The following is a 55,690-nucleotide window of genomic DNA, read 5'->3' as shown; positions in this document are numbered from 1 at the left end:
CCAAAGCACGGCTGGAACTGATCAGCAGGCTCCGCGAGGCAGGGCTTCCCTGTTCCGTCATGGCCATGCCCATCCTGCCCTGGCTGACCGACGGGGATGAGTCCCTTGACGCCCTTTTCGGTGCATTGGCCGCTGCCGGAGCCACCGGAGTCACCGCCGGAGCACTGCATCTTCGGCCCGGAGCCCGGGAGTGGTTCCTCGCGTTCATTGCCCGTGACTACCCGCATTTGTCCGGCAATTACGCCCGGCTTTACGGAGGCGGAACCTATGCCTCCAAGGAATACCGGCAGTGGCTCGCCGGCCGGGTGCAGTTCTTCAAAAAGAAGCACGGCTTCACCTCGCGGGCCCAGTTCCTGCCGTCCCGGAGCAACGCGGGTGCCCGCCCGGAGAAGCCAACCCGCATCATGGGAACGTCCCCGGCCGCTGACGGCCTGGCGCATGCGGGCACGGCTGCCCAAACGCTGTTCTGAGTCTGCCGCTGTTCTGAGTCTGCCGCTGTTCTGGGTCTGCTGTGCGGTTCTGGGCCTGCTGTGCGGTTCCTGCCTGTTGCCTTACGGCCGGAGGGCAGTGTCCAGCATGGCTTCGACAATCGGAAGGTCAGCAGGAATCCAGGAAAGAGACTTCAGTTCCCGGGAATCAAGGGCCACCCACCGCAGCTCATCGTGATCCTCGAGCGGGGCCGGAATTCCCTCGGTGACCTCGGCAAGCCACACCCGCATGGCAGCCTTCGCGTTCAGCGGCCACCCCTGTATGCCCGGTCCCGGCACCTCGGCGCCGAGCCGAACCCGGACACCGAGCTCTTCATGCAGTTCCCGGTGCAGCCCTTCCTCGCAGGTCTCCCCCGGTTCCACCTTGCCGCCGGGGAATTCCCACATGCCCGCGTACTGTTCGGGTGCGGTGCGCCGGGCGGCCAGCAGTTTCGTGGGGGCAGCCAAGCTGTCCACGAGGGCGGCACCAACAACTTGCTTCAATTCGGAAATAGACACGGAAAGAGTCTACGGTCCACCCTGGACTAAGCTTGTCCTGACAGCGCTGTTGCGGTGAACCGCCAGCTCCCGGAGATCATCAGCCCGGGGCCCTGCGCGTCCCTCCCCGCATTCTTTGTTTCGGTCCACGCACCCGGGCGCCGTCCATCCGCTCAACCGCATCCTTTCCGAAAGAGTTCCATGTCTCCAGCACCCGCGCTCAATGCCAAGCGGGCTTCCCTTGCCATCTTCGCCCTCGCGGTTGGCGGTTTTGCCATCGGCACCACCGAGTTCGCGATCATGGGCCTGCTGCAGGAAATGGTCACCGATCTGGGCATTTCCGTGCCTGCCGGCGGCCACGTTATTTCTGCTTACGCCCTGGGCGTGGTGGTCGGGGCACCCGTCCTCGCAGCACTGGGCGCACGCATGCCCCGTAAAAAGCTGGCGGTGGGGCTGATGATGCTCTTTGCCATCGGAAACCTCTCCTCGTTTTTTGCTCCCGACTACCAGTGGCTCCTGGTCACCCGCTTTGTTTCCGGGCTTCCGCACGGAGCCTTCTTTGGCGTCGCCGCCGTCATCGCCGCTTCACTGGTCGCTCCCACGCGCCGCGCACGCGCCATCTCCATGGTGATGCTCGGCCTGAGCATTGCCAACGTCGTCGGCGTTCCCTTCGCCACCTGGCTGGGGCAGCAGGCCGGATGGCGCTGGATGTTCGTCCTCGTGGGATTGATCGGACTGCTCACAGTCATCCTGATGGTGCGCTTCGTACCGCACCAGGCGACCCTTCCCGGCGCCAGTATCCGCCGCGAATTGGGAGCCCTGCGGCGGGTGCAGGTGTGGCTGGCACTGTTGGTGGGCACGGTGGGCTTCGGCGGGTTCTTTGCCGTGTATGCGTATATTTCTCCGACCATGACCCATGTCGCCGGCTTCAGTACCGACCTCCTGCCCCTGATCGTTGGACTCTACGGTCTCGGCAACGTGGTGGGAAACATTGCCGGCGGACGCCTGGCGGACCGCAGCGTCATGCGGAGCATCTACGGGATCCTGGCCGGGACCGTCGTGATTCTGGCCTCGTATGCCTGGCTGGTCCAGTACAAGGCCGGCGCTCTGGCGCTGGTGTTCCTGGTGGGAGCCATCGGTTCCATGCTGGTTCCGCCGCTGCAGACGCGTCTGCTGGATGTGTCCCCCGACGCGCAGTCCCTGGCGTCATCCCTGACCCACTCCGCATTGAACATGGCCAACGCCCTCGGCGCGCTGCTGGGCGGGCTGGTCATTGCCTGGGGCTGGGGCTACCGCTCCCCCGCCGTCGTCGGTGCCGTCCTGGCCCTGATGGGACTGGGCATCGCCCTGATCAGCGGCCGGCTGGACCGGAAGGATCCCCGGCAGCCTGCTGTGGCTGACGCTGCACGTACACATCCGGTTCCAGGTAAATCAGCCGGGCAATAGGAACTGCCTCCCGGATCCGCCTTTCGGCTCCATTAATGGCTTCGGCGATGTGCTCACCCGTCTCACACTTGTCCACGGAAATTTTCGCGGCTACCAGCAGTTCCTCGGGCCCCAGGTGCAGGGTCTTGAGGTGGATGATCCGGGTTCCGTCCGCGGTGATGGCCTCTTCGATGCGGCGCACGTCGCTTGCGGTGGCCGATTCACCCAGCAGCAGTGATTTGGTTTCCACTGCCAGCACTGCCGCGATGGCCACGAGCAAAAGTCCGATCATGGCTGTTCCGGCAGCATCCCAGACACCGTTTCCGGTGACGAGGGTCAGGCTCACGCCGAACAGTGCAAAGAGCAGTCCCAGCAGTGCACCGAAGTCCTCGAGCAGCACCACGGGAAGTTCCGGAGCCTTTGCGGTGCGGACAAAGTCGATCCAGGACTTCTTGCCGCGGGTCCGGTTGGATTCGCGCATGGCTGTCCGGAAGGAGAAACCCTCGGCCAGGATCGCACCCACCAAAACCGTCAGCGGCACCCACCACCACTGTCCTTCGATCGGATGCGGGTCCTGCAACTTGGAGTACGCCTCATATAGGGCAAACAGGCCGCCCACACTAAACAGGACTATGGAGACGATGAATGCGTAGATGTACCGCTCGCGGCCGTAGCCGAAAGGATGTTCCGGGCTGGCCCGGCGGGCGGCGCGCTTGCCGCCCACCAGAAGGAGAACCTGATTGCCGGAATCCGCCACCGAGTGAATTGCTTCGGCGAGCATCGAAGAGGAGCGCGTCAGGGCGAAAGCAAGGAACTTCAGGAACGCAATGACGAGGTTGGCAGACAGTGCTGCAACCACCGCCTTGTTACCGCCGCTGGAAGACATGATGGAAACCCGCTTCGCAAGTTTGGCCTCCCCGCTCTCCGGGGACTTGTCCTGCGGCTACTTTAGCGGTTAGCAAGGGTACTTATCAGTTGCGGACGGCCGCAGCGGGGCTCAAGTCACACAATGGATTCAGGCAGTGGTTCAGCGGTTTTGCGCACGCGCCGAAGCGTACAGGCAAACGGTGGCCGCGGTTCCCACGTTCAGGCTTTCGGCCCGCCCGTAGACGGGCACGGCCACGCGGTAATCGGCGTCGGCAAGCTGACCCTCGGACAGCCCCTGGGCCTCATTGCCAAACAGCCAGGCCGTGGAGCTTTCCAGGCGGGGCTGAGCTGTGCCCGCAGAAGCCGCGGAAGCGCCGTCGTCGGGCCCGGACTGCTGGGGAGCCAGACGGCGGAGGGCGCTTTCGTCCTGCAGCCGGTCAAGGTCCACGCTGCCGTAGCCATCCGCTGCCAAAACGGTCAGGCCGTGGGCGCGGAAGGCTGACATGAGGAAATCGAATTCCACGCCGGTAACCACCGGCAGGTGAAACAGGGAGCCGGCAGTGGAGCGCACGGCTTTGGGGTTATGGATATCCACGCTTGAGGCCGTCAGCACCACGGCGTCGGCACCGGCGGAATCAGCGGCGCGGAGGATTGTTCCGGCGTTACCGGGGTCTCGGACTTCACACAAAACGGCAATCAGCCGGGCTCCGGAGGCCAGTACTTCATCCAGGTCGTAGTCCTGGATGCGGCACACGGCCACGATGCCCTGCGGGGAGATGGTGGTGGCCATCGCGCCGATGACTTCATCCGTGGCCAGGCGCAGCGACACGTCACCGGCCAGATCCGCCAGTTCGGGCAGCCGGTCAAGGCACGTTTGGGTGGCGAAGACTTCAAGCACGACGCCGGCGCCGCCGCTTTGGACGTCGGCCCGGTGGGACAGCAGCGCCTCGCGGACGGCCTGCGGTCCTTCGGCGACGAAGCGGCCGGTCTTTAAACGCGCTGGGCGCCCGGCCAGCTTCGCAACATCCCTGACCCGATCTGCTCGGGGGTTGGACATTAACGGAGCCGGCGGGCGCCCATCGATACTCATGATCGGCTAATAACCGATTTCTAGCCCTGGAACTTCTGGCGGGATTCTCCGCCAGCAGGCTCCAGGCCGGCAGCCTTAGCTGCTTCCACGGAGTTGAACCAGTACTCAGCAACGGTCTGCTCGTACCAGGTGGAACCCGGAACGTGGTACTTGCCGGAGCCCAGGTTGCCCTTGATGACAAAGCCCTCGGGAGCGTCGCCCTCGGAAGCCTTGAAGCCACCCTGAGCGTCGGCAACAGCAGCGGCCGGCTTGGCAGCCTTGGCCGGAGCAGCCTTGGCGGCGGGAGCCGAAGCAACGGCAACGGCCGGAGCCGAGGTGTCGGACGGCAGAGCGTTCTTGGCGATCTGGACCAGCGTGGCGAACGCGGCGGCGTCGTTGACGGCCAGTTCGGCCAGCATGCGGCGGTCAACCTGGATCTCAGCGGCCTTCAGGCCCTGGATCAGACGGTTGTAGGTCAGGCCGTTGGCGCGGGAGGCAGCATTGATGCGCTGGATCCACAGGCGGCGGAAGTCACCCTTGCGCTTGCGGCGATCGCCGTAGCTGTACACAAACGAGTGCAGCAGCTGCTCTTTGGCCTTGCGGACCAGGCGTGAACGCTGTCCGCGGTAACCCTTGGCGCGCTCGAGAATAACCCGGCGCTTCTTGTGGGCGTTTACCGCCCGCTTCACACGTGCCACGTGCGTACTCCTTTAGATAAATCTTCCGTGCACCGCGAGGTGCTCTTGCCTGGTACTCAGGCCCGGAAAAGCTTGGTGGGGTGACGGCGGCCCGGACGGGCCGCCTGTCGAGGGGGAAAGACTAGATGCCCAGCATCTTCTTGATGACCTTGGCATCTGCCGGGGCAACAAGCTTGTCACTGGCGAGGCGGCGCGTCAGCGTGGACGGCTTGTGCTCGAGGTAGTGGCGGCGGTTGGCCTGCTGGCGCTTGAGCTTGCCGGTTCCGGTCAGCTTGAAGCGCTTCTTGGCGCCACTGTGGGTCTTCATCTTCGGCATGACTACCGATCTCCTTTAGGTTTCCGCGGGCCTGGACCCGCGGGGCTTTGGGCACCTTTACAGATGCCAGGGGTTGTTACTGGACGCCGGGACGTCCTGCAGGAAAAGCTGAGACTTACTCTGCAGTTCCGGGCTTGTTCTGGCTTGCTGCACCCCGTGAAGGAGCAGCCTTGCCAGCAGGTTTGGGCGCAGCAGCCGGCTTGGGCCGGGCAGCGGGCTTCGGTGCAGGCTTCATTGCCGTGGGCTTGGGCACTGCGGCCGGCTTCGGGGCGGCTGCAGGCTTAGCTTCAGCGGGTGCGGCCGGAGCTGCCGGCGTTTCAGCGGCCGGCTGCGGAGCCGGAGCCTTGGCAGCCTGAGCTGCGCGGCGAGCGTCGGATGCGGCCTTCTCGGCTGCTGCCTGTGCCCGCTTCTCGGCCATTTCCTTGTCAGCTATTTCCTTCTCTGCGCGCGCCTTATCGGCCTCCGCAGCGGAGGAACCCAGCCGCAGGCCGTCCGGCAGAAGATCTGCCAGGCTCTGCGTCAGGGGAGCCTTGTTCTCGGCGGAAGTATCCACCCGAGCAGGAGCCTCGCCGTTCTTGGCGGCCTCGTTGGCTGCCTTGGCGTCAGCGCGCTGCGTTGCACGGCGTGCTTCGGCTTTGGCCTCGGCCTTGTTCTTCAGCGGGCCGATAACCATGACCATGTTGCGGCCGTCGATGCGCGGAGTGGACTCAACCACACCCACCTCGGCGACGTCGGCTGCGAACTTGTTCAGCAGCTTCATGCCCATTTCCGGACGCTGCTGTTCGCGGCCGCGGAACTGGATCATGGCCTTGACCTTGTCACCGGCTGCAAGGAAGCGCATGGCGTGCCCGCGCTTGGTTTCGTAGTCGTGGGTGTCAATCTTCAGGCGGAACCGGATTTCCTTCAGGACGGTGTTCGTCTGATTCTTGCGTGCCTCACGGGCCTTGACGGCGGCTTCGTACTTGTACTTGCCGAAGTCCATTAGTTTGCACACCGGAGGCTTAGCCTGCGGTGCCACCTCAACAAGATCCAGGTCGGATTCGGCAGCGAGACGCAGGGCGTCTTCGATACGGACAACCCCAACTTGCTCTCCAGCCGGTCCTACCAGCCGCACCTCAGGGACGCGGATTCGATCATTGATTCTTGGCTCGCTAATGTTGCAGCTCCTGTTTGATTCAAAACGGCTACCGCCTGCAACTGAAGAAGGCCCCCAATTGCACGCGCAATCGGAGGCCTCGAGGGGTCGGCGGGTGCCGCATCAGCAGCAACCTCCCGGGTTGGTTGGCCAGGCAATGCCTGACCCCCACCGGGGGCCGACCATACCCGGCAACTCTGCTACTGCACAGGCGCCCTAGGGCACGTGGACTGAAGATTCAGGCTGACGCGGGTGGGAGGAGTCTCCGCTTGCATACTGGCTGATGTGAGACTCTCAACATCCGCTCGATGAAGGGCGGTGCCTGCTAAAGGCGCTGAAAGTAACGTCAACCAGTCGGTCTGTGACAAGCTTACCAGTATGAGTACCCCACAGAGCAACCCGGCGGGCGAGCACACCCGCCATTCTTTCCCCGGAACCACGGAAGAGGTGCACGCCCCGTCCGCTGAAGAGCAGGAAGTGGCGGCCCAGATGCGCGATATCGCCGAGGTTCCCGCTATTGAAGTTATCACCACCGCTGCCGTTCACCTGATGAGCGCTGCGGCCGTCAAGTGCGGTTTGGCCGACGGCGAGGACGCCGAGGAGCTGAAGGACCTGGATGAGGCCCGCAAGCTGATTACGGCCCTGGCCGGTTTTGTGACTGCCGCCGCACCTGAGATTGGCAGCCAGCATGCCGGACCGTTGCGTGACGGACTGCGTTCGCTCCAGCTGGCTTTCCGCGAGGCCTCCGAAATTCAGGACGCTCCGGGCAAGGGTCCGGGCGAGAAGTTCACCGGTCCCGTCAACTAGTTCCTCCGTTTTCCCCTGAGCCCGGTGGGCCCGCCGTTTCTGGCAGGCCCGCCGGGCTTTTCTGTGCCCGTGCCGGTTGAGTAACCTGAACGGGACGTTCATTGGGACGCATAACGGGAGGCGGTGACGCGCAATGGCCGGCGGCGGTGCGGAAGGTTACCGGAAACGTTTGGAACAGGCGGCACGGCTCAAAGCCGCCGGAACAGCCGAAGCAGGCGGATACAAACTGCCCGAGGGCCTGGGCGCCTCGGAATCCGAGGAAGCACTCGAGAAACGCCGGAAGTTCAGTGAGGCGCAGAAGGCGGATTACCTCATCAGGGACGCCATGGGGCGCGGGGAGTTCGACAATCTGCAGTACGCCGGCAAGCCGATTCCCGGCCTTGATGATCCCGACCCGGATTGGTGGATCAAGCGGCTGATCAAACGGGAGAATATCAGCGGGCTGGGGCCGCCGGCTCTGCTGCTGCGCGTTGAGGACGAGAAATTCGAGGAGCGGCTGGATCAGCTCCCGTCCGAACGCCAGGTGCGCGACGCCGTAGAGGATTTCAACGTCCGCGTCATCGACGCACGCCGCCAGTTGCAGGGCGGGCCTCCCGTCATCACCAAGCTCCGTAACGCTGACGAAGAGGTGCTCGGCTGGCGGGCACGGCGCGGACTGCAGGGAGGCACGACCGAGGAGGGCCCCGTAATCCGATTTGAAAAAGCCGGCGGAAGCGCAGTCGCGGGCAAGGCGCAGCAGCCAGGCCTCCGCGGCTGGGTGCACCGTATGAGCGGACGGCTGCGCGCCCGGTTGCGCGGCCCGCAGGCCAATGCCTGACCTCTGAACGCACCGGAAAGGGCGCCGCTGGACACGCTCAAGCCGGCGGTGGACACGCTGAGGAGCTGCACCGCTGCGTCCATCGGCCGGCATGGCAGAATCCACCTCATGCACTTCACCCATGACATCGGCGGCGGCTTTTCCCTAGGACTGCGCACGCTGGACACGGCCGAGGAGATGCATCAGCTGACGCTTCGAAACCTGGACCGGCTCCAACCCTGGGAACCCTGGGCTCATGAGGAACAGACCTTGTCAGGGTCGGTGGATTTCACCCGCGCACAGCTTGCGGACTTCGTTGCCGGAACCGTACTTCCCGCCGTAATCATTTGTGGGGATTCGCTGATTGGCGCCGCGTCCGTGCGGCTCAACTCCTACCTGAAAACCGCGGAGCTGGGCTATTGGATCGACGCGGACTATGAAGGCAGGGGCGCCGTGACCCGTTCCTGCCGGGCATTGCTGGAGCACGCCCGGAAAGCCGGCATGCTTCGGATGGAGATCCGAACGGTTGCTGACAACCAGCGGAGTACGGCAGTGGCCAAGCGGCTGGGCTTCGCCTTGGACGGTGTCCTGCGCGCCGCGCTGCCGGTGGGGAATCGGCGCATGGACGTGGCTGTCTATTCGTGCCTGGACAGCGGCGGCTAACTGCACCCGCCCCGAAAGTTTGATGACCCGCCGGGTACTGGGGATTTGCCTCCGAGGCTGCCGTGCAGGTCCCCGCCGAGGGTTACACCGCTGAGAGCTCGCCGCGCCGGCTGAACTTTCGTACGGCCAGGGTGACCAGCACCAGCAGCGACGCGGAGGTCCCGGCGAAGGCAAAGCCTGCCCACGGGCCCACGAGGTCAATGGCGGCACCGGCCAGCGGAGCGCCGAGAGCCGTGCCGGAGGTGAGCGCGGAACCGTACCAGCCCATGGCTTCGCCCCGGCGCTCTTCGGACACGAGGTCGGCCACGCGTTCGGACGCCGCGGACAGCACCGGGGCGCAGAGCAGTCCGGCCGGAATGGACAGCAGCGCCAAACTCATCGTGTCCGTGGCCAGGGCCATGGGAAGAGTCAGAACGGCCATCGCCAGTAGCAGCAGCATCGGAGAAATCCGGCGGCGCATTGACCCGTAGACCAGCCCGCCCACCACGGACGCGGCGCACCAGGCGGCAAAAACGATTCCCACTTCCTGCGGGTTCCCGGAGGATTCCACCAGTGCCACGATCCCGACGTCGGAACTGGCCAGCAGCAGTCCCGCGCCCACCGCCACGGCAAAAACCACGGCCACGCTGAGCGTGAACCAGGAGAAACCCGAACGCAGCCGCGCCCTGCGGCTCAGCACAGCCAGCGGCTGAAGCTCCGCGGAAGCCTCCGCCAGGTGTGCGGGAGCTGCAGCCACGACGGCAGCATTGGCGGCTTCCCGCTCCTGGACCTCGGTGGCGGCGTCCTGCGGATTCTCGGACCGGGTGGGCGGGTTGAACCAGATCAGGAGCAGGCCGGCGAGCGACGTCGAAATTCCCACCAGGGTCAGTCCCACCACGGAGGAGAGCGAGGTGGCAAGGATGGCACCCAGCGCCGGTCCGCCCATGAAGACAAGCTCGGTGGCGATGGAGTCCAGGGCAAAGGCCGTTCGGCGCTGCTCTCCCGTTGCCATCACGCCCAGGGACTGCCGCACCACGCTGAAGACTGGAAGCGTGAAGACGCCGCCGATCAGTGCCAGCACCAGCAGCCACTCATAGCTGGCGTGCGGAGCGATGGACCAGATGACCGCCTCGGAAATAACTGAGGGAATCAGGGCCCGGCGCAGGCCCACATTGTCCACCCGGCGGCCGCGCCACGGGGCGCCGAAGGCGATGCCCACCGTAACCACGGCAGCTACAGCGCCGGCCTTTGCATATCCCATGTCCATGGTCATGACCACGTGCAGGGTCAGCAGCACTCCGGCCGCCGAGTGCGGGAACCGGGCAATCATTCCAACCAGCAGCAGCCGGCGGATCGGGGCGACACGGAGCAGCTCCCCGTAAGAGGCAAAATTCACAGCACATCTCTTCCGGCGGTCCCCCGCCCAACGGGTCAGCGCGTGATCTTGAGTTCCAGTGAATCCACGCGCTCAACAAATAAAGGATCGGCAGCGAGCCGTTGCTGCAGCAATCCGGCGATGCCCTGCACCGCCTGCGCATCCAGTCCCGGTGCCAGGTGAAGAACCATTCTAAGCTCAGGACCGGCACCGCCTCCGGCGATGACCGTTCCGCGCGCCGACCGGGTGGCCGTTGCCGGGCCCTGGACAAGCTCAACTCCGGTAACGGACGGTTCGACGTCGACCGCAGCGGACACGGCCCGGGCGACTTCCTGGTCCGCGTAGGACGGAGTCCAGTCCCGCTGCCGGGCCAGGGCCCACAGGGCCGGGCGGCGCACCACGAAGGTAATGTCCGCGCCGGGGTCCACCACCAGCAGCTGCGCCTCTTCCGATACGGCTGAGAGCGCCGCACGTGCGGCGTACACAGCAACCGGACGGGCCTTCGGATGCCAGTTCTGCAGCGCAGGAACGGACGTAAACACCGGCAGGGCCTTGCGTCCGTCCGGCGCCGTCAGTGTGACCAGCGCCATGTCTGCTTCCTTGTCCGCAACCAGGCCGTGATCGGATTCCGCTTCCTCGGCCAGGCTGGCGACAATGGGGACAAACACCCGGGCGGTGGCCAGCGTGGCCACCACCTGTGCTTCGGTGCCGCTGCCGTCCTCCAGCGCAGCCAGCGCTGCGAGGTAGCCGGCATCGGCGCTGCCGTCGTCGGCGTCGAAATTATGGAGCGGGTTGCCGTCGCCGGAGAGGTCCCGGCCGGCCCAGGACTGCCCGGCGGAATCGGCCGGACCGCCTGCCCCGGCGAGGGCGGCGGCAATGTGGCCGGGAAGGGCGCGCTCAGCCATGGGTCCTAGCGCTCCGGATGGCCGGCGATGTCGAAGGCCTGCGGCAGGGTGAAGGCGCCGGCATAGAGGGCCTTGCCCACAATCGTGCCTTCCAGGCCCAGGGGAACAAGTTCGCGCAGAGCGGCCAGGTCATCCAGGGACGAGATGCCGCCGGAGGCGACCACGGGGCGGTCGGTGCGCTGCAGCACCTCGCGCAGGAGTTCAAGGTTCGGTCCGCGCAGGGTTCCGTCCTTGGTGACGTCGGTGACTACGTAGCGCGGGCAGCCGGCGTCTTCCAGACGGGCCAGGACCTCCCACAGGTCGCCGCCTTCCTTGGTCCAGCCGCGGGCTGCCAGGGTGGTGCCGCGGACATCGAGGCCGACGGCGATGGCCTCGCCGTAGCGGGCGATGGCGCTGGCGGTCCACTCCGGGTTTTCCAATGCTGCGGTGCCCAGATTCACGCGGCTGGCGCCCAGTTCCAGGGCCATGTCCAGGGACGCGTCATCGCGGATGCCGCCGGACAGCTCCACCTTGATGTCCAGCTGGTCAACAACGCGTTTGAGCAGGGGCAGGTTGGAGCCGCGGCCGAAGGCTGCGTCGAGGTCCACCAAATGAACCCAGGCGGCGCCGTCGTTCTGCCAGGCCATGGCCGCATCGAGCGGATCGCCGTAGCTGGTTTCGCTGCCGGCTTCACCCTGAACCAGGCGGACGGCCTGGCCGTCAGCTACGTCAACGGCGGGCAGAAGTTCAAGGACGGGTGTTTCAACAAGTGACATGTTTTGCTTTCCGTGGGAATTCCGGCAGCGGCGATTGGTCAGACGCTGCTGTCGATCAGGAGGTAGGCGCCGAGCAGGGACATTCCCGCAAGGACCCAGAAACTAATGGTGATGATTTTGGACATGCCCTGGCGGCGGAAGGAAATGGCGCCGCCGATCAGAATTCCGGCAAGGCCCATCAGGATGACGCTCCACATAGCCCTAACCCAGCGTCTTCAGCCAGTTTTCCAGCAGCGCCGCACCGGCGTCACCGGACTTTTCCGGATGGAACTGTGTTGCGGTCAGCGGACCGTTCTCCACAGCGGCAATGAAGCGGCTGCCGTGCTCGGCCCAGGTGACCTGGGGTGCGCGCATGGCGGGCTGGGTCACGTCGAAGTCCCATTTCTGCACGCCGTAGCTGTGCACAAAGTAGAACCGCTCATCCTCGATGCCGGCGAAAAGCTCGGAACCAGACGGCGGCTCCACGGTGTTCCACCCCATGTGCGGCACCACTTCGGCGTCCAGGCGTTCCACCACTCCGGGCCACTCCCCCATTCCGGGAGTCCGCACGCCGTGCTCCACGCCCTCGTCGAAGAGGACCTGAAGGCCTACGCAGATGCCCATCACGGGACGTCCGCCGGCAATGCGGCGACCAATCAGGCGCAGCGCGTCAACCTCTTTCAGGCCCTGCATAACCGCGGCAAAGGCGCCGACGCCTGGCACCAGCAGCCCGTCGGCGTTCAGAACGTCGGCGGATTTGGAGCTCAGGGTGACATTGGCTCCGACATGTTCCAGGGCGCGGACAGCTGACCGGATGTTTCCGGAGCCATAGTCCAGGACTGTGACATTGCGGCTCACAGGGCACCCTTGGTGGAGGGGATGCCCTCGACGCGGGGATCCGATTCCACGGCAGCACGCAGCGCCCGGGCGAAGGCCTTGAACTGGGCCTCCACGATGTGGTGGGGGTCGCGACCTCCGAGGACGGTCATGTGCAGGCAGATCTGGGCGTGCAGGGTGATCGCTTCAAAGACATGGCGGGTAAGCGAGCCGGTGAAGTGCCCGCCGATCAGGTGGTATTCCTGTCCTGCCGGCTCCCCCGTGTGCACGAGATAAGGCCTACCGGAGATGTCCACCACTGCATTGGCCAGTGCCTCATCCAGCGGAACCGTTGCTTCGCCGAAGCGCCGGATCCCGGCCTTGTTGCCCAGCGCCGTCTTCAGCGCCTCGCCGATGCTGATGGCGATGTCCTCGACGGTGTGGTGGACATCGATGTGGGTGTCACCGGTCGCCTGGACCGTGAGATCCATTAGGGAATGCTTGGCCAGGGCTGTCAGCATGTGGTCATAGAACGGCACGGACGTGCTGATGTTGGACTGGCCGGTTCCATCCAGGTCCAGCTCCACTACCACTGACGATTCACTGGTAACCCGTTCGAGGCGGGCTGTGCGGCCGGTGGTGGTTTCCACGGTCATGGTTTTCCTTTGAAAGAAGATGGTCTCTGCTAACAGTTTAGTGTCTGCCGGCCGGTGCTGTTCCGGCCGGCAGCGTGGGCGCCCCGGCCCAGCTACCGGATGCCGGCGGCCAGCAGTTCGCGGAGCCGGGCGAGGAAGGCGCTGGTCTCCGGCTCCGTGCCGGCGGTGACACGCAGATGGCCGGGGATCCCGACGTCGCGCACCAGGACGCCTGCCTCCAGCAGGCCTTCCCAGACTGCCCGGGGATCCTCCATTCCGCCGAAAAAGACGAAGTTCGCGTCTGAGGGGGCGGGCTTCAGACCCAGATCCTGCAGCTCGGAGACAATGCGGTCGCGCTGAACCTTGATGTCCTCAACGTTGGCCAGCAAAGCATCTGCGTGTTCCAGTGCAGCGTTGGCAGTGGCCTGCGTGATGGCGGACAGGTGGTAGGGCAGCCGCACCAGGCGGAGGGCATCGGTAACCTCGGGGGCGGCTGCCATGTAGCCGATCCGGGCTCCGGCGAGCGCAAAGGCTTTGCTCATAGTGCGTGAGACGATCAGGCGCTCGCGTCCCGGCAGCAGTTCCAGGGCGCTCGGAGTGCCGGCATGGAAGAACTCGCCGTAGGCCTCATCCACGATCACGATGGCGTGTGACGCGGCCCCCGCCTCGTAGACCGCCTCCACAACATCCAGTGAAAGTGCTGTGCCGGTGGGGTTGTTCGGAGTGCAAAGGAAGACGATGTTCGGCGCCTCGGCGCGAACCTGTTCTGCAGCTGACTCAGCCGTAAGCCCGAAGTCGTCGCTTCGGCGTCCCGTGACGTAGCGGGTGCCGGTGCCGCTGGCGAGCAGCGGATACATGGAATAAGTGGGCGGGAAACTCATGGCCGTCCGTCCGGGACCGCCGAACGCCTGGAGAATCTGCTGCAGGACCTCGTTCGAGCCGTTCCCGGCCCAGATATTTTCGGAGGTCAGTCCATGGCCGAGGTAAGCGGCAAGCCGGTCCCGCAGTTCCGTGAATTCCCGGTCCGGGTAGCGGTTCAGGCCGGCCACGGCCCGCTCCACGGAGATCGCAATCGCCTCCCGCACGGATTTCGGCAGGCCATGCGTATTCTCGTTGACATTCAGCAGGATGGGCACATCCAACTGGGGTGCGCCATAGGGCGTCAGTCCGCGGAGGTCATCGCGCAGAGGAAGTCGGTTAAGTCTCGCCAGCTGTTCAGTCACCTGTACAGCTTAAGACTCGAAGGCGGAGCGGGAAGAATCTGCGGGCTGCACGCCCTGCCTTGTTACGTCCCGCGTTGTTGAGCACTGACTTGTTTGGCTCTGGGTGCTTCGTCCCGGGGTGTTGAGGACTGAGCGTTGCGGGCTCAGCGTTGTTGAGGACTGAGCGTTGCAGAGTCAGCGTTGTTGCGGACTCAGCGTTGTTGCGGGGTCAGCGTTGTTGCAGGCTCAGCGTTCAACGGGAATGTAAAGCTGAGCACCAACGATGAGGCGGGATTCGGTCAGGTTGTTGAGTTCCATGATGTCTTCCATGACATCCCGCGGGTCACGCTCAGGAGCGAACTCCTGCGCCAGGCCCCACAGGGACTCACCCGCACCCACACTGACCTGGACGGTTCTCGTCACGTCCGGCCCCCCGCTGGAGGCCATGGCGGGTGCGGTGAAGAATCCCAGCACAATGAGCGCAGCCGCCGCGGCGAGCATCAGCGGGAGGCCGATGAAAACCAGACGGCCCCTGCGGGTCAGGTGCAGAGAGTTCGTCTTGACCGGCAGGGAAGGACCTGAAGGCCGGGAAGAATGGAGGTGCCGTGAGGGAGCTGTGTTTGAAGCAGCTGTGTTTGATGCAGCTGTGTTTGATGCAGCTGTGTTTGATGCAGCTGTATGACTTGAATCAGCTGTGCGAGCTGTCGGGACTGTTTGGGTTGTCATGGCAACGCCTTTCCGGTTCGACCGCTGCGGGAAATACCCGAAGCCATATTCGAACGATTGGAAGCTGATCGACCTACCCGAACCTCCGCTGAGGGCGGCTGTCGAAAGTATGTTCGATTTCTGCTGAGTTATTTCTAGCACCTATCTACTAATAAAGTCGAGACTCGCTCGAACAAATGTTTGAAAACGCCTCGCTGCTCGCTTAACGTTGAGGACAAGAGGGAACCTTCAACAGGTTCTGCGGATCGAGCCGAAGCCCAGGCGCCGGAGCGGTTCCTCAGGATCACTGAATCAGCTGCCTCTGACATAACCGCCGGAACGGCTTGCACGGCCAAAACGTCCCGGCTTGTACCCGATTAGACATTTACCGACCAGCCCCGGCATTGCCGGGACCAGCTGACCCGAAGGGAACCCGACGTGGCCCGCAGGACTGCTTCCGAAGACAGCACCAACAAACCAGCTGCCACAGGCACCCGTGCGCGCGCCAAGGGGCTCACCCCCAGGCAGAAGACCGTCCTGGAGATGATTCAGCGGTCCGTGAGCACCAACGGTTATCCGCCCACCATGCGCGAAATCGGCGACACGGTTGGCCTGGCCAGCCTGTCCAGCGTGACCCACCAGCTCATGCAGCTGGAGAAGCTCGGCTACATCCGCCGTGATCCGAAGCGCCCCCGCGCCATGGAAATCCTCATTCCGCTGATGCTCCGTGACGGATCCTCCGGCACGGCAGCCGAAGAGGCGCCGGGGCGCCACGGCTCCGGCACGGACAACAGCCCTTCAGCCGGCGCTGCGGGGCGCGCCGGAGACCAGCGTGAAGAGGGCACAGGCCCAGCCCCGGCGCTGGCCTCGGTAACCGAGCTTGCCACCTCCGTTGATACCGCCATGGTGCCGCTGGTCGGCCGCATCGCCGCCGGCGGACCCATCCTTGCGGAGCAGGTGGTGGAGGACATCATGCCGCTGCCCCGTCAGCTGGTGGGACACGGTGACCTGTTCATGCTGAAGGTTTCGGGAGACTCCATGGTTGATGCCGCCATCTGCGACGGTGACTGGGTGGTTGTGCGCCGACAGCCGACGGCGGAGAACGGTGACATTGTGGCTGCCCTCCTCGACGATGAAGCCACGGTCAAGACCTTCCGGCAGCGCAACGGCCACACCTGGCTGCTGCCGCAGAACACGCAGTACGAGCCCATCGTGGGCGACCACGCCGTCATCATGGGCAAAGTTGTCTCGGTGATGCGCGCTCTTTAGCCGCCGTCCCAGCGGGATCCCTGCAGCGGAAAGCACGCAAATGGCGGCCGGAAATCTTCCGGCCGCCATTTGCGTGTCCATGTCTTTGCTGCCCGGCCTCACTGGCCGCAGAGTGCCGCGGTTACGTCCGCAGCCCGACTACCCCGCCGACAGCTCCTCGGCCGCCGACTGCTCTGCGAGCCGGCCCAAAACCGAGAGCACCACGGAGCGGTCCGTGGTGGACCAGAACGGCGGCAGGGCTGCGCGCAGGAAGCCCCCATACCGGGCCGTGGCCAGCCGGGAGTCCAGGACAGCCACCACACCGCGGTCCCCCGCCGCACGAATCAGGCGCCCGGCGCCCTGTGCCAGACGCACGGCGGCATGGGTCGCGGCCACGGACATGAACCCGTTGCCTCCGGCCTTGGCCACTGCTCGGGTGCGGGCGGTCATCAGCGGGTCATCGGGACGGGGAAACGGGATGCGGTCGATGAGGACAAGCCGGCACGCGGCTCCGGGAACGTCCACGCCCTGCCATAGCGACATGGTGCCGAAGAGGCAGGTGTCCGGCTCTTCGGAGAACTGCTTGACCAGTGAAGACATGGAAGATTCCCCCTGGCACAGGATGGGGAAATCCACCCGGGTGCGCATGGCATCGGCGGCATCTTCGGCCGCCCGCCGGGAGGAGAATAAGCCCAGCGCACCGCCGTTTGAGGCCTTAAGCAGCGCTTCGATTTCATCCAGCTGAGCCTCGGAGGTGCCCCGCTCCGGCTTGGGCAGGTCCTTGGCCACATACAGAATCCCCTGGCGCGGGTAATCGAAGGGACTGCCGACGTCGGTTCCGGTCCAGGACGGTGCACCCGGACCCAGCAGGCCCAGGGCACCGGCCACCGGCCCGAACTCGGAGCCGATCGCCAGGGTCGCCGAGGTCAGGACAACGGTGTGCCCGTCAAACAACCCTTCACGCAGCCGTCCCGCCACTGACAGCGGGGCAACGTTCAGGGTGGCGGGGGCGGTCTCGTCGGGCGGCGAAAAACCTCCCGACGGGGAGAAGGAACTGGGCCGGGACGCCCAAATCACCTCGCCGGCCGCCGGTGCCGAGATCAGCCGCTCGCAGACAGTCAGCACGGCCATAAGCCGTGAACGGGCCGTTTGCCGGCCGCCGTCTGCGGTTTCCCCGGGCTCGGGCTTGGAATCAGAGAGCGCCACTCGGCAGGCCTCGCGAACGCGCCCCACGGCCTGTTCCTGCTCTTCATTCAGTCCGCTCGCCAGCAGCCCGGAGGGAACACCCTCCATGGACTGCTCAAAGGCACGTGCTGCCTGCGCCAGCTCCTCTACGCTGGCAGAGGTGTGTTTGCGCGCTGCGGTAACAGCGGCAGTAATCACCGTGCCGGAGAGCTGGCCGGTGACGGCACCGGTGACGCGGTCCTGCAGTTCGTGTGCCTCGTCAATGACCACCACGTCATAGTCCGGGAGCACGGCCAGGCCTTCGAAGGCAGCAATCGCCAGCATGGCATGGTTGGTGATCACGACGTCGGCCACGGCGGCCTGTGCGCGGGCACGCTCGCTGAAGCACTCAGCGGCGACCGGACACTTCTGGGCTCCCAGGCACTCCATGGAGGTCACCGATACCTGCCGCCAGGCCCGGTCACTCACACCCGGGACCAGATCATCCCGGTCGCCGGTGTCAGTTTCGTCCGCCCATTCACGCAGCCGGACCACTTCCCGGCCCATGGCCGAGGTGGGAGCCGGTGAAGGGTGGGCGACGCCATGGTCATCTCCCAGCGTGAACAGGGCACCGGCGGGATCTTCCTCTTCAGGAAATCCCCCGCCGGTCTTGTGCAGGCAGACATAATTGCTGCGGCCCTTGAGCAGTGCCACGTCCACTTCGCGGGGGAGCTGCGGCTGAAGGGTCTTGAGCAACCGAGGCAGGTCCCGGCCCACAATCTGGGACTGCAGGGCCAGCGTTGCAGTGGACACCAGCGTCGGCTTGGTGCTCTCCAACGAGTGATGGATCAGCGGCACCAGATAGGCCAGCGATTTGCCGGTTCCGGTGCCCGCCTGAACCAGCAGGTGCTTTCCTTCGTCTATGGCCTGCGCGACCTGTCGGGCCATTTCATGCTGGCCCGGGCGGTTTTGTCCGCCCATGCCGGCAACGGCGGTGTCCAGAAGTTCCAGGACTTCGCCGGTGGTGTCTTTACTCATGGGTGACGAACGGCTCCAGTTCAGCAGCAAGGCCTTCGCGGACCATGACATGCAGCCGGGTTCCCGTTTCGGAGTGGTCCACGGACAGGATTTCAGTGTCCGGGCTGTGCAGCCGAGAGACCACGTCTCCGCGGTCGTAGGGAACCATCAGCGTCAGGTCCACCGCGGGGCGGGGAATTCCTTCGGAAATGGCCTGCAGCAGCTCGTCAATGCCTTCACCGGTACGGGCGGAGACCACCACGTGCCGGCGTTCCTTCTGCCGGAGGCGTTCCAGGACAAACGGATCGGCGGCATCGGCCTTGTTCAGGACGATGATTTCCGGGATCTTGCGGGCATCGACATCCGTCAGCACAGTGCGGACGGCGGCAATCTGGCCCTCCGGGTCAGGATGGGAGGCATCCACGACGTGCAGGATCAGGTCAGCGTCCGCCACTTCCTCCAGCGTGGAGCGGAAGGCTTCCACCAGCTGGGTCGGCAGCGACCGGACAAACCCGACGGTGTCCGCCAGGGTGTAGCCGATCCCGTCTTCGGTCTGTGCCTTGCGGATAGTGGGGTCCAGGGTGGCGAACAGCGCATTCTCGACGAGGACACCGGCATCGGTCAGCCGGTTCAGGAGCGACGACTTGCCCGCGTTGGTGTACCCGGCGATAGCCACCGAAGGAACCTGATTGCGCTGCCGGTTGGCCCGCTTGGTTTCGCGTGCAGGCTTCATGCCCGCGATTTCCCGGCGGAGTTTGGCCATCCGGGTGCGGATCTTCCGCCGGTCCAGCTCAATCTTGGTTTCACCGGGTCCGCGCGAACCCATACCGGCACCGGCACTGCCCACCTGGCCACCGGCCTGCCGGGACATGGATTCGCCCCAGCCGCGCAGTCGCGGCAGCAGGTATTCAAGCTGGGCCAGTTCCACTTGGGCCTTACCTTCGCGGGACTTGGCATGCTGGGCGAAGATGTCCAGGATCAGCGCCGTACGGTCAATGACCTTGACCTTGACGATGTCCTCCAGGCCGCGCCGCTGGGACGGCGAGAGTTCGCTGTCCACAATGACCGTGTCGGCGCCCGTGGCAGCCACAATATCCTTGAGCTCCTGTGCCTTGCCCGAACCCAGGAACGTTCCCGGATCCGGCTTCAGGCGGCGCTGGATGACGCCGTCGAGCACCTCGGAGCCTGCCGTTTCGGCGAGGGCTGCCAGTTCCTGCAGGGAATTCTCGGCGTCGGCCGCCGTGCCTTCGCTCCACAGTCCGGCCAGTACCACACGCTCCAGGCGAAGCTGGCGGTACTCGACTTCGGTTACGTCTTCGAGTTCGGTGGACAGGCCGGCCACGCGCCGCAGTGCGTGCCGCTCGCGAAGGTCTTCCTGGTCGCCGTCGTGCACTGAATGCCCGGCGTCCTCGGAAGAGAGAGCCTGGGCTCTGCCCCGCGGGACGTCCCGGCCGGGGGCTTTGGCCTCCGCAGCGCTTTCCTTGGCGAGGATCCTGTCAATGACCCCCTGGATGTCTTCGGGGCTCAGCTCCGGTGTGGGCTGAGCGGAACCGGACGTGCCAGGACGGGAATTGTTGATCGTCATATTCTCCTTATAAGCCGTGTTCTCCATGGTAAGTCAGGGCACGGACATTTGGGGGCGCGATTTGCCCGCCGCTGAATCCGGTTTCCGCTGCCTGCCGCAGACCCACTAATCTGGTTTGTTATGGGTTCAGACCATTACTTCAGTTCACAGCCGTCCGGGCCCGAGGTCCGCCGGCCGCTCCGTGTCACGCTCGATGGCCGGGAGCGTGACCTCGTTACCTCCGGCGGCATCTTCAGCCCCGACGGCATCGACAAAGGCACTGTCATTCTGCTGGACGAAGTTCCGTCCCCCTCCCCGGAGGGGAATTTGCTGGACATTGGCTGCGGCTGGGGGCCGGTGGCGCTGACCATGGCCCTGAAATCCCCGGCAGCCCGCGTGTACGCCGTGGATGTGAACGAGCGGTGCCTGGCCCTGACCCGTGACAATGCCGCCGCACTGGGCTTGGACAATGTCACTGCCAGCCGGCCCGAGGACGTCGATCCGCAGCTGCGGTTCGACACCATCTGGTCCAATCCGCCCATCCGCATCGGCAAGGACGAGTTGCATGCGCTCCTGCTTCTGTGGCTGCCGCGGCTGGCGCCGAAAGGAACCGCGTGGCTGGTGGTGCAGAAAAACCTGGGAGCGGATTCACTGCAGAAATGGATGGCCGAGCAGTTGGGGTCCGGATACTCGGTGTCCCGGCACAGCACCGCCAAATCCTTCCGGATCCTCAAAATTACCCGCAGCCCCGAAGACAGCTGACTGCTCAGCGGCGGGCCGCACTTACACCGGTCTTGAATTCCATGACAGCTTCAACCGCCCGTCGCAGGGGTTTATTCCGGCCGTTCCTAGAGTAGGGTTCCGCGCGCCACAATGACGGCGGGGCCGCTGAGTTCCACGTGCTCGCGGCCGTCTTCAGCAGTCAGGAAACGGACCCCGACGACGCCGCCGGGCACCGTGACCGCCCAATCGTTCGGAGCATCCCGGCCGGCCCAGAAACGGATGGCAACGGCTGCTGCGCAGGCGCCGGTGCCGCAGGAAAGGGTCTCCCCCACACCGCGCTCATGCACGCGCATGGTCAGCAGACCCACGCCGTTTTCCACCAGAGGCTCGGCGGGGACCACAAATTCCACGTTGGTGCCGTTCTCCGGCTCCGGCTGCACGGTGGGCGGCGCCGTCAGTTGAGTGGCTGCGAGTTCGGACAGCTCGGCCAGGGCCACCACTGTGTGCGGGTTTCCCATACTGACGGACAGTCCGGGGCGCGGAACTTCCAGGCCGTCGGCGTTGACGACGGCGTCCATGGCCTTCGCGGCCGCATGGTCGGGGTAGATGAACTCCCAGGGACCCATGTCCACGGCGTAACCGCTGTCCACCCGGGTGATTGTTTTGATGCCGGCACGGGTGCCGATGGTCAGGGTTTCCCCTTCGGCCAGGTTCACCAGCCCCTCGGCGAGCAGGAAGTGCACGAAGACCCGCACCCCGTTGCCGCACATCTCGGAGATGCTGCCGTCAGCGTTGCGGTAGTCCATGAACCACTCCGCGGCGGGATCAGTTTGGAGCAGGGCCTGGCCTTCAGGCAGGTGCTCGGAACGCACGGCCCTGATGAATCCGTCTGCGCCAATGCCGCGGTGCCGGTCGCATACCGCCGCCACTTCGGCAGGCGTCACTTCGCGTCCCCCGTCGGGGTCGGCCACCAGCACAAAGTCGTTGCCGGTGCCGTGGCCCTTGGCGAAGGGCAAGCCGGCAAGAGAAGCGGGTAAGCCGGAAGCGGACAGAGCAGAGGAGAGAGTTGTGTTCACTGTTCAAGGATAGCGGCGGCAGCCTTGCCGGTCAGTTCGGGGTCGTCCCAGTCGAGCCAGGTGATCCGCGGATCTGCGCGGAACCAGGTTAGCTGGCGGCGCGCGAACTGCCGGGTAGCCACCACTGTTTGTTCGACTGCCTCGGCCACTGACGATTCGCCGTCAAGCACCCGCAGGAACTGGGAATAGCCCAGGGCGCGTCCGGCAGTCCGGCCCTCACGCAGGCCGCGGCCGGCGAGGGCTTCCACTTCGGCGAGCAGGCCGCGGTCCACCATCCGGTCCACGCGTGCCGCCAGCCGCTGATGCAGCAGGCTGCGCTCCACGCTCAGGCCGATCTGGATGGCCGGCTGGAAGTACTCTCGGACGGGCATGAAGGAGCTGAACGGCCGGCCCGTCAGCTGGTGCACTTCCAGGGCGCGCACCACCCGGCGCCCGTCTCCGAGCCGGTCCGCGGACACCGGGTCCACTGCACGCAGCCGCCCGCGCAGAGCCTCCAGTCCCTGTTCGTCCAGTTGACGTTCCAGGGCAGACCGCACTGCCGGATCAGTGCCCGGGAAGTCCAGCACATCCAGGGCTGCACGGACGTAAAGCCCGGACCCGCCCACGAGGATCGGATACTTTCCCCGTCCCTGGATCTCCGTGATGAGACTGCGGGCGGATGCCTGGAACGCCGAAACGCTGGCTTCCTCCCGGACATCCATGATGTCCAGCAGGTGGTGTGGAACGCCGCGCCGCTCCGCCATGCTGATCTTCGCGGTACCGATGTCCATGCCCCGATAGAACTGCATAGCGTCGGCATTGATGACTTCTCCGCCCAGCTGCAGGGCCAGTGAAACGCCCAGATCCGATTTGCCGGAGCCGGTGGGGCCGACGACGGCGATGACCGGGCGGGCGCGCGCAGCCTCGGCGGCAGTCACCGGACGCACCGGGGAGACGGGGACAGCACTAGGAGCGCGGGGGCAGTGCCGGCATGCCCAGGGAGACACCGGTTTTGCCGCCGGAAGCACCCGGAGCGGGGACTCCGCACGATTCCGCCTGCGAGCGGTCCCAGGCATCCCCCGCGCGTGAACGGCGCAGCGAGTAATCCGCTGCCGTGGCGGGGTCCGAGACCAGGTGGAACGCCGCCGCCGATGTCACGGGCACGGTGACGAGGTCTCCGGGCCGGGGTACCTCGCAGCCCTCGGGCACCGAGAAGTGCACCAGGCGCTGATCACGGGAACGGCCGGAAAGGCGACCTGTTTCTTCGGACTTGCGGCCGGAACCGGCGGTAACCAGAACTTCCACTGTGGTGCCCACCTGTTTGGCATTCTCTTCGGCCGCGATGCGGTCCTGAAGGGCGGTGAGGCGTTCAAAGCGTTCCTGGACCACTGCCTTGGGCAGCTGGTCCGGCAGCTCTGCGGCGGGGGTGCCCGGGCGCTTGGAGTACTGGAAGGTGAAGGCCGTGGCGAAACGGGACTTCTCCACGACGTCGAGCGTGGCGGCGAAGTCCTCTTCGGTCTCGCCCGGGAAACCCACAATGATGTCGGTGGAGATGGCGGCGTGCGGCATCCGCTCACGGACGCTGTCCAGGATGCCGAGGAACTTCTTGGACCGGTAGGACCGGCGCATGTCTTTGAGGACCTTGTCGGAACCGGACTGCAGCGGCATGTGCAGCTGCGGCATCACGTTGGGGGTTTCCGCCATTGCGTCGATGACGTCCTGGGTGAACGCAGCCGGATGCGGGCTGGTGAAACGCACCCGCTCCAGGCCTTCGATGGTGCCGCAGGCCCGCAGCAGCTTGGCGAACGCGCCCCGGTCTCCAAACTCCACGCCGTACGAGTTAACGTTCTGGCCCAGCAGCGTGACCTCAATGGCGCCGTCGTCCACCAGCGCCTGGATTTCGGCGAGGATCTCGCCCGGCCGGCGGTCCCGTTCCTTGCCGCGCAGGGAAGGGACAATGCAGAACGTGCAGGTGTTGTTGCAGCCCACGGAAATGGAGACCCAGCCTGCGTAGACGGAGTCGCGCTTGGTGGGCAGTGTGGAGGGGAAAACATCCAGGGATTCCAGGATTTCCAGCTGCGCTTCATCGTTGTGCCGTGCACGGTCCAGCAGGGCCGGCAACGAGCCGATGTTGTGCGTGCCAAACACGGCATCCACCCACGGCGCCTTGCGCTGGATGGTGTCGCGGTCCTTCTGCGCCAGGCACCCGCCCACGGCAATCTGCATGCCCGGACGAGTTTCCTTGACGTGGGCGAGCATGCCCAGGTTCCCGTACAGCTTGTTGTCCGCGTTCTCCCGCACCGCGCAGGTGTTGAAGACAACGACGTCGGCCTCGTCGCCTTCCGCGGGAACGTAACCGGCGTTCTCCAGCAGGCCGGAAATGCGCTCGGAGTCGTGGACGTTCATTTGGCACCCGAAGGTCCGCACCTGATAGGTGCGGTGATGCTGCTCGGACGGGATCGGGGAAGATGTCGGGGAAGATACTGTCAAACTCACAGTCCTAGGGTACCTGCCGCGGACCGCCGGAGGAGGCGCCGGCTGTTAGCCGGGTTTAGTACCAGTTGTTGGCGTAGTGGAAGTTCAGTGCCGAGCAGGGGCTGCCGTACCGGGATTCGATATAGCCCAGGCCCCAGTTGATCTGGGTCTTGGGATTGGTGAGGTAATCAGCTCCCGATGATGCCATTTTTTCGGCAGGCAGTGACTGGACAATGCCGTAGGCGCCGCTGCTGGCGTTGGTGGCGCTGGTCATCCAGTTGGATTCCTTTTCCCACAGGGTGTTCAGGCAGGACATTTCCGAGGCTGCCCATCCATGGCCGGCCAGGGCAGAGGCCGCGTACGCCTTCGCCCCGGCGGGATCATCCATGGGGACAGACGCTGCTGCAGCGGCGGCCTCTTCCGCGGCGCGGTCCGCGGCAGCCTGGGCTTCAGCTGCTGCCTTGGCTGCAGCTTCCTGCTCGGCTGCAACCCTGGCCTGCTCCGCAGCAGCAGCCTGAGCTGCTTCTTCGGCTTTCAGCTCTTCGGCAGCTCGAGCTTCCTCCGCCGACTTTTCTTCAGCAGCCTTTTCTTCAGCGGCCTTTTGTTCAGCAGCCTTGGCCTCCTCTGCTTTGGCGTCGGCCGCCTTCTTGGCATCATCGTCGGCAGCGGTGTCAGCTGCTTTCTGCTGCTCGTCGCCGTCGGCATCTCCCGCGGCGCCGGCCTCATCAGCCGGACCGCTCTCAGCGGTGTCCGGGGCGGCGGTGGGGGACGTCAGACTCACGAGGCTGGCCCGCAGCTGGTCATTTTGTACGGAGGCGCCGGCGATTCCGAAGAAGGCCAGTCCGCCGGCAACCGCCACGGCCCCGATGCGGAGCTTGCGGGTCCGGCCGGCACGCCGGCGTTCCCGGGTAAGGCCGCGCCGGCCGGGAGCATCGTTGGATTTGTGGCTGTCGCTCTGGGTGTCTTCGTTGCCGAGGGCATCTTTTTGGAGGGAAGTCATAGAACCGAGACGGTAACGACCAACCCTGAGCAGCTATCTCAATTGCATAACGATCCACTTGACATGCGTGTCGCTAACAGGTTCAATACCACCCTTTGTCTTCGGAGTGCTGCCAAGCGGCACAGGGGCTGCCGTACCGGGAACTGATGTAGCCCAGGCCCCACTCGATCTGGGTCCGATAGTTGGTGCGCCAGTCTGCACCAACGCTGGCCATCTTGTCTCCGGGCAACGACTGGGGAATCCCGTAAGCCCCGCTGTAGGGGTTATTTGCGCTGGTCCGCCAGCCGGACTCCCGCTGCCACAGGTTCACCAGGCATCGAAACTGATCCTGTCCCCAGCCATAGCCAGCCAGCCGTCCGGCAGCGTAGGCCTGGGCGGCGACCGGGTCGTCAACCGGCCCGGGAGAGGGCACGGGCATCGGATCCGGTGCGGGAGCAGGCGGTGGGACTGGAGGAGCAGATGGTGCAGGTGGTGGCAGCGGTGCTGGTTGGGGTGCTGGGACCTGGGGCAGCGGAGTGGGATTAATCACCGGATCGGGCTCAGATTTACCTGGCGGCGGAGCCGGATTCCTCCCGCTGCTGTCTCCGGCGTCGTTTTCTCCAGCCTTCCTGGCGGCTTCTTCGGCAGCCCGCGCTTCCTGCTGCGCGCGATAGGTCTCTTCGGCCTGAAGCCCCCTTAAGCGCTGCGCTTCGGCCTGCACACTGCTGTCCCGCAACTCGGCGAGCTGTTCGAGCAGCACGGTGCTGCGCTCCTGGGCATCTTGTACTGCCTGGTCAGCTGCAGCCGCAGCTCTTTGCGCCTCAGCAGCCAACTGCAGGGACGCGGCAACTGATTCTTCCCGGCTGTCCAGGGCGGCAGCTTCACGCTCTTCAAGGCTGCCCAGCACCTGCGCGGCCGAGGCGGCCTGCAGCTGGAGGCTGTCAGTGCGGCCGGAAATGCTCTGCAGCGTGGTGAGCCGGTCCATGGCCCCCACCGCGGCATCGGCATCCAGCAGCAGGAGTAGGCTGGAATCCATTCCGCCCGTCTTGTACGTCTGCGCCGCCAGTGCGCCCATCTGCCCGGTCAGCTCGGAAGCAGTCCGGGACGCTTCCAGCCGCTGGGCAGAAAGTACTTCGACGGCACGGCTGTTGATCTCTGCCTCGTCCACGGCACGCTGATGATTTGCCGAGGCCTGTACGGCCTTGGTTCCCAGGCTTCCCGCCTCGGCCGACAGCTCGTCCAGGAGAGCTTCAATTTCAGCCGCCTGCGCTGCTTTGGTTTCAACGCTGCGCTTGGCCTGCTCCACCTGCTCCCACGAGGGAAACTCTGTACCGGAGGCAGGCACAGCACTGAAGGCCGAGGCGGCAAGCACCCCGACCAGCACGGCGGAACCCAGGGAAAGACGAGTGAACTTCTTGCCCGGCAGCAACAGAGTCAACATCGTGGCCCAGCATACGGCACCGCCTCAGGATTCCCGCAGGTTTGCTACCACTCATCCTCGGGGCGCTCTTCAAGGACGTCACCGATGATCTCGTTGACCACGCGGTACCCCACCGACGGCGAGTAACCCTTGCGGGCGAGCATGGAGACCAGCCGCTTTGCCTGCTTGTCCCGGGCTGCCCGGTCCGTCAGGTCCACTGACGGCTGCAGCTTCCTGCGCGCCAGTGTCCGGGCAGCTTCCAACTCATCCTCATCGCTGACCTGCTCCAGCGCTTCTGCTGCCAGCTCCCCCGAAATGCCCTTCTCGGCAAGTTCACGCTTCAGCGCACCACGTGCGAGGGACTTGGAACGCGACCGGCTGTCCACCCACATGCGGGCAAACTCGGCGTCGTCCACGAGCCGTACTTCCTCAAAACGGTCCAGTACCGCCTGTGCAACGTCCTGGGGGATGTCCTTTTCGGCCAGCTTCACCGCCAGCTGGTGCCGGCTCTTCGGGGCACTGGTCAGCTGCCGCAGGACAATGGTGCGCGCAGCTCCGTACGGGTCACGCGGTTGCTCCCGCGGCGCCGCCGCAGGCTCCCCCGGCGAACCGCCTGCCGGGGGAAATCCACTGGTTTGCTGCTGCATGAATGCCTAGGAGTTCTTCGGAACGGCCTTGAGCTTCGCTTCCGCCGCAGGAGCTTCCTCGGTAACCGGTCCGTCAATGCCCAGCTTTTCACGCAGGCGGCGTTCCAGCTCATCGGTCAGTTCCGGGTTGTCGCGCAGGAACTTGCGGGCATTTTCCTTACCCTGGCCCAGCTGATCACCGTCGTACGTGAACCAGGCACCGGACTTCTTCACGAAGCCGTGCTCCACGCCCATGTCGATCAGTCCACCCTCACGGGAGATTCCCGTGCCGTAGATGATGTCGAACTCAGCCTGCTTGAACGGCGGGGCCATTTTGTTCTTGACGATCTTGGCGCGGGTTCGGTTGCCCACCGGAACCGTACCTTCCTTGAGCGTCTCGATGCGCCGGACATCGATGCGCACGGAGGCATAGAACTTCAGCGCCTTACCACCCGTGGTGGTTTCCGGGCTGCCGAACATGACACCGATTTTTTCGCGGAGCTGGTTGATGAAGATGGCCGTGGTGTTGGTGTGGCTCAACCGTCCGGCGATCTTCCGCAGTGCCTGGCTCATGAGCCGGGCCTGCAGGCCCACATGGCTGTCGCCCATGTCGCCCTCAATTTCCGCACGCGGAACCAGTGCGGCCACGGAGTCGATAACCACCACGTCAACCGAACCGGAACCGATCAGCATGTCCATGATTTCCAGTGCCTGCTCACCGGTGTCCGGCTGGGACACCAGCAGCGAGTCCGTATCCACGCCGAGCCGTGCTGCGTAGATGGGATCCAGGGCATGCTCGGCATCGATGAACGCGGCAATGCCGCCGTTCTTCTGTGCGTTGGCAACAACGTGCAGCGCCAGGGTTGTCTTACCCGAGGATTCCGGGCCGTAGATCTCCACGACGCGGCCGCGGGGAAGCCCGCCTATGCCAAGTGCCAGGTCCAAGGCGATCGAACTGGTGGAGATGGTCTCTGCCGGAGCGCGGACCTCGTCTCCAAGCCGCATGATCGAGCCCTTGCCGTACTGCTTATCGATTTGGGCCAGCGCTGCTTCAAGTGCCTTTGCGCGGTCGACTGCTGCTGCCATTCTTCACCTCGGTTGTTGTGGTTTTACGTGGCCCGGAGGCCGGTTGTCCTGCTCACCTACGACCATAAGCGGCGGCACTGACAAAACAGCGGAGCGGACTGCCGTGGGGATATCAGGGGCAGTTTTGCGGTCGTGTCGCCCCTGTGTAGGAGCTTATCCTCATCCGAACAGGTATTCGAATATCCGCTTCGGCGTGTCCCGCCTTTAACGCGGCCAGCCTCATTTCCTGGGCTGGATGTCCCGCCCCAGACGTCGTTCCGCCGGGACGTCCTGGACATCACAGACTGCCAGCCAAACAGCCTTCGGTTCGATACCCCCGCTGAGGGCTTCCGTTGCCGTCCTGCCGCCAAGGGAGCCGAGCACGAGGTCTGCGGCAAGCACCCTGGAGTAGGCCGGCCCAAACTCATCATCCATGAGCCGCCAGAAATCACTGAGTCGCATCGCTTAATCTTCTCATGTCCATGCGCCTCTAGAATGGAGACCATGACCGAGCAGGAATCTTCCCCAGAAGCACGGCACCATGAAGCGGCCATCGACACCTTGGAGCAAGCCCTCTCGGTGCTGTGGCGCCGGGCACGGTCCAACTCCTACAAGGTGGCCCGCGAGGTGCATCCGGATATGGAGCCAGCAGCCTACGGGCTGTTGGTCCTGCTGCAGAAGCAGCAGGACATGCGGCTAACGGACATTGCCGCCAGCATCGGCATCGGCAAGCCGTCCGTGAGCCGCCAGATTGTCATGCTGGAATCGCTTGGTCTGGTCCAGAAGCACGCAGACCCGCTGGACGGCCGCGCCCAGTCCATCTCCCTCACCCCTGCAGGGTCAGAGGCGCTGGCCAAGACACAGTCGGCCCGCAAAGAGTTGTTCCGGACACTGCTGGAGGATTGGGATGATGAGGAGCTGGAGCAGCTCGGGTCACTGCTGACCAAGCTCAACCACTCCTACGCCCGCGAACGGTAATGGCTGCTCGGAAAACGAGCCAGTGCAGGCTCAACGGCCGCTGAACGGCAAAAAAGACCCCGCCGAAACGGCGGGGTCTTTTTCTTGGCACTGGGCAGGCTACCCGATGGAGCGGCAGCACTGCGGATGTAGGTCTACGGAGTGCGGGCCAGGTCCCGAGCCATGTCCTCCGGGAAATCGCGGGCAAACTCGCGCGAGAATTCCGACGGCACGGTATCGGGTATGGCGACGCCTTCTGCAGTCGCCACCCGGTCACTGACCTCACGAAGCATCAGGGACAAGGGCACATCAAGCGCGGTGCAAATAGAGGACAGAAGTTCTGATGATGCTTCCTTCTGGCCTCGCTCCACCTCGCTGAGGTAACCAAGTGAAACGCGTGCGCTGTGTGACACCTCGCGCAGGGTACGGCCCTGACGCTGGCGGACATCGCGCAGTACGTCGCCAATTTCATGACGAAGAACAACCATTTTGCGCTCCTTTGGTTCCCGGTGTGCATCTTCCGCCAACCCTACATCCCGCCAGCGAATAACGCCGTTCACGGATACGGGTTGCTTAACCATCTGTATCGTCCTGCTCCCTATGTGTGGTCCGACTGCGGGTGTACCGCAGATATCTAAAGATCGTAATCGGGAAACCTTGGTGGTTCCTGATACTAACAACTCAGCTCCCCCGGGTTTTGTTCCCGGCACCGTTTGCCCTCTCCGCAGCCCTTATTTAGTCCGGTCCGACAGAAGCCGGGCAAGCATTACCAGTGCTTCGTCACGGGCCTGCTCCCGGATGGCTGCCCGGTCCCCCGAAAAGGAAAATTCGCAAACCAGCGACCGGTCAGCGGAAACTGCCGCGATGAACACGCAGCCCACAGGCTTGCCGTCGTGCGGTTCGGGCCCTGCAACCCCGGTTGTGGATACCGCAAGGTCGGTCTCAAGGGCGCGGCGGGCGCCGTCGGCCATTTGGCGGGCCACCTCTGCGTCGACCGAACCTGCGGCTTCCAGCAGACCGGCGTCCACGCCCAGGACTTTTTTCTTCACAAAGTTGGAGTACGCCACGACTCCCCCGGCCAGCACGGCCGAAGCGCCGGGGACGGTGCCGAGTTCGGCAGCCACCATACCGGCAGTCAGGGATTCGGCAGTGGCCAAGGTCAGGCGTGCCGCTGCAGCGGCACGCACCACGGCCGCGGCATCGCAGGCTTCGGAGGGTCCCCCCGTTTCGGCCAGCGTCACCGGCCGCCCGGGTTCTGCAGTGCGCTCCGGCGCAGCTGGATGGCTTTGATGACGTAATCGATGCCCGTGACCACCGTGATCACCAAAGCTGCAGCCATCACCACGGCACCGATCCACCAGGCCCAGCTGCCGAGCCACGTTGTCAGCGGCAGCAGGTAGAGGAAGATGGCCAAGGTCTGGACCACCGTCTTGAGTTTGCCGCCGCGTGACGCCGCCATAACTCCGTAACGGATCACTACGAACCGCATCAGCGTGATGCCGATTTCGCGCACCAGAATCACAATTGTGACCCACCACCAGAGCTCACCCAGCGCCGACAACATGACCAGGGCCGAGCCGATCAACAGTTTGTCCGCAATCGGGTCTGCGATCTTGCCGAAGTCGGTGATCAACCCCCGGCTGCGGGCGAGATCGCCGTCCAGCTTGTCGGTGTAAATAGCGACGGCAAACGTTGCGACCGCCAGCCAGCGGTACAGGCCATGGCGGCCGTCATCGGCCAGCAGCAGCCAGATGAAAAGCGGAACCATCAGGATCCGCACAACCGTCAGGACGTTGGCGATGTTCAGAAGGGGGGCGTTCCCGGTAGAAGAGTTGCTCACACTTCCAGCCTAGCGGGAATCAGCGGCCGGTCAGACTCCACGCGTCTTCGGATCCGCCGTCTTCGTCGCCGCCTTCACCGTCGTAATACTCGGTGGCCTGCTGCCGGCCCTCCAGATCCTGGGCCACCAGGTCAACCGGACCGTCCGGAGAGCCGGGTTCGAAGCCGTGGTTGACGTTTGCGTTCTCCGCCAGGGCAGCGGTTTCAGCAGCCCCGGGGCCGCCGGCAGCCTCACCCCCGCTGATGGCTGCCAGCGTGGCGGCCAGATCATCGGGCTTGACCAGCACATCGCGGGCCTTGGAGCCTTCGGAGGGGCCGACGACGCCGCGGGACTCCAGCAGGTCCATCAGGCGGCCTGCCTTGGCAAACCCGACCCGAAGCTTGCGCTGGAGCATCGACGTGGATCCGAACTGTGTGGTGACCACCAGTTCAGTGGCCTGCAGCAGCACATCCATGTCGTCGCCAATGTCGTCTTCGATCTGCTTTTTGGGCGCGCTGACGGTGACGTCTTCGCGGTAGACCGCACCCAGCTGACCCTTGACGTGCTCCACCACCCGGTGGATTTCCGATTCGGTGACCCAGGCACCCTGGACGCGGATGGGCTTGTTGGCGCCCATGGGCAGGAACAGGGCGTCACCCTGGCCCAGCAGCTTTTCAGCACCGGGCTGGTCAAGGACCACGCGGGAGTCGGTGACCGACGACGTGGCAAAGGCCATGCGCGAAGGTACGTTCGCCTTGATCAGTCCGGTGACCACGTCCACGGACGGGCGCTGCGTTGCGAGCACCAGGTGGATGCCGGCTGCACGGGCAAGCTGCGTGATGCGCACAATGGAATCTTCAACGTCGCGCGGGGCAACCATCATCAGGTCTGCGAGCTCATCCACGATCACCAGCAGGTACGGGTAAGCCTTGACCACGCGCTTGGACCCGGCCGGCGGCACAACCTTGCCGAGCTTCACCGCCTTGTTGAAGTCATCGATGTGCTTGAACCCGAAGTTGGCGAGGTCGTCATAGCGGGTGTCCATTTCCCGGACCACCCACTGCAGGGCCTCGGCGGCCTTCTTGGGATTGGTGATGATCGGAGTGATCAGGTGCGGCACGCCCTCGTAGGCGGTCAGTTCCACGCGCTTGGGGTCCACCATTACCATTCGCACTTCGTCCGGGGTGGAGCGCATGAGAATGGAGGTGATCATGGAGTTCACGAAGGAGGACTTACCGGCACCGGTGGCACCGGCCACCAGCAGGTGCGGCATCTTCGCGAGGTTGGCGACCACGAAGCCGCCCTCCACGTCCTTGCCCACGCCCATGACCATCGGGTGTTCGGTCTTGCGGGCGGCGTTGGAGCGCAGCACATCGCCCAGGGCCACCACTTCCTTGTCCGCGTTCGGAATTTCGATGCCGATGGCGGACTTGCCGGGAATCGGAGACAGGATGCGCACGTCCGAAGAGGCGACGGCGTAGGAAATATTCTTGGACAGGGCGGTGACCCGCTCCACCTTGGTGCCCGGGGACAACTCAATTTCATAGCGCGTCACAGTGGGTCCACGGCTAAACCCGGTGACGTGCGCCTCCACCTTGAACTGGTCCAAGGTGTTGGTCAGGGCGTCTACAACCAGGTCGTTGGCTTCGGAGCGTTCCTTGGCCGGCGGTCCGGCCGGCAGGAATTCCGACGGTGGCAGGGTGTAGGTCACGTCGCCCGAGAGCTGAAGCTGTTCCGTACGCTGCGGGATGGGCGTGGCGGGAGTGAGGTTCCGGACGGTCCGTGCCGGAACCGGGGGCACGGCGGGCGCTGCCGGCAGTACGGGAGCAGCAAGGGTCTCGGCAGCTTCGGGGACCATGGCAATGGCTTCGGTGGGCGGCTCGGCGCCGTCGAAGACGTTGTCCACGGGGAGTCCCTGCTCGCGGCGGATCTTCTGCGTGGCCAGTTCGGACCGGGTGGGGCGGCGGACTCCCGGCGGGACGGCCGGCTCGGCTTTGGCTGCTGCTGCCGCTTCCTCGTCTTCGTCGGCCAGGACGGCACGTTCGAATGCCTCGTCCCCGGCGAAGCCTTCCGCAGGGATCTCCTCACCGGCTTCGGCATTGCGGCCGAACATCCGTGACTTCTTTTTCGGTGCCTTCGCCGGGCGGCGGTCCCGTTCGTAGAGGTAGCTCTGGTCGTGTGCCTCGGGATCATCCGGGGCGAGGTCCTGACCCATGAGGTGCTCATACAGGCCCCGCAGCCGCAGCGGAATATGCCGGAAGGGCGTGGCGGTGATGATGAGCAGGCCCACGAACACCAGGAAGCCGAGCAGGATCGCCACCGGCCAGACAGTCAGCGCGGCAGAGAGCGGCCCGGCCACCAGGAAGCCGACAATGCCGCCCGAAGCCCACAGCCGGTCAAATCCGTCCGATAGCGCGGGGGAACCGCCCACAATGTGAGTGATGCCGGAGCCGGCGAAAAGAATGAGGGTCAAACCGATGCTGATGCGGCTGTTGGCGCGGTGGCGTTCCGGGTAGCGGAAGAGCCTGACGGCACCGGTAAGGAGCAGGAAGGGCACGACGACGGCCATCCAGCCGAAGGTGCCGGCCGCGCCGGCATGGATGATGTCGGCCACCGGACCGCGCAGGGCCCACCACTCAACCGTGGCAACGGCCAGCGCCGTGAGGATCAGAAAGAACCCGGTGCCGTCGCGCCGGATGTCGCGGTCAGGACTGACGTCGGCACCGAGTTTGCGGATGCCCGCACCCGCGAGCCTGGCCATTCCCATCCAAGCGCCCTGAACGGCGCGCAGCGGAAGCGGGACCTGTTCGGCGTCGGCCTGCGCCTTGCCGGCGGTACCGGAGCGGCCGGTCGCCTTGCCCCGGGGCTGGGTTTTGCCGGAGCTTTTTCCTGAGGTGCCCCCGGCGTTCCGGCTGGTGGTCCGGCCGGAAGCACCGCCGCGCGCGGCAGGGGAAGTACGAGTGGCCATACGCTCCACCGTACCCGATGGAGCCGGACAATCCGCGGATTTGCGCGTCTGCCCGACCCCGTCGACGTTGATCCCGGCTGCATTCCGGGACGATTCGGAGCTTAGGCTTCCAGGACCACCGGAACGATCATCGGGCGCCGGCGCAGGCGCCGGTTGACCCAGGTGCCCACCACGCGGCGGACCACCTGCTGCAGCTGGTATGTGGTGTGGTCCTTGTTGGAGGTCACCGCTTCTTCCAGCGCCTGGCTGATCTTGGGCTTGATTTCGTCGAACACCGCGTCGCCTTCTGCGAAGCCCCGGGCGTGGATCTCCGGACCGGAGACAATGGTGCCGGTGCTGCGGTTGACCACGGTGATAACGGAGATGAAGCCTTCCTCGCCCAGGATGACACGGTCCTTGATGTCGGTGTCGGTGATCTCGCCGACGCTGGAGCCGTCCACATAGACGAAGCCGCACTCCACGGCGCCCACCACGCTGGCTTTCCCGTCGCGCAGGTCCACCACTGTTCCGTCATCGGCCAGGATCACGTTCTCCGCCGGCACGCCCGTTGCTTCGGCAAGCTTGCCGTTGGCGATCAGGTGCCGGGTCTCCCCGTGGACGGGCATGGCGTTCTTCGGCTTGAGAATGTTGTAGGTGTACAGCAGTTCACCGGCCGAGGCGTGTCCTGAAACGTGGATCTTGGCGTTGCCCTTGTGCACCACGTCGGCGCCGAGCTTCATCAGGCCGTTGATGACCCGGAAGACGGCATTCTCATTGCCGGGAATCAGGGACGAGGCCAGGATGACGGTGTCTCCCCTTCCCACCCGGATCCGGTGATCACCGTTGGCCATCCGGGACAGGGCCGCCATCGGCTCCCCCTGGGATCCGGTGGACATTAGCACGAGCCGGTCATCGGGCAAGTCATCAACATTCTTGAGATCCACCAGGATGCCGTCCGGGACGTTGAGGTACCCGAGTTTCTCGGCGATGGCCATATTGCGCACCATGGATCGGCCCACGAAGCAGACTTTGCGGTTGTGCACGGCTGCCGCGTCCAGGACCTGCTGGACCCGGTGGATGTGCGAGGAGAAGGACGCAACAATGATGCGTTTCCTCACCTTGCCGAACAGGGCCTCCAGCACCGGGCCGATTTCCCGCTCAGCCGTCGTGAACCCCGGAACATCGGCGTTGGTGGAGTCCGCCATGTAAAGGTCCACGCCCTCCTGGCCCAGCCGGGCAAAGGCCCGCAGGTCAGTGATCCGGCCGTCCAGCGGCAGCTGGTCCATCTTGAAGTCGCCGGTGTGCAGGACCGTTCCGCCGGCGGTGCGGATGAACACGGCCAGGGCATCCGGAATGGAGTGGTTCACGGCCACGAATTCGCACTCGAACGGCCCGAACTGTTCCACCTGCCCCTCGGTAACGGTGAAGCTGAACGGCTTGATGCGGTGTTCCTGCAGTTTGGCCTCCACCAGGGCCAGGGTCAGCTGGGAACCAATGAGCGGAATGTCCTGCTTCAGCCGCAGCAGGTACGGAACCGCACCGATGTGGTCCTCGTGGCCGTGGGTAAGAACCACGCCCACGACGTCGTCCAGCCGGTCTTCTATGTAGGAGAAGTCCGGCAGGATCAGGTCAACGCCCGGCTGGTTCTCTTCCGGAAAGAGGACGCCGCAGTCCACGATCAGCAGCTTGCCGTTGATCTCAAAGACGGCCATGTTGCGGCCGATCTCGCCAAGGCCGCCCAGCGGAACGATCCGCAGGGTGTCCTCTGCCAGGGCCGGCGGGGTTCTCAGGGCGGAATCCGCTGTTTCGATCATGGTGCCCTACGCCTTGCTCTCGGAGCGGGCACGGGAGAAGTCCCAGCCGGCTTCGGCCAGGTCTGTCAGGATCGTTTCCATTTCGACGGCGTCCGGGCCCACGAGCGGCAGCCGGACGGTTGCGTTGGGAATGACTCCCTGCATTTTCAGGATCTGCTTGGCGGACACGGCGCCGGGAATGTGGGTCATGACAGCGCGGACCACGGGATCCAGTTCGAAATGGATCCGCCTGGCGGTGGCGAAATCCCCCGCGGCGGCGGCATCCACGAGTGCGCGGAACTGGGCGGTGGCCACGTGGGCGCTCACGCTGACCACGCCCACGGCTCCGGCGGCCATCCACGGCAGGGTCAGGCCGTCATCGCCGGCGTAGACATCGAGGGTGGTGTTGGCCAGGACGCGGGTGACGGCAGCGAAGTCCGCCTTTGCGTCCTTCAGTGCCAGGACCGAGGGAATGTTGGCGAGCCGGACCAGGGTGTCCGTGGAAAGCGCGATGCCGGCACGGCCGGGAATGTCGTAGATCATGATCGGCAGGTCGGTGGCGGCGGCAACCGCTTCGAAATGCGCGACGACGCCGGCCTGGGTGGGCTTGTTGTAATACGGCGTCACGACAAGCTGGCCGTCGGCCCCTGCACGGAGCGCCCGCCGGGCCATTTCCACGGAGTGGGACGTGTGATTGGTTCCGGTTCCGGCAATAACCTTCGCGCGGCCGCCCACGGTTTCGGCGACGACCCGGAACAGGTCTTCCTTTTCGCTGTCCTCCAGGGTGGAGGTTTCACCCGTGGTTCCGGAAACCACCAGGCCGTCACAGCCGTCTTCCACCAGCTTATTGGCAAGTTGGGCCGTGGCGTCGAAGTCCACGGCTCCGTCCTCGGTGAACGGTGTCACCATTGCGGTGACGAGGGTTCCAAACGGAAGTGCACGAATATCAGAGTCAGCCATGGGTAAAACGTTACCCGGTGCACGCATCCTTGGGACAATGCGCACCCTGTTCGCGGCGCCCGTGAAGCCATCCCGGCGGCGCTGCGGAAGTTGAGGGCCGTTGTGAGACGATCGGATCATGATCGGACGGCGCCTTACGGGCATCGACGCGGCCCGGGGCGTTGCGCTTCTGGGCATGATGGCGACCCACATCTTTTCCCTGTACAACGAGCAGACCGGTGAGCCGAGCTGGACGGGACTGGTGTTTTCCGGCCGCTCCTCGGCCCTGTTTGCGGTAGTGGCCGGGATTGGCCTGGCGCTGCTCACCGGGGGCAGCCAGCCGCGCTCCGGCCGGGCATTGTCAGCGGACCGCCGCGGCATCGCCATGCGTGCCCTGATCATCGCCCTGGTCGGATTGACGCTCGGCGGGCTGGACACCTCCATCGCCGTCATCCTGTTCCATTACGGCGTCCTGTTCCTGCTGGCCCTGCCCTTTGTAGGCATGCGCGCCCCGAAGCTGGCGCTGTGGGCCGGCGGCTGGCTGCTGCTCTCCCCCGCCGTCGCCTATCTGGTCCGGCCCTGGATCTACACCCATGTTTCTCCCGCCACGCTGGGCAGCAATATCGGCTGGGAGGCGTTCCTGGAGCCGGGAACGCTGGCCGCGGATGTCTTCTTCACCGGTTTTTATCCGGTGTTCCAGTGGTTGAGCTACCTATTGATCGGACTGCTCATCGGCCGGTTGAAGCTGGCGGAACTGACAGTTCAGGCGGGTCTGGTTGCGGCCGGGATTGTTGCCGCCGCCGGAGCGAAGTTCCTCAGCTATTACCTGCTGCTGGAGCAGGGCGGGCTGGACGCCATCCTGGACACCAATTCCGGACGCATCTGGCCCCTGGCGCGGATGATGGAAGTCAACCTGGCGGGTGTGGAACAGACCGGATCCTGGTGGTGGCTCGCGGTCAGCGGCCCCCACTCGGGAACATCGCTGGACCTGCTTCACACAGCCGGGACCTCGGCCGCCGTCGTCGGTGTCTGCCTGCTGCTGACCCGGGCCCGGCCCAACCTGCTGCTGCCGCTGTCCGCCGCCGGGGCCATGACACTGACCCTGTACAGCCTGCATGTGTGGGTCATGTCCGTCACCGATGCCTCTCCAACGCCGCCGGATCCGGTGCTGCTGTTCTGGCTTTCAGCCGTCGCGGCTGCCGGCATCGGTATTGGTTTTCTCAAACTCGGTTCCCGCGGACCCTTGGAATTGGTGACCCACGGTGCCTCACAGCTGGTCCGGCAGGGCTCCCGGACCGGCACATAGCCTTATCCCCGCGCCGGAGGAAGCGTTCCGGAACCGCTATTTATAAAGGCTTCCGGCGCGGCGCATGGCACTGCGGGCGCGTTTACGGTCCCCGGCGGCGTCGTACGCGCAGGACAGCCGGAACCACGCGCGCCAGGAGGCTGGCTGAGCCTCAACCTCGGCCTGGTATTTCGGGAATTCGGCGTCGGCAGCCTCCCGGATGATCCGGCCGCCGGGCGTGCGCGGAAGATTGTCCACCGGCAACCCGCCCTCGTCAGCGAGAACGTGCGCCATTTTTTCGGTCTTGGCACCGAACTGGAGTTCGCGGATCAGCGCCCAGGCTCCCACGATGGGGAGCACCAAATAGGCTGCACCAAGTGCCTTGGCACTGAGCTCGTCAGCGGTCAGCAGCGTCCAGCCGCGCTGGAACGCGACCACCATGTAAAACACCAGCAGGAGGGTGACCAGCAAAACGCCGATCTTGGCTTTGTTCGTGAAAAGCCCGGAGAAGAAAGACAACGTGTTCCTTAAGCGATCAGGGGTGCGGCGTTCAGGAGTTGGACGCGCTGAGATTGAGATAGCCGTCAAGGCCGACGGTCAGTCCCGGGTGCGCTGCGGCTTCGCGAACGCCCAGCAGGACTCCGGGCATGAAGGATGCCCGGTCGAAGGAATCGTGGCGGATGGTGAGCTGCTCCCCTGCGCCTCCAAAGAGCACTTCCTGGTGTGCCACCAGTCCGCGCAGCCGGACGGAGTGCACACGGACGCCGTCAATGTCCGCGCCGCGCGCGCCGGGAACTTCCTTGGTGGTGGCATCCGGTGACGGTTCCACTCCCGCGTCGGCACGGGCCTGCGCAATCAGCGCTGCGGTGCGCACCGCTGTTCCGGACGGCGCGTCGATCTTGTCCGGGTGATGCAGCTCAATGACTTCCACCGACTCGAAGTACCGGGCAGCCTGGGCCGCAAACGCCGTGGCCAGGACTGAGCCAAGGGCAAAGTTCGGAGCAATCAGGACGGCAGTGCCGGGATGCTCCTCCAAGAGAGCGGAGAGGCGTTCCAGCCGGTCCGCGTCCCAGCCGGTGGTGCCGACCACGGCATGCATGCCGTGCTCGACGGCGAAGCGGACGTTGGCTTCGGTGCTGTCCGGAACAGTGAGGTCAATGACGTACTGCGCACCGGAGGAGACGAGGGTGTCCAGCGAATCCCCGCGGCCCAGTGCCGCCACCAGCTTGAGGTCCGGTGCAGCTTCAACGGCTTTCACGGCTTCGGATCCCATGCGGCCGGCGGCCCCGAGGACGGCTACGGCTAGTTGCTCAGTCATGCCTCCAGATTACCGGTCACAGCGAAGCCCCCGTGACACCGGCCGGGTCAGCCGCTGACGCCCACCCACTCGGTTGTTCCGTCCTGGAATCCCTGCTCCTTCCAGATAGGCACCCGTTCCTTGACGGTGTCCACCAGTTCGGAGCAGGCGGCGAACGCCACGCCCCGGTGCGCGGAGGCGACGGCGGCCACCAGGGCGGCGTCGCCGATCTGCAGCGGTCCGGTCCGGTGCCCCACCCAAATCCGGACGCCGTCATATTTCGCCGCAATGTCGGCTGCCACCGCGGCAATGACCTCTTCGGCGCTGGGATGCGCACTGTAGGACAGGCTGGCGACGCCTCGGCCGCCGTCGTGGTTGCGGACAATTCCGCTGAACCCCACCACGGCGCCACAGGCCGGCGACCAGGCTGCGGCGTTTGCATGCTCGGCGTCCAGGGGCAGGTCCGAGACCGTGGCGTTGATGACCTCGGAGGCACTTTCCGTCCCGTTGCCGCCTGTGCTCTCAGTGCTCATTGTGTCCTTCCAGCTGTCCGCAGATATGGCCGATGACCGGTTCCAGCACGGCCAGGCCGTCCGCCACGGCCCCGGGCGAGCCGGGCAGGTTCACGATGAACGTCCGTCCGGCGGTTCCGGCGTGGCCGCGGCTGATGGCGGCCATGGGGGTTTTGGTGCGGCCGTCCGCACGCAGCGCTTCCATGATCCCGGGTACTTCCCGGTCCAGCAGCGGGAGCGTCTGTTCAGGGGTGCGGTCGTCGGGGCTGAGCCCGGTCCCGCCGCTGGTGAGGATCACTGCCGGCTCCAGCGCGAGCATCCGCTGCAGCGCCTCCCCCACCGCGTCGCCGTCGGGCACCACCTCGGCGAGCACAACGTCGAACCCGAGTGCGTAGAGCCAGTCCGCGGCCAGGGGGCCGCATTCATCCTCATAGATGCCGCGGGCGGCGCGGGTGGAAGCAATGAGAACGGCCGCGGTGCGGCGCAGCTGCAGATGCGGGTGCTGCGGGACGTTGGGCTGGGTGCTCACAGGCTCCAGTCTCCGCTCTTGCCGCCGGATTTGGCGAGCACCCGGATGTCGCTGATGGAGGCGTGCTTGTCCACCGCTTTGATCATGTCGTAAAGGGTCAGGGCCGCCACCGTCGCCGCGGTCAGCGCTTCCATTTCCACGCCGGTGAGGGCCTTGGTCTTCGCTGTGGCACGGATGACGACGTCGGCTTCCCCGGCTTCGAAGTCCACCGTCACCTTCGTCAGGGGCAGCGGATGGCACAGCGGGATCAGGGTGGAGGTCTGTTTGGCGCCCATGATTCCGGCGATGCGGGACACGGCCAGGGCGTCCCCCTTGGGCAGTCCGCCCTCGGACACCAGCTGCACCACCTCGGCGGTGGTGCGCAGCCGGGCCTGCGCCGTGGCCTCGCGCGTGGTTTCGGACTTGGCGGAGACATCCACCATGTGGGCGGAGCCGTCTTCGCGGACATGGGTGAGCCCGAGCTGCTGCTCGTCGCTGCCGGCCATGAGTATTTCCCTTCGTGTGTGAAGCTGGGCTCCACGCCTGGTTTTGGTGCTGGTATATACAGTCTTGGTTGGTCTTGGAGTTTTGGTGTTGGTCGGAATCCGGGTTTGGGCTAGCGGTCCAACAGCCATACTGTCACTTCGGTGCCGGCGGGGAAGGATTCCCGCCCCGCGGGCAGATGAACCAGGGCATTGGATGAGGCCAGGGCATGGACGAGATGAGAGCTGGCTCCGCCCAGCAGTTCCACCTGCCCGGTGCCGCCGGGTTCGGCGGGGGGCCGGTACCGGCCCCGCCGGACCTGATGCTTGCCTGCGGGGCTGTGAACGTCGCCGGTCAGCAGCGCGGGCAGTTCCGGGCGCGGACGGGGCAGCCCGGTCACCGAGCCCAGCGCCGGGCGCAGGAACATTTCAAAGGACACCACACAGCTGACCGGGTTGCCGGGAAACGCCAGAAACGGAATGCCCGCAACCCTGCCGATCCCCTGCGGGCCGCCGGGCTGCATCGCCACCGACAGGAACCGCACATCCTGGTCGGCCAGCCCCTGCTTGACCACTTCGTAGGCACCCTTGCTGATGCCGCCGGAGGTGATGACGAGATCAGGCTGCATGGAGGTGAGGTCCTCCTGCAGCCGGGTCCGGAACTCCTCCGGCGAGTCGGCCAGTACCCGGGTGAGCAGCACTGTGGTTCCGGCTTCCTCGAGCAGGGCCCGCAGCAGAGTGGTGTTGGCATCGTGGATCTGTCCCGGCTGCAGCGGCCGGCCCGGTTCCACCACCTCGTCACCTGTGGTCAGCAGGAGGATCCGGGGCCGGGTCCGCACCGCCACCCGTGCCAGACCCAGCGCTGCCAGCAGGCCCAGCTGCCCGGGCCCCAGGACTGTCCCGGCCGGCAGGGCCGCAGCTCCGGCGCGGATGTCGCTGCCGGCGCCGCGCACATATTGTCCGGCGGGAACTTCGGCCGGGAGCGCAACGGTTGGCCGGGCCTCCGCTTCGGCCGTGGTACCGGCTGCAGGGCTTACTGCAGCGGGCGGAAACGAGTCCGGCACCGCCTGCTCAATGGGCACGACGGCGTCCGCCCCGGACGGGAGCATGGCCCCGGTCATGATGGGTGCGGCTGTGCCCGGTGCCAGGGCAGCAGGCTCGGAGCCGGCAGGAATGGCTGCCGCCACCGCCAGTTCAACGCGCTTCCCCGGCCCGGCCAGATCCGCGGAGGAAACGGCGTAGCCGTCCATCTGCGAGTTCGCGAAGGGCGGCAGGTTGCCGGGGGCAGCGACGTCAGCTGCCAGAATCCGTCCCCGGGCGCTGATCAGGTCAGTGTCCTCCTGACCCGGCGGGCGCTCGCGGAATCCGGCCGCGAGCAGATCAAGCACGGCCTCCTGATGCTCGGCCACGCTGCGCGGCGCGCCCGGACCGGCTGGACGAGCCCCCGGCTCATCGGCTGGCGTGGTGGTGGGTGTGGACACCGGACTCCTTGGGGCGGGCGAATTTAACGAGACGGGGACAGCGGGTGTTACTTGGCATTCACCCGAATTGTATGCAGGCCGGTGGCACCGTCGGGTACAACCGGGCGCTGTGTTTCATCCTGTTCGGTGCCGTTGGCGTCGATGGCCCGGACGGTGACTGTGTGTTCACCCGGGCTCAGATCAACGCCGGCGGACCACTGCACCCAGGTGTCGGCCGAGATTGCCGGAGCCAGGTCAGCGTCCTGCCAACCGCCGTCGTCGACCCTTACCTGCACCCCGCGGATGCCGGTGTGCTGAGCCCAGGCCATGCCGGCCACAGTGGTTTTTCCGGCGTCCGGAGAAGCACCCCGGGAGGGTGTGTCGATGCGGGAGGACAGCTTGATCGGCCCGCGTTCGGTCCAGCCGCGCTCGGTCCAGTAGGCCACTTCGTCGCTGAACCGGGTGACCTTCAGTTCCGTGACCCACTTGGTCGCCGACACATACCCGTACAGGCCCGGCACCACCAGGCGCACCGGAAAGCCGTGTTCCAGCGGCAGCGGTTCACCGTTCATGCCTACGGCCAACAGGGCGTCGCGGTTGTCCGTCAGGGCTTCGAGCGGAGTGGAAGCCGTCCACCCGTCCCGGCTGGTGGACAGCACCATGTCGGCACCGTTCTGAACACCGGCTTCGGCAAGCAGGTTCCGGACCGGCCAGCCCAACCATTTGGCGTTGCCGACCAGGCTGCCGCCCACCTCGTTGGAAACGCACGCGAGCGTGACATAGCTTTCCTGCAGCGGCTTGGCGAGCAGCTCTGCAAAGCTTATCTCCACCTCCCGGTCCACCAGGCCCGTGACCTTGAGGGTCCATTCGCTGGCATCGACCAGCGGAACGCTCAGCGCGGTGTCGATGCGGTAAAAATCTGCGGCCGGTGTAACCACGGGGTCCAGCCCGGTGATCCCGAGATCCGCTCCGGCGGGGACCGGCGCTGCCGGGGTAACCGCAGCGGGCAGGACCACACCGTCGCGCAGAGCCACCGCGTTCACCTGTCCCGCGCGTGAACCGCTGGCCAGTGCGCCCGCCACCACGCCCACCGCCGCCCCTCCGCCGATGGTCATTAGAACATCGCGCCGCCGGGCACCGGCTTCTTCGGGGAGCGAATCGCGCCACCGCCCGAGTCGGGTGGTCAACGCCCGGAGCACCAGGACTCCCACCGCGGCGGCCAGGAGCGGGGGCAGCAGGGACAGCACGCTCATCTGCGCCCGGGTCAGCACGGCGGCCAGACCGGCCGCACCCAAAAGACCGATAACGACGGCGCCCGCCGGCGGGCGGCGCAGCTGCAGGACACCGGCAGCCGCACCGCACAGCGCGATGACCGCAGACATGGCCACCAGGAACGCCGCCTTGTCCGCCGTTCCGAACAGGCCGATGGCCCAGTCCTTAACCGGCCCCGGCATCCCGTCGATGACCACGGAACCCACCGCGCTCACCGGCGAAAGCGACGGGCTCATCAGCGCTGCCGAAAGCTCCCCGGCAACCACGCCGAGGCCCGCCGCCACGATGCCCCCGGCGGCGGCCCACAGGGAGAGTTTCCAGGCCGTGCGTATCATGCCGCTCGCTTCTGTTGATGTTCCGCCGCCGATGGGTTGTCCATCGCTGTTTTGTTTTCCGCTGGTCTCCTGCTGGTCTGTTCTATCGGTACCGGCTGGGCGGATGCTGAGAAGCCCGGTGGGGCCGGTCAGCGCGGCAGCAGCAGTGCCACTCCGAAGCGTGCCAGCGCCAGCAGCACCAGGTAGAGCGAGATCAGGATCAGGCAGATCCCCAGCGCGATTTCCGGTTGGTTGGAGTTGAGGCTGAGCTCGATCTGCAGCGGCAGGGTCCGGGTGCGGCCCTCGATGCTGCCGGCGAAGGTGATGGTGGCGCCGTACTCGCCTAGGGAACGGGCGAAGGCGAGCAGCGCTCCGACAATGATGCCGGGCAGTGCCAGCGGCACGGTGATGTAGCGCAGGATTGCGGTGGGCCCGGCTCCGGAGGTGGCGGCGGCCATTTCCAGGTCATGGTCAACGGCCCGCAGGCTGCTCAGCGATGCCACCACAAAGAACGGAAGCGAGACAAACACCTGCACGATCAGGACCGCGGCCGGCGAGTAACCCACGCCCAGGCCTGCGGATTCCAGCAGCCGGCCTGCTATTCCCTGCCGTCCCCAGAAGTACAGCAGGGCAATGCCGGACACCACCGGGGACAGCACCAGCGGAATGAGCAGGATGCCGCGCAGCAACTGCATCCATGGCCCGGACAGCTTGCTGAAGAGCACCGCGAGCGGCAGGCCCAGCGCTACGCAGATCAGCGTGGAGCCCACAGACGTGGCCAGCGACAGTCCCAGCGCGGTGCGGGCTTCGGAGGCGGTCAGCAGTGAGCCCAGCGAGGTCCAGGGGACGTTGAGCAGGAGCGCCGCCACCGGGCCGGCGCAGAACAGCAGCGCCAGCGATGCAGGAACCCATAGCCATGCCGGCGTGGTGGCTCGTGCTTCACGGTTCATTGCGCTGCCCCGTTCCGGCTCACGGTCAATGCCTCTGCCACTGCCCCGGTCACTGCCCCGGAGGAAGGAAACCTGCCTCGCGGAAGATCCGGGCGGCGTCCTCACCTGTGAGCCACTCATAGAATCGGACAGCTGCCTCATGCTTCGCTCCCTCCGCAGTCAGGGCCGCGGGGTACTGGTTCGGTTCGGGATCATTCAGTTCAACATACGTCACCCCTTGGTTCGCAGCCGAGAGCGCGTCGGTTTGGTACACCAGCCCGGCATCCGCCTGTCCCGTTGTCACCTTGGTCAGGACCGCCCGGGCGCTGTCCTCCCGGCTTTCCCCGTCCAGCGCCACACCGGCGCTTTCCAGCACGCGCGCCGCAGCCCGGCCGCACGGCACTGAGGCTGCGCAGACGGCAGTCTGAACTTCTTCCGAGGACAAATCGGCAAGGGAGCTCACCTTCCCTGGATTCCCGGGGGCCAGCGCCAGGACAGTGGCATTTCCGGCGACTACCCGGCCGGACGCTGTCAGCCCCTCCTCCCGGACCGCGTCCATGGCCTCTAGGTCCGCAGTGATGACGATGTCGGCCTTGGCACCGGACAAAAGCTGTCCACTTAGCTGGGCGCTTGAGCCGAGGTTGATGCGCAGCCGACCACCGCCGTCGTAGGCTTCATCCATGGCTTCGATCACATCGGTGAGGGAAGCAGCGGCAAATACCGTGATGTCGGGTGCCTGCGTCCCGGCGCCGCTGTCCGCGGGCGCGGAACAGCCGGCCGCAACAGCCAGCAGTGCAGCAGCGGCAGCCAGAAGTGGCCGGTTATGACGGATAAAACGCATTGATAGAGCCTAACCGTGAAAGGGCGTAACCTCGACCCATGGGTATCCAGCTGGGAATGCCGTCCATCGGCTCGCCTCCAAGCGCGGCCGGCTCCGCCGGGTGCGCCCCCGTTTCGAGGGACTCCGGCGTTCCTGACGGCGGACCCGTTGCCTACGGCTCGGCGGCGGCAGCCGGCGTCCGCAGCGCCGACGGGCTGCTGGACCGGTACGGACGCCGGGCCACCGATATGCGGCTTTCCCTAACAGACAAGTGCAATCTGCGCTGCACCTACTGCATGCCCGCCGAGGGTTTGGATTGGCTGGCCAAGGACAGGGTCCTCAGCGCCGGGGAGATTATCCGGCTGGTGCGGATCGGCGTGGACGTGCTCGGAGTCCGGGAACTGCGCCTGACCGGTGGCGAACCCCTCGTGCGAGCCGATCTGGTGGACATTGTCGCGGGAATCCGCAGCAATCATCCGGACCTTCCCATCTCGCTGACCACCAACGGTCTGGGCCTGGACAAAAAAGCGCAGGCGCTCAAGGACGCCGGTCTGACCCGTATCAATGTGTCGCTGGATTCGCTGCATCCGGATACCTTCGCCCAGCTGACCCGCCGGCCGTTCCTGCCCCGGGTGCTGGCCGGAGTGGAGGAAGCGGCGCGCGTGGGGCTGGGACTGATCAAGATCAATGCGGTCCTGATGCGCGGCATCAACGACGTCGAATCACCGGACCTGCTCGAATGGGCCGTCAGCCACGGCTTTGAGCTGCGGTTTATTGAGCAGATGCCCCTGGACGCAGACCACGGCTGGACCCGGGAGGGAATGATTTCCGCGGCGGAGATCCGCGGCTGGCTGGAACGGGACTTCATGCTCACTCCTGATCCGCGGCAGCGCGACGGCGCGCCCGCCGAACGCTGGGAAGTCCGGCGACGCAGCGCTCCCGATGTTGTTGCCGGCATCGTGGGCATCATTGCCTCGGTCACCGAACCGTTCTGCGCGGACTGTCGGCGAACGCGGATCACGGCCGAGGGCAAGGTGCGCAGCTGCCTGTTTTCGCACGAGGAAACCGACCTGATGGAACTTCTCCGGACCGGAACCGGCGATGACGAGGTGGCGGCCCGCTGGCAGGACGCCATGTGGGGCAAGCCCAAAGCCCACGGAATGGACCATGCCGGTCTGGGAGACGCTGACTACGTGCAGCCGGACCGGACCATGAGCGCGATAGGCGGCTAAGTGCAGATTCGATATTTTGGAGCCGCGAAGGCGGCGGCCGGCGTGGAAGAAGAGATCCTGGCCGGTTTGGAGCCCGGCGTGGACGGCGTTGCCGAGGGTGCCCCGCTGAGTGACCTGCTGGACTTTCTGGCCACCCGGCATGATTCGGCCCCCGGGGGCACTCCCCCGCTGAAGAGTGTGATTTCGCGCAGCACGTTCCTGGTCAACGGGTTTGCTGCCCGGGACCGGTCCCTGCCGCTGGCTGCGTCAGACACTGTGGACATTCTGCCGCCCTTCGCCGGCGGGTAGGCTCCGGAGCTCGGCGGTTAAACGGCAAAGGCACACCCGGGACGCAGTCCACGCCGGGTGTGCCTTTCGTAAAGAGTCTAGAAGCCCAGTTCCGCCGCGGACTTGAACGGGCCCACCACGGTAATGGTGCGCGGGGCGGCGGCCAGTTCGGCGGCCAGCGCCTGCACTTCCTCTGCGGTGACGGCACCGATGCGGGCGAGGGATTCGTCGATGTCGATGAACTCTCCGCTGACCAACTCGGCCCGGCCCAGGCGTGACATGCGCGAGCTGGAATCTTCCAGCGCCATGACCATGCCGCCGGCGATCTGGCCGCGGGCCTTCTTCAGCTCGGCTTCGTCCACGCCCTCAGCCGCCAGTCGTTCCAGCTCGCTGCCCATCAGGTCGATGACCTGGCGGGTTTTGGCCGGTGAGCAGCCTGCGTACATGCCGAAGTAACCGGCGTCGGCGTAGGACGCGGAGAAGGAGTACGTGGAGTACACGAGACCGCGCTTTTCGCGGATCTCCTGGAACAGGCGCGAGGACATGCCCCCGCCCAGAATGGTGTTCAGGACGCTCATGGCAAAGCGGCGGTCGTCGGTGGCCGTCAGCGACGGGCAGCCCATGACCACGTTCGCCTGTTCAACCGGGCGGTTGATGACCTGGACACCGACGGTGCCGGTGATGACGGCAGGTTCGGTGTTCCGCCGGGGAGCCGGAACGGCGTCCTCGGACAGATCCCAGCCCGCCTTCTTCAGGGCCTCGAGCACCATGGCACAGACGTCGTCGTGCTCCAGTCCCCCGGCGGCGGTGACCACCAGTTCCGAGGGGCGGTAGTAGCGCCGGTAGTGTTCCAGCACGGCTTCGCGCGGAACACTCTTAATGGCTTCGGGGGTGCCGCCGATGGGCCGGCCCAGGGCGTGGTCGCCCAGCACGGCTTCGGCAAACTTTTCGTGGCACAGGTCGGCGGGATCATCGGCATCCATGGCGATTTCTTCCAGGATGACGTCGCGTTCCTGCTCCAGTTCCTCCGGGTCCAGGACCGCGGAGGTGATCATGTCCGTGATGACGTCAATGGCCATCGGCAGATCGGTGTCCAGCACCCGTGCGTAATAGCAGGTGCTTTCCTTGGCCGTGGCCGCGTTGGATTCCCCGCCAACCTCGTCAAAGGCCAGCGCAATGTCCAGCGCGGAACGGCGCGTGGTGCCCTTGAACAGCAGGTGTTCAAGGAAGTGGGTTGAGCCGTGCCGGCCCGCGGCTTCATCCCGCGAGCCGACACCAACCCAAAAACCGATGGTCGCACTTCGCTGGCCGGGCATGGCCTCGGTCAGTACGCGCACGCCGCCCGGAAGGACGGAACGGTGCACGACGGCGCCTCCCGGAGTTCCCATCACCAGGGACGGTTCGCCGGGAAGAGTGGTCAGCGGAAGGCGGACAACCGTCCCGGATGCCGGAGCATGTCCGGCATCGGGACGGTTTCCATCAGCAAGGTGTGACATTTACTCTGCGGACTCGGCTTCCGCTGCTTCTTCGCCTTCGGCGCCGTCAGCAACAACCGGAGACAGGGAGAGCTTTCCGCGGTCGTCGATCTTGGTGATTTCCACCTGGATCTTCTGGCCGACGGAGACAACCTCGTCAACGTTGTCAACGCGCTTGCCGCCGGCGAGCTTGCGCAGCTCGGAGATGTGCAGCAGTCCGTCCTTGCCCGGGGTCAGGGAAACGAAGGCACCGAACGTGGTGGTCTTCACAACCGTACCCAGGTAACGCTCGCCGATCTCGGGGACCTGCGGGTTGGCGATCGCGTTGACCGCCGCACGGGCAGCCTCGGCGGAAGTGCCGTCGGTTGCACCGATCAGGACCGTGCCGTCATCTTCGATGGAGATGTCAGCGCCGGTGTCCTCCTGGATCTGGTTGATCATCTTGCCCTTCGGGCCAATGACCTCGCCGATCTTGTCCACGGGGATCTTCACCGAGATGATGCGCGGGGCGTACTCGGAGAGTTCGTCCGGCGTGTCGATCGCAGCGTCCATGACGCCCAGGATGTGCAGGCGGGCTTCGCGGGCCTGCTTCAGCGCTGCTGCCAGCACGGAAGCGGGGATGCCGTCGAGCTTCGTGTCCAGCTGGATGGCCGTGACGAACTCGGAGGTACCGGCAACCTTGAAGTCCATGTCGCCGAAAGCATCTTCGGCGCCGAGGATATCGGTCAGGGCGGCGTAGCGGGTCTCGCCGTCAACCTGGTCGGAGACCAGGCCCATGGCGATGCCGGCAACCGGAGCGCGCAGCGGAACACCGGCATTGAGCATGGACAGCGTCGAGGCGCAGACCGAACCCATGGAGGTGGAACCGTTGGAGCTCAGGGCTTCGGAGACCTGGCGGATGGCGTACGGGAATTCTTCACGCGACGGCAGCACCGGCATGAGCGCGCGCTCAGCCAGGGCACCGTGGCCGATTTCGCGGCGCTTGGGCGAACCCACGCGGCCGGTTTCACCGGTGGAGTACGGCGGGAAGTTGTAGTTGTGCATGTAGCGCTTGCGCGTTACCGGCGACAGCGAGTCGATCTGCTGTTCCATCTTCAGCATGTTCAGCGTGGTGACACCCAGGATCTGGGTTTCGCCGCGCTCGAAGATGGCCGAACCGTGCACGCGGGGCAGAACCTCAACCTCGGCCGTGAGCTGGCGGATGTCCGTCAGGCCGCGGCCGTCAATGCGGACCTGGTCCTTCAGGATGCGCTGGCGCACAACCTGCTTGGTGACGGAGCGGAATGCTGCGGAGATTTCCTTCTCGCGGCCTTCGAACTGCTCGGAGAGCGAAGCAACAACTTCGTCCTTGAGCTCGTCGGCGGCAATGTCGCGCTCCTGCTTGTCAGCGATCGAGAAGACCTTGGCCAGCTTGTCAGCGGCTGCGGCTTCCACGGCTTCGTAGACATCGTCCTGGTAGTCCAGGAAGATCGGGAATTCGACGGTGGGCTTGGCGGCGCGGGCAGCCAGGTCCGACTGTGCCTCGCACAGAACCTTGATGAAGGGCTTGGCAGCTTCCAGGCCCTCGGCGACAACCTCTTCGGTCGGGGCGGTGGCGCCCTCTTCCTTGATGAGGTTCCAGGCGGCGTCGGTGGCTTCGGCTTCCACCATCATGATGGCAACGTCGTCACCGGCGATGCGGCCGGCAACCACCATGGAGAAGACTGCGCGCTCCAGTTCGGAGTGCTTCGGGAAGGCAACCCACTGGTCATCGATCAGGGCAACGCGGACGCCGCCGATCGGACCGGAGAACGGCAGGCCGCTCAGCTGGGTGGACATGGACGAGGCGTTGATCGCGACGACGTCGTACAGCACGTCCGGGTTGATCGCCAGGACGGTGACCACAATCTGGACCTCGTTGCGCAGGCCCTTGACGAAGGCGGGGCGCAGCGGGCGGTCCATCAGGCGGCAGGCCAGGATGGCTTCGGTGGACGGGCGGCCTTCGCGGCGGAAGAACGAGCCCGGGATGCGGCCGGCGGCGTACATGCGCTCTTCCACATCCACGGTCAGCGGGAAGAAGTCAAAGCCTTCACGCGGGGACTTGCCGGCGGACGTTGCCGAGAGCAGGACGGTGTCATCGTCGATGTACACAGTGGCTGCGCCTGCAGCCTGCTGGGCCAGACGGCCGGTTTCGAAGCGGATGACGCGCTGGCCGTATTTGCCGTTGTCAATGACGGCTTCTGAGAACTGAATTTCGGGACCCTCCATAGAGAGTCACCTCCGTTTCTTCGTTGGCGGAGGCATCCAGCATCGTCCCAATAAACGCGTGCACCGCTCATGAAGCGGGTCGGTTCAACACCCGGTCTTCGATCGAGGTCCACGGGCGAAAACTCCCGGAGACCACTACCGAGGACCGCGAATGCTGCGATGCTGGCTGACTCCTGTTGATGTGACTGTTACTGCTGTGGTGCTGTTACTGCTGTAGTGCCTGGATCATTCGAGGGCAGGTGCGCTTCCGGTCGGGCCGGTGTCCATGCCTGCCTGAAAAAGGGCGGCTCCCACGAAACGCAGGGGCCGCCCTCTCCAAAGACTACTTGCGCAGGCCGAGGCGCTCGATGAGCGCACGGTAGCGGGTGATGTCCGTATCCTTGAGGTACGAAAGCATACGACGACGGCGACCAACCATGGCCATCAGGCCGCGGCGGGTGTGGTGGTCGTGCTTGTGCGTCTTCAGGTGTTCAGTCAAGTCGAGGATGCGGCGCGACAGCACTGCAACCTGAACCTCGGGCGAACCGGTGTCGCCTTCGGCCCGAGCGTATTCCTTGATGATTTCCTGCTTGACTACGGGATCAAGTGCCAATGTAACTCTCCTAGAGTTGTGCCGTGAGGCCCGAGTCAGCACTGCGCTGCCGGGGATCTTGGCGCCTTAGGATAAATCCTGAAAGACACAAAGAAATTCAGCCGCCACGGACCGCAGCCGAATTTGATTCCAGTTTACCTGTCCCCGCTGCTATCTGTCGAAAGCACCGCCCTGGTGCGCGCCACGTCAAGGCGCATCTGCTCAATCAGTGCCTCGGGGCCGGTATATGCCACCATGCCGCGGAGCCGTTCCACGAATTCCACCACCACATGCTGTCCGTACAGATCAAAATCAGTGATCTTTTCGTCGGGGCGGTCGATCACGTGGGCTTCCACCTGCCGGCTCACCCCGTCGAAGGTGGGGTTGGACCCAACGGAGATGGCTGCGGGCCAGCGCGTGCCCGCTTCGTCCACCAGCCACCCGGCATAGATGCCGTCTGCGGGAATGAGACCGGTGGATTCAGGAGCCAGGTTTGCGGTCGGGAACCCGAGTTCGCGGCCGCGGGCAGCGCCGTGGACTACTTCGCCGCGCATGCGGTGGGTGCGGCCGAGCAGGCGGGACGCCGTGCGCACGTCGCCGCTGCGCAGGGCTTCACGGATCCAGGTGGAGGAGCAGCGCCGGCCGCCGGACGCTGCAGGACCGTCGGGCAGGGCACCGAAGTCCTCCACGGCCTGAACGTCAAAGCCCAGTTCCTTCCCCAGCCGGCGCATCGTCTCGAGGTCACCGGAATTGCCGCGCCCAAAGCGTACGTCGTGGCCAATGACGACGGCACACACCTGCAGTCCGTCCACAAAGACCTGCCGGACAAATTCCTCGGGGGTCAGGGAAGCCAGCTGCAGGTTGTAGTGCAGCATCAGCAGCCCGTCCAGGCCGGTGGCTGCCAGCGCTTCGCGGCGGTCCAGCGGGCCCATGATCAGTTCGGGAGCCGTTTCGGGGCGATGCACCTGTGCCGGATGCGGATCGAAGGAGATGGCAACGGCTGCGGCACCCTTTTCGCGGGCCACCTTCACCAGCCGGTCCAGGACATGCTGATGCCCCAAGTGGACGCCGTCGAAGTTGCCGATGGTGACTACTGTCGGACCGATCCCGGCAGGAACCTCGGCCAGGCCATTCCAGTAGTGCACGCAAACTCCTTTTTAAACTGACGGATCGGGGCGCGGAAGCAGCCGCGAAAAACGTCCGGCACAACTCTTCGCCGCACCGGACGTCTCCATTATTGCTGAAAAAGAATCAGCTCTGCGCCCCGCCGGCGGACGCCGCGCTCCCGCGGGCTGCTCCGCCTTCGCTGTACTCGCGCTTGAGCTCGCTCGTCTTGGCAATGAAACGGTGCCAAACCAGCAGCGCAGGCGGGAAGGCCAGTTCCAGGATCATCAGGATGATCATGGTGAAGTGCGGGGTTCCGCTGAACGCCCAGGACAGCACGCGCCCAATGCCGCCGAGGAAGACCATCAGGCAGACCAGCCACAGCATGTTGGCCCACTGGAACTTTACGGCTATGGCGATGAAGGCGGCGCCAACGCCCACCATCATGGCCGAGAAGAAGCGGAACTGGGACTCCAGGGAGGCATTGACCTCTCCCCCGCCGGTATCCGCTACGCCTGCCGTTCCCGTGACCAGGTAATAGACGCCGACGCCGGCAACGAGGATCCCGACCCCAATCACCACGGCCCGGAAAACACCCCAGTCGTCACTGCTTTTGTACGGCTTGTTCTTGGACTTGGCGACGTCCCGTCCACCGGAAGCGGAGGAGGTCCCCGTGCGCTTTCCGGCAGGCGGAACCTGCAGCTTCTCCGTGGACCGCGCCGTCTGGCCGGTGGCCGGCACATGGGGCTTCCTTCCCGCTGCGGCGGGCTGGACCGGGGACTGCTGGCCGGCCGGCTGGGCTGCGGGAGCCTGAGCAGGTTGTGAGGGGCCGTTGCCCTCTTGGCGGTCGCCTGGTGTCGAAGCCGGGTTGCTCATTTTTCCCCCTGAAGGAATGGAAAAGGTGAAGGGACACATTCTCCTGCCATCGTCTCACGCATCACCCCGCGTCAGCGGGCACCCGGCCTGCGGGTTTCAGCCGGACCCGGATCAGGGGCGGACGGCGGCATCCGCACGGTGGCGGTACAGCCACCAAAGGCCCAGCACGGGAAGGATCAGCGGAACGTAGCCGTAGCCCGCACCGAAGCCGGACCAGACAGTGTCATCGGGCAGCGCGGCCGGGTCCACCAGTCCGAAGATGCCTACGGCCAGCACCCCCACCATTTCAATGCCCACGGCGGCAACGGAAACCTTGTAGGAGCCGGATCCGGATTTCGCCAGCCCCACCGTTGCGACGATGTAGACAACGGCAGCGAAGGCGGACAGGAGGTACGCCACCGGCGCCTGGTCAAACTTGGTGGCAATCTGGAAGACGGCGCGTGCGGTGGAGGACAGCGCAAAGACAGCGTAAACGGCTACCAGCAGGCGGCCGGGGCCGGCGTTGCGGGCACCCGGCTGCTCTGTTTCCGCTGCAGCGCTGCCGTTCTCGGGCTTGTTCGTTTTCATGCGGGGATTACTCCGTCCCAAATCTGCTCCATCCGGAACAGCATGACAAATACGGTGATGCCCACGGCACCAAGGACCAGGTTGGACCACCTGCTGCGGTCCATGAGCGACCACCACACTGCTCCCACGGGAATAAGCAGGGCGGTGAAGAGGTATCCCCAGAATTCCCACACCTCTCCGGCTACGCCCTCTCCGCCGACCTGGCGGATGATGGCAGCCACTCCATAGACAAGCAGGAACAGCTCCACGGCTGCGGCGGACAGAATGGTGAGATCGTTGGGGCCGTGTTTGAGAATTGCTGCACCTATGCACAGCACTACGGACACCAGGCACACGATGGTGCCCACAATAAACAGTGGATCGACAACCACTTAGACTGCCTCGTTCCCCGGTGCGAAAACCAGCAGTGCCTTGGCATAAGCAGCCGGGAAGGCTGCGCCCGCCTGACCCCTGTTTTCCAGCAGGCCAACAAGGGTCCCGGACGGCGCAAACGCCGCGACCGGGGCGCCGGCATCGATTCCTGCGATTTCGGACGGCGGGATCCGGCGTCCGTGGGACAGGTCAAGGGCCTCTTCGGCACTCAGCTCACGGACCGGGAACAGTGCCCGGGCGGCGTCGTCGAGGTCCAGTACCTGCAGATCAGAGGCCAGCTGCTCCAGCGTGGCGGCCTGCTCCAGGCTGTACGGGCCCACGCAGGTGCGGCGCAGTGCGGTCAGATGCCCGCCGACGCCGAGTGCGGTGCCAAGGTCACGTGCCAGGGCGCGGATATAGGTACCGGAGGAACAATCAACGGTGACGTCGACGTCGCGCAGCCGTCCGCCGCTTTCCCGCCGGATGTCGTGGACCTCAAAGCGGGAAACGGTCACCGGCCGGGCGGGCAGGTTCACTTCCCCGCCCGCACGCACCTTGGCATAGGAACGCTCTCCGTTGACCTTGATGGCGCTGACGCTGCTGGGAACCTGCTGGATATCCCCGGTCAGGTCCGCGACGGCTGCCATAATGTCTTCGTCAGTGACCGCGGCGGCAATGGTCTCCGCGGTAATCTCGCCCTCGGCATCGTCCGTAACGGTGGACTGGCCCAGGCGGATCGTGGCTTCATAAGTCTTGGAGGTGCCCACGATGTAGGTCAGCAGCCGGGTGGCCTTATTGATGCCCACCACCAGCACTCCGGTAGCCATGGGGTCCAGTGTCCCCGCATGCCCCACTTTTCGGGTTCCCGCTAGTTTCCGCAGGCGGCCAACCACATCGTGGCTGGTCCATCCCTGCGGCTTGTCCACAATAATCAGCCCTGAACGGACCTGCCCGGAATTCACGCCTTTCAGTATATGCGGCCTTGGCCTGCGGTTCCTGACCGTGCTCCGCCCGGAAGCTGCTCCCCGGAGGTCCAGGGAACGATACGATGCGGATATGCCTGAGCTCTCGCCCCATGTCCGCAACGCTCCGCCCAACCAGATCCGTGAGATCACGCAGTCAGCCTGGGCCCAGCCGAATTCAATTGTGCTGAGCATCGGTGAGCCGGGTTTCCCCACCCCCGCGCACATCCTCGAAGCTGCCGGGGCCACCCTGGCCCGGGACGAAACCGGTTACAC

The 55,690-nt window shown here is 65.4% G+C and carries 59 protein-coding genes (2 of these 59 only partly in view); 12 read left to right on the top strand and 47 right to left on the bottom strand.

The genetic code is table 11. The features are described 5' to 3' along the window. Positions 1-470, top strand: partial view of an Rv2578c family radical SAM protein gene (locus CXR03_RS15710; RefSeq protein ID WP_104104723.1) — the final stretch only. 601 nt of this gene lie to the left of the window's left edge; 470 of the gene's 1,071 nt are visible here — the last part of the coding sequence; its start codon lies off the left edge, out of view; it ends in the stop codon at positions 468-470. Positions 471-551: 81 nt separating this feature from the next. On the opposite strand, the gene CXR03_RS15705 is transcribed toward CXR03_RS15710, so the two are convergent. Next, on the bottom strand, positions 552-980 hold the full coding sequence (locus CXR03_RS15705; protein WP_104104722.1) for a (deoxy)nucleoside triphosphate pyrophosphohydrolase: 429 nt from the start codon (positions 978-980) through the stop codon (positions 552-554). A 186-nt stretch (positions 981-1,166) separates the two neighbouring features. On the opposite strand from CXR03_RS15705, the gene CXR03_RS15700 reads away from it, so the two are divergent. Next, positions 1,167-2,411 (top strand): MFS transporter, encoded by a 1,245-nt coding sequence (locus CXR03_RS15700; protein ID WP_104104616.1) that lies wholly within the window; start codon positions 1,167-1,169, stop codon positions 2,409-2,411. On the opposite strand, the gene CXR03_RS15695 is transcribed toward CXR03_RS15700, so the two are convergent. The 5 genes from CXR03_RS15695 to infC form a co-directional block, all read right to left on the bottom strand. Beyond that, positions 2,317-3,276, bottom strand: coding sequence for a cation diffusion facilitator family transporter (locus tag CXR03_RS15695; RefSeq protein ID WP_104104615.1), 960 nt, complete (start codon positions 3,274-3,276; stop codon positions 2,317-2,319). The two genes, CXR03_RS15700 and CXR03_RS15695, sit on opposite strands and share 95 nt — an antisense overlap. A 141-nt stretch (positions 3,277-3,417) precedes the next feature. Then, complete coding sequence (locus tag CXR03_RS15690) at positions 3,418-4,314, bottom strand: RNA methyltransferase (protein WP_258073688.1); 897 nt, start codon at positions 4,312-4,314, stop codon at positions 3,418-3,420. Between the two features lie 53 nt (positions 4,315-4,367). Continuing rightward, on the bottom strand, positions 4,368-5,024 hold the full coding sequence (gene rplT, locus CXR03_RS15685; protein ID WP_104104613.1) for a 50S ribosomal protein L20: 657 nt from the start codon (positions 5,022-5,024) through the stop codon (positions 4,368-4,370). 121 nt (positions 5,025-5,145) lie between these two features. Further along, positions 5,146-5,340, bottom strand: coding sequence for a 50S ribosomal protein L35 (gene rpmI / locus CXR03_RS15680; RefSeq protein ID WP_104055427.1), 195 nt, complete (start codon positions 5,338-5,340; stop codon positions 5,146-5,148). A gap of 115 nt (positions 5,341-5,455) precedes the next feature. Beyond that, positions 5,456-6,481 carry a translation initiation factor IF-3 gene (infC, locus tag CXR03_RS15675; protein WP_258073710.1) on the bottom strand — a complete coding sequence of 342 codons (1,026 nt, stop codon included), beginning with the start codon at positions 6,479-6,481 and terminating at the stop codon, positions 5,456-5,458. Between the two features lie 372 nt (positions 6,482-6,853). On the opposite strand from infC, the gene CXR03_RS15670 reads away from it, so the two are divergent. The 3 genes from CXR03_RS15670 to CXR03_RS15660 all read left to right on the top strand — a co-directional run bounded on the left by CXR03_RS15670 (position 6,854) and on the right by CXR03_RS15660 (position 8,741). Next, positions 6,854-7,282 carry a DUF1844 domain-containing protein gene (locus tag CXR03_RS15670; protein ID WP_104055425.1) on the top strand — a complete coding sequence of 143 codons (429 nt, stop codon included), beginning with the start codon at positions 6,854-6,856 and terminating at the stop codon, positions 7,280-7,282. Between the two features lie 133 nt (positions 7,283-7,415). After that, positions 7,416-8,099, top strand: a complete 684-nt coding sequence (locus CXR03_RS15665; RefSeq protein ID WP_104104611.1) for a DUF1992 domain-containing protein — start codon at positions 7,416-7,418, stop codon at positions 8,097-8,099. A gap of 108 nt (positions 8,100-8,207) precedes the next feature. Continuing rightward, positions 8,208-8,741: a GNAT family N-acetyltransferase gene (locus CXR03_RS15660; protein ID WP_104104610.1), complete on the top strand. Its 534-nt coding sequence runs from the start codon at positions 8,208-8,210 to the stop codon at positions 8,739-8,741. Between the two features lie 82 nt (positions 8,742-8,823). Here CXR03_RS15660 and CXR03_RS15655 read toward each other — a convergent pair whose 3' ends face one another. The 8 genes from CXR03_RS15655 to CXR03_RS18740 all read right to left on the bottom strand — a co-directional run bounded on the left by CXR03_RS15655 (position 8,824) and on the right by CXR03_RS18740 (position 14,888). Next, positions 8,824-10,116, bottom strand: coding sequence for an MFS transporter (locus CXR03_RS15655; protein ID WP_104104609.1), 1,293 nt, complete (start codon positions 10,114-10,116; stop codon positions 8,824-8,826). Positions 10,117-10,151: 35 nt separating this feature from the next. Beyond that, entirely contained in the window at positions 10,152-11,000 is an 849-nt protein-coding gene (locus tag CXR03_RS15650) for an SseB family protein (RefSeq protein ID WP_104104608.1), read from the bottom strand. A 5-nt stretch (positions 11,001-11,005) separates the two neighbouring features. After that, positions 11,006-11,755, bottom strand: a complete 750-nt coding sequence (priA, locus tag CXR03_RS15645; RefSeq protein ID WP_104055420.1) for a bifunctional 1-(5-phosphoribosyl)-5-((5-phosphoribosylamino)methylideneamino)imidazole-4-carboxamide isomerase/phosphoribosylanthranilate isomerase PriA — start codon at positions 11,753-11,755, stop codon at positions 11,006-11,008. A gap of 38 nt (positions 11,756-11,793) precedes the next feature. Continuing rightward, entirely contained in the window at positions 11,794-11,952 is a 159-nt protein-coding gene (locus tag CXR03_RS18360) for a hypothetical protein (protein ID WP_181032386.1), read from the bottom strand. Between the two features lie 4 nt (positions 11,953-11,956). After that, on the bottom strand, positions 11,957-12,592 hold the full coding sequence (gene hisH / locus CXR03_RS15640) for an imidazole glycerol phosphate synthase subunit HisH (protein WP_104104607.1): 636 nt from the start codon (positions 12,590-12,592) through the stop codon (positions 11,957-11,959). Next, a complete protein-coding gene (gene hisB / locus CXR03_RS15635) occupies positions 12,589-13,206 on the bottom strand; it encodes an imidazoleglycerol-phosphate dehydratase HisB (protein ID WP_104055418.1) in 618 nt (205 codons plus the stop codon). Before hisB ends, hisH begins: the two co-directional genes overlap by 4 nt. 92 nt (positions 13,207-13,298) lie before the next feature. Beyond that, positions 13,299-14,408: a histidinol-phosphate transaminase gene (locus tag CXR03_RS15630; protein ID WP_104104606.1), complete on the bottom strand. Its 1,110-nt coding sequence runs from the start codon at positions 14,406-14,408 to the stop codon at positions 13,299-13,301. 225 nt (positions 14,409-14,633) lie between these two features. Continuing rightward, a complete protein-coding gene (locus tag CXR03_RS18740; RefSeq protein WP_258073687.1) occupies positions 14,634-14,888 on the bottom strand; it encodes a LysM peptidoglycan-binding domain-containing protein in 255 nt (84 codons plus the stop codon). Between the two features lie 642 nt (positions 14,889-15,530). Between CXR03_RS18740 and lexA the strand changes: the two genes are divergently transcribed. Beyond that, positions 15,531-16,361 (top strand): transcriptional repressor LexA, encoded by an 831-nt coding sequence (gene lexA / locus CXR03_RS15620; protein ID WP_258073686.1) that lies wholly within the window; start codon positions 15,531-15,533, stop codon positions 16,359-16,361. 138 nt (positions 16,362-16,499) lie between these two features. Here lexA and CXR03_RS15615 read toward each other — a convergent pair whose 3' ends face one another. Beyond that, the gene (locus tag CXR03_RS15615; protein ID WP_104104603.1) at positions 16,500-18,542 is read right to left on the bottom strand and encodes an ATP-dependent DNA helicase; all 2,043 of its coding nucleotides are present in this window, start codon (positions 18,540-18,542) and stop codon (positions 16,500-16,502) included. After that, positions 18,535-20,106, bottom strand: coding sequence for a GTPase HflX (gene hflX / locus CXR03_RS15610; protein ID WP_104104602.1), 1,572 nt, complete (start codon positions 20,104-20,106; stop codon positions 18,535-18,537). Before hflX ends, CXR03_RS15615 begins: the two co-directional genes overlap by 8 nt. Positions 20,107-20,226: 120 nt before the next feature. On the opposite strand from hflX, the gene CXR03_RS15605 reads away from it, so the two are divergent. Beyond that, the gene (locus CXR03_RS15605; RefSeq protein ID WP_104104601.1) at positions 20,227-20,847 is read left to right on the top strand and encodes a class I SAM-dependent methyltransferase; all 621 of its coding nucleotides are present in this window, start codon (positions 20,227-20,229) and stop codon (positions 20,845-20,847) included. Positions 20,848-20,933: 86 nt separating this feature from the next. Here CXR03_RS15605 and dapF read toward each other — a convergent pair whose 3' ends face one another. From dapF to CXR03_RS15565, 8 genes are all read right to left on the bottom strand, one after another. Then, on the bottom strand, positions 20,934-21,884 hold the full coding sequence (gene dapF, locus CXR03_RS15600; protein WP_181034638.1) for a diaminopimelate epimerase: 951 nt from the start codon (positions 21,882-21,884) through the stop codon (positions 20,934-20,936). Then, complete coding sequence (gene miaA / locus CXR03_RS15595) at positions 21,881-22,801, bottom strand: tRNA (adenosine(37)-N6)-dimethylallyltransferase MiaA (RefSeq protein WP_258073685.1); 921 nt, start codon at positions 22,799-22,801, stop codon at positions 21,881-21,883. Before miaA ends, dapF begins: the two co-directional genes overlap by 4 nt. A 28-nt stretch (positions 22,802-22,829) precedes the next feature. Continuing rightward, entirely contained in the window at positions 22,830-24,359 is a 1,530-nt protein-coding gene (miaB, locus tag CXR03_RS15590; protein WP_104104599.1) for a tRNA (N6-isopentenyl adenosine(37)-C2)-methylthiotransferase MiaB, read from the bottom strand. Positions 24,360-24,414: 55 nt separating this feature from the next. After that, on the bottom strand, positions 24,415-25,338 hold the full coding sequence (locus tag CXR03_RS18735) for a hypothetical protein (RefSeq protein WP_258073684.1): 924 nt from the start codon (positions 25,336-25,338) through the stop codon (positions 24,415-24,417). Positions 25,339-25,420: 82 nt separating this feature from the next. Next, positions 25,421-26,758 (bottom strand): lytic transglycosylase domain-containing protein, encoded by a 1,338-nt coding sequence (locus tag CXR03_RS18730; protein WP_146070540.1) that lies wholly within the window; start codon positions 26,756-26,758, stop codon positions 25,421-25,423. A gap of 44 nt (positions 26,759-26,802) precedes the next feature. Next, complete coding sequence (locus CXR03_RS15575; RefSeq protein ID WP_104104598.1) at positions 26,803-27,384, bottom strand: regulatory protein RecX; 582 nt, start codon at positions 27,382-27,384, stop codon at positions 26,803-26,805. Between the two features lie 6 nt (positions 27,385-27,390). Further along, positions 27,391-28,449, bottom strand: coding sequence for a recombinase RecA (recA, locus tag CXR03_RS15570; protein WP_104104597.1), 1,059 nt, complete (start codon positions 28,447-28,449; stop codon positions 27,391-27,393). Between the two features lie 219 nt (positions 28,450-28,668). Next, positions 28,669-28,890, bottom strand: a complete 222-nt coding sequence (locus CXR03_RS15565; protein WP_104104596.1) for a DUF3046 domain-containing protein — start codon at positions 28,888-28,890, stop codon at positions 28,669-28,671. Positions 28,891-28,932: 42 nt separating this feature from the next. Between CXR03_RS15565 and CXR03_RS15560 the strand changes: the two genes are divergently transcribed. Next, positions 28,933-29,406: a MarR family winged helix-turn-helix transcriptional regulator gene (locus tag CXR03_RS15560; protein ID WP_104055405.1), complete on the top strand. Its 474-nt coding sequence runs from the start codon at positions 28,933-28,935 to the stop codon at positions 29,404-29,406. A 134-nt stretch (positions 29,407-29,540) separates the two neighbouring features. Here the strand turns inward: CXR03_RS15560 and CXR03_RS15555 are convergent, their stop codons facing one another. The 6 genes from CXR03_RS15555 to dapA form a co-directional block, all read right to left on the bottom strand. Then, the gene (locus CXR03_RS15555) at positions 29,541-29,966 is read right to left on the bottom strand and encodes a helix-turn-helix domain-containing protein (protein WP_104055404.1); all 426 of its coding nucleotides are present in this window, start codon (positions 29,964-29,966) and stop codon (positions 29,541-29,543) included. A 150-nt stretch (positions 29,967-30,116) separates the two neighbouring features. Then, the gene (locus tag CXR03_RS15550; RefSeq protein ID WP_104104719.1) at positions 30,117-30,575 is read right to left on the bottom strand and encodes a CinA family protein; all 459 of its coding nucleotides are present in this window, start codon (positions 30,573-30,575) and stop codon (positions 30,117-30,119) included. Between the two features lie 47 nt (positions 30,576-30,622). After that, entirely contained in the window at positions 30,623-31,225 is a 603-nt protein-coding gene (gene pgsA, locus CXR03_RS15545) for a CDP-diacylglycerol--glycerol-3-phosphate 3-phosphatidyltransferase (protein WP_258073683.1), read from the bottom strand. Positions 31,226-31,244: 19 nt separating this feature from the next. After that, the gene (locus tag CXR03_RS15540; RefSeq protein ID WP_104104595.1) at positions 31,245-34,172 is read right to left on the bottom strand and encodes a DNA translocase FtsK; all 2,928 of its coding nucleotides are present in this window, start codon (positions 34,170-34,172) and stop codon (positions 31,245-31,247) included. 101 nt (positions 34,173-34,273) lie between these two features. After that, positions 34,274-35,965, bottom strand: a complete 1,692-nt coding sequence (locus CXR03_RS15535; RefSeq protein ID WP_104104594.1) for a ribonuclease J — start codon at positions 35,963-35,965, stop codon at positions 34,274-34,276. 6 nt (positions 35,966-35,971) lie between these two features. After that, entirely contained in the window at positions 35,972-36,904 is a 933-nt protein-coding gene (gene dapA / locus CXR03_RS15530) for a 4-hydroxy-tetrahydrodipicolinate synthase (protein ID WP_104104593.1), read from the bottom strand. Between the two features lie 118 nt (positions 36,905-37,022). Between dapA and CXR03_RS15525 the strand changes: the two genes are divergently transcribed. Next, positions 37,023-38,189 (top strand): heparan-alpha-glucosaminide N-acetyltransferase domain-containing protein, encoded by a 1,167-nt coding sequence (locus tag CXR03_RS15525; protein WP_104104592.1) that lies wholly within the window; start codon positions 37,023-37,025, stop codon positions 38,187-38,189. A gap of 36 nt (positions 38,190-38,225) precedes the next feature. Here CXR03_RS15525 and CXR03_RS15520 read toward each other — a convergent pair whose 3' ends face one another. From CXR03_RS15520 to modA, 9 genes are all read right to left on the bottom strand, one after another. Beyond that, positions 38,226-38,687: a hypothetical protein gene (locus CXR03_RS15520; protein ID WP_104055399.1), complete on the bottom strand. Its 462-nt coding sequence runs from the start codon at positions 38,685-38,687 to the stop codon at positions 38,226-38,228. A 31-nt stretch (positions 38,688-38,718) separates the two neighbouring features. Next, positions 38,719-39,486, bottom strand: coding sequence for a 4-hydroxy-tetrahydrodipicolinate reductase (gene dapB / locus CXR03_RS15515; protein ID WP_104104591.1), 768 nt, complete (start codon positions 39,484-39,486; stop codon positions 38,719-38,721). A gap of 47 nt (positions 39,487-39,533) precedes the next feature. After that, on the bottom strand, positions 39,534-39,998 hold the full coding sequence (locus tag CXR03_RS15510; RefSeq protein WP_104104590.1) for a molybdenum cofactor biosynthesis protein MoaE: 465 nt from the start codon (positions 39,996-39,998) through the stop codon (positions 39,534-39,536). Beyond that, complete coding sequence (locus CXR03_RS15505; RefSeq protein ID WP_258073682.1) at positions 39,988-40,506, bottom strand: molybdenum cofactor biosynthesis protein B; 519 nt, start codon at positions 40,504-40,506, stop codon at positions 39,988-39,990. The genes CXR03_RS15510 and CXR03_RS15505 overlap by 11 nt, the downstream gene beginning before the upstream one ends. Then, the gene (moaC, locus tag CXR03_RS15500; RefSeq protein WP_104055395.1) at positions 40,503-40,991 is read right to left on the bottom strand and encodes a cyclic pyranopterin monophosphate synthase MoaC; all 489 of its coding nucleotides are present in this window, start codon (positions 40,989-40,991) and stop codon (positions 40,503-40,505) included. The genes CXR03_RS15505 and moaC overlap by 4 nt, the downstream gene beginning before the upstream one ends. Before the next feature lie 110 nt (positions 40,992-41,101). Then, positions 41,102-42,448 (bottom strand): gephyrin-like molybdotransferase Glp, encoded by a 1,347-nt coding sequence (gene glp, locus CXR03_RS15495; protein ID WP_104104589.1) that lies wholly within the window; start codon positions 42,446-42,448, stop codon positions 41,102-41,104. A gap of 47 nt (positions 42,449-42,495) precedes the next feature. Further along, on the bottom strand, positions 42,496-44,034 hold the full coding sequence (locus tag CXR03_RS15490; protein ID WP_104104588.1) for a molybdopterin-dependent oxidoreductase: 1,539 nt from the start codon (positions 44,032-44,034) through the stop codon (positions 42,496-42,498). A gap of 128 nt (positions 44,035-44,162) precedes the next feature. After that, positions 44,163-44,963: a molybdenum ABC transporter permease gene (locus CXR03_RS15485; protein ID WP_104055392.1), complete on the bottom strand. Its 801-nt coding sequence runs from the start codon at positions 44,961-44,963 to the stop codon at positions 44,163-44,165. A 49-nt stretch (positions 44,964-45,012) separates the two neighbouring features. Further along, positions 45,013-45,783 carry a molybdate ABC transporter substrate-binding protein gene (gene modA / locus CXR03_RS15480; RefSeq protein WP_104104587.1) on the bottom strand — a complete coding sequence of 257 codons (771 nt, stop codon included), beginning with the start codon at positions 45,781-45,783 and terminating at the stop codon, positions 45,013-45,015. Positions 45,784-45,821: 38 nt separating this feature from the next. Here modA and moaA point away from each other — a divergent pair, with 38 nt between their 5' ends. Continuing rightward, entirely contained in the window at positions 45,822-46,994 is a 1,173-nt protein-coding gene (gene moaA / locus CXR03_RS15475) for a GTP 3',8-cyclase MoaA (protein WP_181034637.1), read from the top strand. Further along, positions 46,995-47,282 (top strand): MoaD/ThiS family protein, encoded by a 288-nt coding sequence (locus CXR03_RS15470; protein ID WP_104104586.1) that lies wholly within the window; start codon positions 46,995-46,997, stop codon positions 47,280-47,282. A 77-nt stretch (positions 47,283-47,359) separates the two neighbouring features. On the opposite strand, the gene CXR03_RS15465 is transcribed toward CXR03_RS15470, so the two are convergent. From CXR03_RS15465 to truB, 8 genes are all read right to left on the bottom strand, one after another. Beyond that, the gene (locus tag CXR03_RS15465; RefSeq protein WP_258073708.1) at positions 47,360-48,649 is read right to left on the bottom strand and encodes a pitrilysin family protein; all 1,290 of its coding nucleotides are present in this window, start codon (positions 48,647-48,649) and stop codon (positions 47,360-47,362) included. 108 nt (positions 48,650-48,757) lie between these two features. Beyond that, positions 48,758-50,983, bottom strand: coding sequence for a polyribonucleotide nucleotidyltransferase (locus CXR03_RS15460; protein ID WP_104104584.1), 2,226 nt, complete (start codon positions 50,981-50,983; stop codon positions 48,758-48,760). A gap of 322 nt (positions 50,984-51,305) precedes the next feature. After that, positions 51,306-51,575 (bottom strand): 30S ribosomal protein S15, encoded by a 270-nt coding sequence (gene rpsO / locus CXR03_RS15455; protein ID WP_104055387.1) that lies wholly within the window; start codon positions 51,573-51,575, stop codon positions 51,306-51,308. A gap of 134 nt (positions 51,576-51,709) precedes the next feature. Continuing rightward, positions 51,710-52,699: a bifunctional riboflavin kinase/FAD synthetase gene (locus CXR03_RS15450; protein ID WP_104055386.1), complete on the bottom strand. Its 990-nt coding sequence runs from the start codon at positions 52,697-52,699 to the stop codon at positions 51,710-51,712. A 106-nt stretch (positions 52,700-52,805) separates the two neighbouring features. Next, the gene (locus CXR03_RS15445; protein WP_181034636.1) at positions 52,806-53,534 is read right to left on the bottom strand and encodes a DUF4345 domain-containing protein; all 729 of its coding nucleotides are present in this window, start codon (positions 53,532-53,534) and stop codon (positions 52,806-52,808) included. A 111-nt stretch (positions 53,535-53,645) separates the two neighbouring features. Then, on the bottom strand, positions 53,646-54,101 hold the full coding sequence (locus tag CXR03_RS15440) for a hypothetical protein (protein WP_104055384.1): 456 nt from the start codon (positions 54,099-54,101) through the stop codon (positions 53,646-53,648). Beyond that, the gene (locus tag CXR03_RS15435) at positions 54,098-54,472 is read right to left on the bottom strand and encodes a hypothetical protein (protein WP_104055383.1); all 375 of its coding nucleotides are present in this window, start codon (positions 54,470-54,472) and stop codon (positions 54,098-54,100) included. The genes CXR03_RS15440 and CXR03_RS15435 overlap by 4 nt, the downstream gene beginning before the upstream one ends. Next, positions 54,473-55,414 carry a tRNA pseudouridine(55) synthase TruB gene (truB, locus tag CXR03_RS15430; protein WP_258073681.1) on the bottom strand — a complete coding sequence of 314 codons (942 nt, stop codon included), beginning with the start codon at positions 55,412-55,414 and terminating at the stop codon, positions 54,473-54,475. A gap of 94 nt (positions 55,415-55,508) precedes the next feature. Between truB and CXR03_RS15425 the strand changes: the two genes are divergently transcribed. After that, on the top strand, positions 55,509-55,690 hold the 5' portion of the coding sequence (locus CXR03_RS15425; RefSeq protein ID WP_104104582.1) for a pyridoxal phosphate-dependent aminotransferase. Its footprint extends 997 nt past the window's final position; only the first 182 of its 1,179 coding nucleotides appear in the window; the start codon lies at positions 55,509-55,511; its stop codon lies beyond the right edge, outside the window.

The organism is Arthrobacter sp. 08Y14 (genome assembly GCF_002929455.1).
Taxonomy (GTDB): domain Bacteria; phylum Actinomycetota; class Actinomycetes; order Actinomycetales; family Micrococcaceae; genus Arthrobacter_B; species Arthrobacter_B sunyaminii.
The sequence above is the reverse complement of the archived record's forward strand: the minus strand, read 5'-3'. Positions and strand labels throughout refer to the sequence as shown.

What these genes read in the sequence shown, in the direction of transcription:
- CXR03_RS15700 (WP_104104616.1), top strand. Translation starts at nt 1,167, where the DNA reads ATGTCTCCAGCACCCGCGCTCAATGCCAAGCGGGCTTCCCTTGCCATC.
- CXR03_RS15695 (WP_104104615.1), bottom strand. Translation starts at nt 3,276, where the DNA reads ATGTCTTCCAGCGGCGGTAACAAGGCGGTGGTTGCAGCACTGTCTGCC.
- CXR03_RS15690 (WP_258073688.1), bottom strand. Translation starts at nt 4,314, where the DNA reads ATGTCCAACCCCCGAGCAGATCGGGTCAGGGATGTTGCGAAGCTGGCC.
- rpmI (WP_104055427.1), bottom strand. Translation starts at nt 5,340, where the DNA reads ATGCCGAAGATGAAGACCCACAGTGGCGCCAAGAAGCGCTTCAAGCTG.
- CXR03_RS15670 (WP_104055425.1), top strand. Translation starts at nt 6,854, where the DNA reads ATGAGTACCCCACAGAGCAACCCGGCGGGCGAGCACACCCGCCATTCT.
- CXR03_RS15665 (WP_104104611.1), top strand. Translation starts at nt 7,416, where the DNA reads ATGGCCGGCGGCGGTGCGGAAGGTTACCGGAAACGTTTGGAACAGGCG.
- CXR03_RS15660 (WP_104104610.1), top strand. Translation starts at nt 8,208, where the DNA reads ATGCACTTCACCCATGACATCGGCGGCGGCTTTTCCCTAGGACTGCGC.
- CXR03_RS15650 (WP_104104608.1), bottom strand. Translation starts at nt 11,000, where the DNA reads ATGGCTGAGCGCGCCCTTCCCGGCCACATTGCCGCCGCCCTCGCCGGG.
- priA (WP_104055420.1), bottom strand. Translation starts at nt 11,755, where the DNA reads ATGTCACTTGTTGAAACACCCGTCCTTGAACTTCTGCCCGCCGTTGAC.
- CXR03_RS18360 (WP_181032386.1), bottom strand. Translation starts at nt 11,952, where the DNA reads ATGTGGAGCGTCATCCTGATGGGCCTTGCCGGAATTCTGATCGGCGGC.
- hisB (WP_104055418.1), bottom strand. Translation starts at nt 13,206, where the DNA reads ATGACCGTGGAAACCACCACCGGCCGCACAGCCCGCCTCGAACGGGTT.
- CXR03_RS18740 (WP_258073687.1), bottom strand. Translation starts at nt 14,888, where the DNA reads ATGCTCGCCGCGGCGGCTGCGCTCATTGTGCTGGGATTCTTCACCGCA.
- CXR03_RS15615 (WP_104104603.1), bottom strand. Translation starts at nt 18,542, where the DNA reads ATGAGTAAAGACACCACCGGCGAAGTCCTGGAACTTCTGGACACCGCC.
- hflX (WP_104104602.1), bottom strand. Translation starts at nt 20,106, where the DNA reads ATGACGATCAACAATTCCCGTCCTGGCACGTCCGGTTCCGCTCAGCCC.
- CXR03_RS15605 (WP_104104601.1), top strand. Translation starts at nt 20,227, where the DNA reads ATGGGTTCAGACCATTACTTCAGTTCACAGCCGTCCGGGCCCGAGGTC.
- CXR03_RS18735 (WP_258073684.1), bottom strand. Translation starts at nt 25,338, where the DNA reads ATGACTTCCCTCCAAAAAGATGCCCTCGGCAACGAAGACACCCAGAGC.
- CXR03_RS18730 (WP_146070540.1), bottom strand. Translation starts at nt 26,758, where the DNA reads ATGTTGACTCTGTTGCTGCCGGGCAAGAAGTTCACTCGTCTTTCCCTG.
- CXR03_RS15575 (WP_104104598.1), bottom strand. Translation starts at nt 27,384, where the DNA reads ATGCAGCAGCAAACCAGTGGATTTCCCCCGGCAGGCGGTTCGCCGGGG.
- recA (WP_104104597.1), bottom strand. Translation starts at nt 28,449, where the DNA reads ATGGCAGCAGCAGTCGACCGCGCAAAGGCACTTGAAGCAGCGCTGGCC.
- CXR03_RS15565 (WP_104104596.1), bottom strand. Translation starts at nt 28,890, where the DNA reads ATGCGACTCAGTGATTTCTGGCGGCTCATGGATGATGAGTTTGGGCCG.
- CXR03_RS15560 (WP_104055405.1), top strand. Translation starts at nt 28,933, where the DNA reads ATGACCGAGCAGGAATCTTCCCCAGAAGCACGGCACCATGAAGCGGCC.
- CXR03_RS15555 (WP_104055404.1), bottom strand. Translation starts at nt 29,966, where the DNA reads ATGGTTAAGCAACCCGTATCCGTGAACGGCGTTATTCGCTGGCGGGAT.
- CXR03_RS15540 (WP_104104595.1), bottom strand. Translation starts at nt 34,172, where the DNA reads ATGGCCACTCGTACTTCCCCTGCCGCGCGCGGCGGTGCTTCCGGCCGG.
- CXR03_RS15535 (WP_104104594.1), bottom strand. Translation starts at nt 35,965, where the DNA reads ATGATCGAAACAGCGGATTCCGCCCTGAGAACCCCGCCGGCCCTGGCA.
- dapA (WP_104104593.1), bottom strand. Translation starts at nt 36,904, where the DNA reads ATGGCTGACTCTGATATTCGTGCACTTCCGTTTGGAACCCTCGTCACC.
- CXR03_RS15525 (WP_104104592.1), top strand. Translation starts at nt 37,023, where the DNA reads ATGATCGGACGGCGCCTTACGGGCATCGACGCGGCCCGGGGCGTTGCG.
- dapB (WP_104104591.1), bottom strand. Translation starts at nt 39,486, where the DNA reads ATGACTGAGCAACTAGCCGTAGCCGTCCTCGGGGCCGCCGGCCGCATG.
- CXR03_RS15510 (WP_104104590.1), bottom strand. Translation starts at nt 39,998, where the DNA reads ATGAGCACTGAGAGCACAGGCGGCAACGGGACGGAAAGTGCCTCCGAG.
- moaC (WP_104055395.1), bottom strand. Translation starts at nt 40,991, where the DNA reads ATGGCCGGCAGCGACGAGCAGCAGCTCGGGCTCACCCATGTCCGCGAA.
- CXR03_RS15490 (WP_104104588.1), bottom strand. Translation starts at nt 44,034, where the DNA reads ATGATACGCACGGCCTGGAAACTCTCCCTGTGGGCCGCCGCCGGGGGC.
- CXR03_RS15485 (WP_104055392.1), bottom strand. Translation starts at nt 44,963, where the DNA reads ATGAACCGTGAAGCACGAGCCACCACGCCGGCATGGCTATGGGTTCCT.
- modA (WP_104104587.1), bottom strand. Translation starts at nt 45,783, where the DNA reads ATGCGTTTTATCCGTCATAACCGGCCACTTCTGGCTGCCGCTGCTGCA.
- moaA (WP_181034637.1), top strand. Translation starts at nt 45,822, where the DNA reads ATGGGTATCCAGCTGGGAATGCCGTCCATCGGCTCGCCTCCAAGCGCG.
- CXR03_RS15465 (WP_258073708.1), bottom strand. Translation starts at nt 48,649, where the DNA reads ATGGGAACTCCGGGAGGCGCCGTCGTGCACCGTTCCGTCCTTCCGGGC.
- CXR03_RS15460 (WP_104104584.1), bottom strand. Translation starts at nt 50,983, where the DNA reads ATGGAGGGTCCCGAAATTCAGTTCTCAGAAGCCGTCATTGACAACGGC.
- CXR03_RS15445 (WP_181034636.1), bottom strand. Translation starts at nt 53,534, where the DNA reads ATGAGCAACCCGGCTTCGACACCAGGCGACCGCCAAGAGGGCAACGGC.
- CXR03_RS15440 (WP_104055384.1), bottom strand. Translation starts at nt 54,101, where the DNA reads ATGAAAACGAACAAGCCCGAGAACGGCAGCGCTGCAGCGGAAACAGAG.